The sequence below is a fragment of the Streptomyces sp. NPDC090741 genome, assembly GCF_044769045.1.
GTDB lineage: Bacteria > Actinomycetota > Actinomycetes > Streptomycetales > Streptomycetaceae > Streptomyces.
In genome coordinates this window covers 1-57,671 of the sequence record NZ_JBIVXF010000001.1, presented here as the reverse complement: position 1 = coordinate 57,671, position 57,671 = coordinate 1, and the positions used below count along the sequence as shown (strand labels likewise).

Genomic DNA, 57,671 nt, shown 5'->3' with positions numbered 1-57,671 from the left:
GCGCCACCTCGTACACGCTCCACCGGGACGGTGCCCCGCCCGTGAGCGTCACCGGGACCTCGGCGACGGTCACCGGACTCGCCGCGTCCACCTCGTACACCTTCCAGGTCAGCGCGGTGAACGCGGCCGGCGAATCCGCGAGGAGCGCCCCCGTCTCCGCCTCCACGACGAGCGGCGGCGGCAACCCGGGCAACCCCGGCCTCCCGGCGCACGCCCTGGTCGGCTATCTCCACGCGAGCTTCGCCAATGGCTCCGGCTACGTCCGGATGGCCGACGTCCCCGCCTCCTGGGACGTCATCAACCTCGCCTTCGGCGAACCGACGTCCGTGGTCTCGGGGGACATCCGCTTCTCGCTCTGCCCGGTCGGCGAGTGCCCGAACGTGGAATCCGCGGCCGAGTTCAAGGCGGCCATCAAGGCCAAGCAGGCGGCCGGCAAGAAGGTCCTGATCTCGATCGGCGGCCAGAACGGCCAGGTCCAGCTCGCCACCACGGCCGCCCGCGACACCTTCGTCTCCTCCGTCAGCAAGATCATCGACGAGTACGGGCTCAACGGACTCGACATCGACTTCGAGGGCCACTCCCTCTCCCTCGCCACCGGCGACACCGATTTCCGGGCGCCCACCACCCCGGTGATCGTCAACCTCATCGCGGCCGTCAAGACGCTGAAGGCCAAGTACGGCCCGGACTTCGTCCTGACCATGGCCCCGGAGACCTTCTTCGTCCAGCTGGGCTACCAGTACTACGGGTCCGGCCCCTGGGGCGGCCAGGACCCGCGCGCCGGGGCCTACCTCCCGGTCATCCACGCCCTGCGCGACGACCTCACCCTCCTCCACGTCCAGGACTACAACTCGGGCTCGATCATGGGCCTCGACAACCAGTACCACTCCATGGGCGGCGCGGACTTCCACATCGCCATGACCGACATGCTGCTCACCGGGTTCCCGGTCGCGGGAGACACCGCGCGCGTCTTCCCGCCGCTCCGCCCGGACCAGGTGGCCATCGGCCTCCCGGCCACGACCAACGCGGCCAACGGCCACACCCCGCCCGCCGAGGTGAACAAGGCGCTGGACTGCCTGACGAAGAAGACCAGCTGCGGCACCTACCAGACGCACGGCACCTGGCCCGCCCTGCGCGGGCTGATGACCTGGTCGATCAACTGGGACCGCTTCGGCGCCTGGGAGTTCTCGAAGAACTTCGACGCCTACTTCGGCGGCTAGGCGGACAGGGCCTAGGCGGAGGGTCTGACAGTGCGGCGTACGGCGTGGGCGACGGCCAGCAGCAGGGGCGTGCACAGGAAGCAGCTCGCCAGGACGTCCAGGGGCCAGTGCCAGCCGCGCAGGATCAGGCCGGTCGCCGTCGCGGCCGTCAGGAGGAGGGCGATCGCCGTGGGCCAGGGGCGGCGCGCGTAGGGGCTGATCAGCAGGGCCGCGCCGATGTAGGCGACGGCCGAGGTGGCCGTGTGGCCCGAGGGGAAGTAGCCGGCGGCCCACGGCTCCAGGGGGCCGGGGCGGGCGGTCCACTCCTTCAGCGGCACGATCACGGCCGGGACCAGGGCCATGGCCAGCCCCGCCGTCAGGGCCGGGGCCCAGGCGCGGGAGCGCCGGACGGAGTACGCCATCGCCAGGAGCAGGACCGGTACGGCGACCGGGGCGTTGCCGAGGTCGGAGAGGCGCTCGGTGACGGCGTCGGGGACCGTGCGGACCAGGGCGCGGCTGAGGCGCTCGTCCGGTGTGAGCAGCGGGCCCGAGACCAGAACCTGCCAGGTCGTCAGGGCGAGCCCCGGCAGGGAGAGGAGAAGGAGGAGAATGGCCGGCCGTCCCGGAACAGGGGGGATGGTTCCGGGACGGCCGCCCGGATCGGGTTGCCGGGCGCCCCGGGGGGTTTGGGGCGAACGGCCGTCCGATCGGTGAGGAGTGTGCGCGAACGCAGGCCCAGTGCGGCGCTGGGGAAGCCCGGTACTGGTGTCGCCCCCGGTTTCCCGGGAGCGGGGTGTCTCACTCATCTGCAGAAACCGTACGGCAGCGGAAAGGGGACCGACAGCAGGAACGCGCTCCTGCCATCGGCCCCCCACATCTTCTTCACAGCGCCTGCCCGTTACCGGGGGTACCGGCGGGCTCTGGTGTTCGGAAGGTAGCTCAGACGTCCGTGCCGATGGCCGCGAACGCCGCCTCGATCAGGTCCAGGCCCTCGTTCAGCAGGTCCTCGCCGATGACGATCGGAGGGAGGAAGCGGAGCACGTTGCCGTAGGTGCCGCAGGTGAGGACGAGCAGGCCCTCGGCGTGGCAGGCCTTGGCGAGAGCGCCGGCCGCCTCCGGGAACGGGGTCTTGGACACCGGGTCCTTGACCAGCTCGATCGCGATCATGGCGCCGCGGCCGCGGATGTCGCCGATGATGTCGTACTTCTCCTGCATGGCCGTCAGACGGGTCTTCATGACGGACTCGATCTTCTTCGCCGCGGCGTTGAGGTCGAGCTCCTTCATGGTCTCGATGGAGCCCAGCGCACCGGCGCAGGCCACCGGGTTGCCGCCGTAGGTGCCGCCCAGGCCGCCCGCGTGCGCGGCGTCCATGATCTCGGCGCGGCCCGTCACGGCGGCGAGCGGCAGACCGCCCGCGATGCCCTTGGCGGTGGTGATCAGGTCCGGGACGATGCCCTCGTCCTCGCACGCGAACCACTGGCCGGTACGGCAGAAGCCGGACTGGATCTCGTCGGCGACGAAGACGATGCCGTTGTCGTTGGCGAACTGCACGATGGCCGGCAGGAAGCCCTTGGCCGGCTCGATGAAGCCGCCCTCGCCGAGGACCGGCTCGATGATGATCGCGGCGACGTTGTCGGCGCCGATCTGCTTGGTGATCTGGTCGATCGCCTGGGCGGCGGCCTCGGGGCCGCAGTTCTCGGCGCCGGTGGGCCAGCGGTAGCCGTAGGCGACCGGAACGCGGTAGACCTCGGGGGCGAACGGGCCGAAGCCGTTCTTGTACGGCATGTTCTTCGAGGTCAGCGCCATCGTGAGGTTCGTACGGCCGTGGTAGCCGTGGTCGAAGACGACGACGGCCTGGCGCTTGGTGTACGCACGGGCGATCTTGACGGCGTTCTCGACCGCCTCGGCACCGGAGTTGAACAGCGCCGACTTCTTCGCGTGGTTGCCCGGGGTCAGTTCGGCCAGCGCCTCGCAGACCTCGACGTAGCCCTCGTACGGCGTGACCATGAAACAGGTGTGGGTGAAGTCTGCGAGCTGCGCGGAGGCGCGGCGCACGACGGCCTCGGCGGAGGCGCCGACAGAGGTCACGGCGATGCCGGAACCGAAGTCGATCAGGCGGTTGCCGTCGACGTCCTCGATGATGCCGCCGCCCGCGCGGGCCGTGAAGACGGGGAGCACGGAGCCCACGCCGCCGGCCACCGTCTCGAGGCGGCGGGCCTGCAGCTCCTGCGACTTGGGGCCGGGGATCGCGGTGACGATGCGGCGCTCCTGCGGGACAGCGGTCATAGAGGGCTCCTGGGGGGTGTTTTCGGACGCACTTGTGTCTTTGTCCGCAGGCTAGGCCCGGGGGAGGGGGTACGGCATGCTCCGTTCGGGAGTGGTGTCCGCGTGTCCTTGTCCGTGACGGCCATAGGAAGGACCCGCCGCCTGTCTTGTGGACGCTGCGGATACAGGGGCTCGTACCGGGCCCACGGCCGCCTCCGGGCAACTACATTGAGCGACGCAGCGCAGGCACGGGCAGGGGGCAGGGGTTTCATGGACACCGACGGCACGTACGGCACGGACGAGAAGCGGCCGCCGCGCGCCGGGCAGGTCCCGCGGCCGGCGGGCCCCCCGCCGGCCGGACCGCCGCCGGCCGGCCCCCCGCCCGGCCTCCCGCCGAAGCCCGCCCACGCCCCCGCCGGCCCCGGCCCCTCGCTCGCCGAGTGGCTGCGCACCCCGCGGAGCTCCGACGGGCCCGGCGTGTGGACGTACGGGCACGTGCCGCGCGCTGCCGAGGAGCCCGAGCGGACCCCGACCCGGCAGCTGATCAGCGGTGCGCTGATCGCCCTGCTGGCCGGGCTGCTGCTGTGGTCCCTGCTGTGGAACGGCTACCTGGGCGGCTTCTGGCTCTGGCCGCTCTACATGTTCACGCCCGACTCCTGGGCCGGGACGCTGCCCTCCGTGGTGGCCTCGTACGTCTGGTACGCCCTGGTCGTCGCCGCCCTGACCGTCGGCTTCGGCCGGCTCGGCCGCTGGCCCGAACTGGCCCGCCGGATGCTCCGCAGCCGCGCCGTCCAGGCCGTCCAGGCCGCCTTACCGGCCCGCCCCGAGGAGGGCGGCCCCGACGATCCCGCCGGGTGGCCGCAGCTGCGCGGCGCCGGGCTCGGGGAGATCGCCGACCGGCTCGGCGCCGAGGTCGGGTCCGGCCGCATGAACGACGTGGACTACGCGCGGATCCGGCGCGCCTGGGAGTCCGTACGGGCCGAACCCTCCCGGGCCGTGGCCTTCGCCGACTCCGTGCGCGACAAGGGCGCGGGCGCCTGCGTCCACCCCTCCGGGGCCCGGGACCTGCCCGCCCGGGCCGCGCGGCACGATCTGCTGGCCCGGCAGGTGCTGCTCGGCACCGTCGACGACAGCGCGCGCAACCCGTACGGCCGTCGCGGCACCCGCCTCGCCCTCGACCCCGCCGTGCTCGGCACCTCGCTGCTCGCCGTCGGCCCCTCCGGCGCGGGCAAGACCCGGCAGCTGGTGCGGCCCGTCGTCGAATCGCTCGCCCTCCAGGCGCTGGCCGGGCAGGCCGCCGTCATCGCGGTCGCCTCGGCCGGCACCCGGCTCGGGCCGGACACCGCGTACGACGTCGTGGTCCGCGTCGGCGACCCGGAATCCGTCTACGACCTCGACCTCTACGGCGGCACCACCGACGCCGACGAGGCGGCCACCCTGCTCGCCGAGGCCTTCGTCGGCGACGTCCCCGGCATGGAGGTGCGCCGGGCCGCGACGGCCCTCGCCCAGCTGCTCGGCCCGTTCCGCGCGGCGTACGGCCGCTTCCCCGCCGTGCCCGAACTGCGCGAACTGCTCGACCAGGTCCCAGACGCCCTCGGCGGGCTGCGCACCGCCCTCGAAGACGCCGGGCAGCACGTGATGCTCCGCGAACTCGACGCGCGGGAACGGCAGTACGGGGCCCACGGCGACCCCGGACCGGCCCTCGCCGACCGGGTGGCCCTGCTCGACCGGCCCGCCTTCGCCGGCTTCTTCGACACCACCGGGCAGGGGCGGCCCTTCTCGCTGCGCGCCCTGGAGCACCCGCTGCGCGTCCGCATCGACCTGCCCGAGCGCGGCCACGCCGACGCCTCCCGGATCCTGGCCCGGCTGCTGCTCGCGCAGTTCAACGCCTCCGCCGCGGCCCGCGCCGACCGGTCCCTCTTCGCGTTCCTCGCCTTCGACGACGCCTCGCACACCCTGACCCCGCAGACCGTGCGCGGCCTGCAGCGGCTCCGCTCGGCGAACGCGGGCGTCCTGCTCACGCTGCGCACCCTGGACGACGTACCGGAGGCGCTGCGCACCCCGCTGCTCGGGGCGGTCGGCTGCCGGATGGCCTTCTCCGGGGTCACCACCTGGGACGGCAAGCGCTTCGCCGAGGCCTGGGGCACCGCATGGGTGGAGACGCGGGACGTCACACACCGGACGGTCTTCGCCGACCAGCCGCTGACCCGGGCCATCCACGCCTTCCGCAAGCTGGTCACCGGCAAGGCCGTGACCACGGACGCGGTGACCGTACGGCAGGTGGAGCGGGAGCGGTGGTCGGCCTCCGAGCTGGCGCACGCCGTACCGCCCGGGTACGCGGTGCTCTCGCTGACCTCCGTCAAGGGGGAACGGGCGGCTCCGCTGCTGGTGCGGCTGGCCGCCACGGGCTGAGCCGACCCGTACGAGGTGGCAGAATCGAGGGGAGTCGTTCATACGACAAGGCGAAATTGCGAAATTCCCGCCCCCCTTCGCCCTCCGCGCCGTACCCCTCCCTCCTCTAAGGCCCCTGGTACCCGATGCCGCTCACGCTCGCCTCACTCGTCCAGCACTCGGCGCTCAAGCTCAGCGTCCGGGCGGGGGAGGGCCGCCTCGACACCCCCGTGCGCTGGGCCCACGTCAGCGAGCTCGCCGATCCCGTCCCCTATATGGAGGGCGGCGAGCTGCTCCTGATCACCGCGATGAAACTGGACGCGGAGGATCCGCAGGAGATGCGCCGGTACGTACGCCGCCTCGCCGCGGCGGGGGTCGTCGGCATCGGCTTCGCCGTCGGCGTGAACTACGAGGCGATCCCCGAGGCCCTGGTCGAAGCCGCGCGGGCCGAGGACCTGCCGTTGCTGGAGGTACCGCGCAGGACCCCGTTCCTCGCGATCAGCAAAGCCGTCTCGGCGGCGCTGGCGGCCGACCAGTACCGCGCGGTGACCGCCGGATTCGAGGCGCAGCGGGAGCTGACCCGCGCCGCGCTGTCCGCCGACGGGCCCGCCGAGCTGCTGGCGAGGCTGGCGGCGCACGTGCACGGATGGGCCGCCCTGTACGACACCTCGGGCGCGGTGGTCGCGGCCGCCCCGGAGTGGGCCGCCCGGCGCGCCGCCCGGCTGACCCCCGACGTGGAGCGGCTGCGGGAGCGGCCGGCGCCCGCGAGCGCCGTGGTCGGCGGGTCGGAGGACCGCGTCGAGCTCCAGTCGCTGGGGACGGGCCGGCGGCCCCGCGGCGCGCTGGCCGTCGGCACGGGGGCCCCGCTGGGCACGGCCGAGCGGTACGCCGTGCACTCGGCGGTGGCCCTGCTGACCCTGACCACCGAGCGGTCGAGGTCCCTGCACGACGCCGAGTCCCGGCTGGGCGCGGCGGTGCTGCGGATGCTGCTGGACGGTGAGGCCGAGCACGCCCGGGCGGTGGCCGGGGACCTGTACGGGGCGCTGCTGGAGGCGCCGTTCCGGCTGATCGTGGCGGAGCCGGCGCTGGCGGGGACCGCGCAGCCGGAGGGGCTGGCGCTGCTGGCCGACGCGGTGGAGTCGGCGGCCGCGCGGGCGGGGGAGACGCTGCTGGTGGTGCCGGAGCCGGGGCGGCTGGTGGTGCTGGCGGCCGACGGGGGCGCGGCGGTGCAGGCCTGTGCGGAGCACGCGGAGGCGCTGGAGTCGCGGCGCGGGCGGGAGTCGAGCGGGCCGGAGCCGGACGAGCTGGTGGTCGGGCTGTCCGCCGCCGCGGTGCCCTCGGGGGTGGCGGCGGCGTTCAAGCAGGCCGACCAGGCGCTGGCCGTGGCCCGGCGGCGGGGGCGGCCGATGGTGGAGCACGAGGACCTGGCGGCGGGGTCGGTGCTGCCGCTGCTGGCGGACGAGGCGGTACGGGCCTTCGCGGACGGCACGTTGCGGGCGCTGCGCGAGCACGACGAGAAGGGGCGCGGGGATCTGGTGGCGTCGCTGCAGGCGTGGCTCTCGCGGCACGGGCAGTGGGATGCGGCGGCGTCCGATCTGGGCGTGCACCGGCATACGCTGCGCTACCGGATGCGGCGGGTCGAGGAGATCCTCGGCCGCTCCCTGGACGACCCGGACGTGCGCATGGAGCTGTGGCTCGCCCTCAAGGCCACCTCGCCCGCCGCTTAGGCACGGCATCGCGCGGGCGACACTGACAAAGCGGCGCGGCCGGCGCTCGTCATGCTCCACCCCGGCTAAACGCCGAAACCCGGCCGGAGTCCTACGGTGGAGGGGACAAGGACCCCGCACACACTCGAAGGGCCGGGATTCGCATGACTTCCACCCACGCCTTCTGGCTCGCCGGCCGCCAGGCCACCGGCGAGGACAGCTTCGACGTCCACTCCCCGTGGGACAACCGGCTCGTCGGCACCGTCAGCGTGCCCACCGACGCCCAGGTCGAAGAGGCCGTGGCCGCGGCGTACGCCGTGACGGCCGAGTTCTCCGCGACTCCCGCCCACGTCCGTGCCGCCGCCCTGGACCACGTGTCCAAGCGGCTCACCGAGCGCACCGAGGAGATCGCCCAGCTGATCTCCGCCGAGAACGGCAAGCCCATCAAGTGGGCCCGCGGTGAGGTCGGCCGTGCGGTGTCCGTGTTCCGTTTCGCCGCCGAAGAGGCCCGCCGCTTCAACGGCGGAGAGGCCCAGCGCCTCGACACCGACGCCGGCGGCGTCGGCCGTCTCGCCCTGACCCGCCGCTTCGTCAAGGGCCCGGTCCTCGGCATCGCGCCGTTCAACTTCCCGCTGAACCTGTGCGCCCACAAGGTGGCCCCCGCCATCGCCGTCGGCGCGCCGATCATCCTGAAGCCGGCCCCGGCCACCCCGCTCTCCGGCCTGATCCTGGGCGAGCTGCTCGCCGAGACCGACCTGCCGGCCGGCTCCTGGTCCGTCCTGCCGGTCGCCAACGACAAGATGCCGGCCCTGGTGAAGGACGAGCGCCTGCCCGTCATCTCCTTCACCGGCTCCGACAAGGTCGGCTACGCCATCCAGCAGTCGGTGCCCCACAAGCACTGCACCCTGGAGCTCGGCGGCAACGCCGCCGCCGTGGTCCTGGACGACTGGTCCTCCGAGGCCGACCTCGACTGGGCCGCGACCCGTATCGCGACCTTCTCGAACTACCAGGCCGGCCAGTCCTGCATCTCCGTGCAGCGCGTGATCGCCGACGCCTCCGTCTACGACCGCCTCGTCGAGAAGGTCGTCGCGAAGGTCCAGGCCCAGGTCACCGGCGACCCGTCCGACTCCGCCACCGACGTCGGCCCCCTCGTCTCCGAGGATGCCGCCAAGCGCGTCGAGTCCTGGGTCGACGAGGCCGTCTCCGCCGGAGCCAAGCTGCTCACCGGCGGCAAGCGTGAGGGTGCCTCGTACGAGCCGACCGTGATCGCCGACCTGCCGGCCGACACGACCCTCGCCGTCGAGGAGGTCTTCGGGCCGGTGCTGACGCTGACGAAGGTCGAGAACATCGACGAGGCCTTCGCCGCCGTCAACGACTCGAAGTTCGGCCTGCAGACCGGCGTCTTCACCCGGAACATCCAGACCGCGTTCCGCGCCCACCGCGAGCTGGAGGTCGGCGGCGTGATCGTCGGCGACGCGCCGTCCTACCGAGCCGACCAGATGCCGTACGGCGGCGTCAAGCAGTCGGGTGTCGGCCGCGAGGGTGTCCGCTACGCGATGGACGACTACACGTACGAGCGAGTCCTGGTCCTGACCGGCCTCGACATCTGATTCTCGTACGGCCAAAAAGCCGACGGCCGGAGCCTACTGTGCGGGGGCTCCGGCCGTCCCCCTTTTCCCGCGGGCCCGGAATGGGTACGACTCACAGGTAGCACCGGCCAGTAGGCCGGTACCACCGACTCCGGCGGCGAGGTGAGCCCCCTCATGTCCGCAACACAGCCCGCACAGCCCAAGGTGACCGAGCGCGAGGCACGGCAGGTCGCGGAAGCGGCCCGGGAACAGGACTGGCGCAAGCCCAGCTTCGCCAAGGAACTCTTCCTGGGGCACTTCCGGCTCGACCTGATCCACCCGCACCCGATGCCGCCGGACGAAGACGTCCGGCGCGGCGAGGCCTTCCTGGCCCGGCTGCGGGCGTTCTGCGAGACCGAGATCGACGGCGCGCGCATCGAGCGCGAGGCGCGGATCCCCGACGAGACCGTGCGCGGGCTCAAGGAGCTCGGCGCCCTCGGCATGAAGATCGACCCCAAGTACGGGGGCCTGGGCCTCACCCAGGTGTACTACAACAAGGCGCTGGCCCTCGTCGGCTCCGTCAGCCCCGCCATCGGGGCCCTGCTCTCCGCGCACCAGTCGATCGGCGTCCCGCAGCCGCTGAAGATGTTCGGCACGCAGGAGCAGAAGGAAGCCTTCCTGCCGCGCTGCGCGACCACCGCCATCAGCGCCTTCCTGCTCACCGAGCCGGACGTCGGCTCCGACCCGGCGCGCCTGGCCACCACCGCCGTGCCCGACGGCGACGACGCGTACGTCCTCGACGGCGTGAAGCTCTGGACCACCAACGGGGTCGTCGCGGACCTGCTGGTGGTGATGGCCCGCGTACCGAAGTCCGAGAACCACCGCGGCGGGATCACCGCCTTCGTCGTCGAGGCGGATTCCCCCGGGATCACCGTCGAGCACCGCAACGCCTTCATGGGCCTGCGCGGTCTGGAGAACGGCGTCACCCGCTTCCACCGGGTCCGGGTGCCCGCCGCGCAGCGCATCGGCGCCGAGGGCGCCGGGCTGAAGATCGCGCTGACCACGCTGAACACCGGCCGGCTGTCCCTGCCCGCCATGTGCGTCGGCGCCGGGAAATGGTGTCTGAAGATCGCCCGCGAATGGTCCGCCGTCCGCGAGCAGTGGGGCCGGCCGGTCGCCAGGCACGAGGCGGTCGGCGCCAAGATCTCCTTCATCGCCGCCACCACCTTCGCCCTCGAAGCCGTCGTCGACCTGGCCTCCCAGATGGCCGACGAGGACCGCAACGACATCCGCATCGAGGCCGCCCTCGCCAAGCTCTACGGCAGCGAGATGGCCTGGCTGATGGCCGACGAGCTCGTCCAGATCCGGGGCGGGCGCGGCTTCGAGACCGCCGAATCGCTGGCGGCCCGCGGTGAGCGCGCCGTCCCCGCCGAGCAGATGCTGCGCGACCTGCGCATCAACCGGATCTTCGAGGGCTCCACCGAGATCATGCACCTGCTGATCGCCCGCGAGGCCGTCGACGCCCACCTGTCGGTCGCCGGCGACCTCATCGACCCCGAGAAGGCGCTCGGCGACAAGGCCAAGGCCGGAGCCCGCGCCGCCGGGTTCTACGCCCGCTGGCTGCCCAAACTCGCCACCGGCCCCGGCCAGGTCCCCGGCGCGTACCGGGCGTTCCACCCGGGCGGCCACCCCGATCTCTCCATCCACCTGCGCTACGTCGAGCGCAGTGCCCGCAAACTCGCCCGCTCCACCTTCTACGCCATGTCCCGCTGGCAGGGCCGGATGGAGACCAAGCAGGGCTTCCTCGGCCGGATCGTCGACATCGGCGCAGAGCTCTTCGCGATGAGCGCGGCCTGCGTGCGCGCCGAGCACCTGCGGGCCTCCGGGGAGCACGGCCGCGAGGCCTACCAGCTGGCCGACGCCTTCTGCCGGCAGTCCCGGATCCGCGTCGAGGAGCTCTTCGGCCGGCTCTGGTCCAACACCGACGACCTGGACCGCAAGGTCGTCGCGGGCGTCCTGTCCGGCACCTACACCTGGCTGGAGGAGGGCGTGCTCGACCCCTCCGGCGACGGCCCCTGGATCGCGGACGCCACTCCCGGCCCCTCGACTCACAAAAACGTGCACCGTCCCCTCCGCTGACCTGAGAGGATCGACCTCAGGCGCACTGATGTACGGGTACGGGTAGGCGTACGCGTACGCCTACCGGCACGAGGGCAAGGCGGGCAGCGATGTCGACGGCCGTGGAAGACCGCAACAGCCGGCGGCTGGCATGGTGCGTGGCGCACGTCCTGCGCCACGCACCGGACCACATCGCCCTCGACCTCCTCGGCCGGCTCGACTGGCCGACCCGCAAGTACCTGTGCCGCGACGAGTGGCTACCCGCCTCGGCCGTCACCCTGCTCCTGCGCCACGGCAGCGAGGCGGACCGCCACTTCATCGCCCGCAACCCCCGCGTCGTCGGGCGGCCCCTGCCCGGGCTGCCCGGCCCCGCCCGGTACGCCCGCCGCCGCACCCCGCCCGAACTGCTGCCCGTACTGCGCGCCGAGCTCGGCCGGGACCCCGCCGACGGCGCCCTCACCACCGCGGAGCTGATCGGCCTGCTGCGCCGCCACGGCATACGCAGGCCCCGCGTCGCCCTCGACGTCCTGCGGCTCCCGTACGTACTCGACCCGCGCGAGGCGGCCGCCGAGCACGGCCGGCAGTCGCTGCCGGCCGGCGCCGCCGAGGCGCTGCTGCTCGTCGCGGAACTGCCCGACGACACCGTCCGCGCGCTGCTCACCACCCCCGCCGCCGTCCGGGACGGGCGCTCCTGGCACCGGCCCGCCGTCCGCGCCGTCCGGATGGGCCGGCTCACCCACGAGGAGCTCGTCGCCTGCGTGGCCCCGGCCCGCCACACGCTGCTCCTCGGCCATCTTCCGCCCGGCCCGGGCCTGCGCTGGACCCTGCCCGAGCAGGCCGGGATGCAGACGGCCGTCACCCGGGCGCTGAACCCGCTGGGGGACGACCCCCGGCTGTGGTCCGAACTGCTGCGGCACGCCCCCGGCTTCGCCGGGCCGCTTCCGGACCTGGTGGCCGCCGTGGTCGCGGGAAGCCTGCCCGGGCCGCAGAGCCCGGCCACCCCGGCCGACGCGGCCACCCCGACCGCCCCGACTGCCCCGGCCACCCGCGCGGAGCCCGACGGGGCCCTCGCGCGGGCCGTACGCCACCTGGCCCCGACGGCCGCCGAGCCGGTGACCGGGGGAGTGGAGCGGGAGCTCGCCCTGGCCAGCCTCGCCGTCCCCATGGAGACCGTCCAGGAGGACATCCGCTGGGTACGGGACTGCCTGGACCGGTCCCTGCTCACCGGCGCCGACGTGGTCCGGCACAAACTCCCTGCCTGCTGGGCCCTGGACGAGGACCACTGGCTCGGCGACGTGGACCACCCCGACCGGCACGATCGCCCCGAGGCCGTGCTCGCCGCCCGCGCCGAGGCGGACCGGCTGTTCGCCCTGGCGCTCGGCGAGGACCCGGACGCCTGGTGGCGGGTGGCCCGTACCCTCCCCGACTTCGCCGGAACGCTCCCGCACCTGCTGCTGCGGGTCACCGACGGGGACTCCGTGTCCACGCGCCCCTGAGTTGCGGCAACAATGGGGGCATGAGCGACCGCCCAGCCCCCCTCGCCGATCCGCACCTCCTCTTCGACCCCGCGGCCGGCCGGCGGGACATCGTCATCCTCGGATCCACCGGGTCCATCGGGACCCAGGCCATCGACCTCGCCCTGCGCAACCCGGACCGGTTCCGGGTGACCGCGCTGTCCGCCGCCGGCGGGCGCGTCGGGCTGCTGGCCGAGCAGGCCCGCCGGCTGCGGGTGAACACCGTGGCCGTCGCCCGCGAAGACGTCGTACCGGCCCTGAAGGAGGCCCTGAACGCCCAGTACGGCGCTTCGGAGCCGCTGCCCGAGATCCTGGCCGGGCCCGACGCGGCGACCGAGCTCGCCGCTTCCGAGTGCCACACCGTCCTCAACGGCATCACCGGTTCCATCGGCCTCGCGCCCACGCTCGCCGCGCTGCGGGCCGGCCGGACCCTGGCCCTGGCCAACAAGGAGTCGCTGATCGTCGGCGGCCCGCTGGTCAAGGCCCTCGCGAAGCCCGGCCAGATCATCCCGGTCGACTCCGAGCACGCGGCCCTGTTCCAGGCCCTCGCCGCCGGCACCCGGGCCGATGTGCGCAAGCTGGTGGTCACCGCCTCCGGCGGGCCCTTCCGCGGCCGTACCCGCGCCGAGCTGGCCTCGGTCACCGTCGAGGACGCCCTCGCGCACCCCACCTGGGCCATGGGCCCGGTGATCACCATCAACTCGGCGACCCTGGTGAACAAGGGGCTGGAGGTCATCGAGGCGCACCTGCTCTACGACATCCCCTTCGACCGCATCGAGGTCGTGGTCCATCCGCAGTCCTACGTCCACTCGATGGTGGAGTTCTCCGACGGCTCCACGCTCGCCCAGGCCACCCCGCCGGACATGGGCGGACCCATCGCGATCGGCCTCGGCTGGCCCGAGCGCGTCCCGGACGCGGCCCCCGCCTTCGACTGGACCAAGGCGTCGACCTGGGAGTTCTTCCCCCTCGACACCGAGGCCTTCCCCGCGGTCGGCCTGGCCCGGCACGTGGGCACGATCGGCTCCACCGCCCCCGCCGTGTTCAATGCGGCGAACGAGGAGTGCGTGGAGGCGTTCCTGGCCGGTCGGCTGCCGTTCACAGCAATCATGGATACGGTCTCTGCCGTGGTCGATGAGCACGGGACGCCGGACGCGGGAACTTCTCCGACCGTCGCGGACGTCCTCGAAGCGGAGACCTGGGCCAGGGCCCGGGCACAGGAGATGGCGGCTCGGGCCGCCGTGGAGGCGCGCGCATGACAGCACTCATGACGGTGCTCGGAATACTCATCTTCGTATTCGGGCTGCTCGTCTCCATCGCGTGGCACGAGCTCGGCCACCTGTCCACGGCCAAGCTCTTCGGCATCCGCGTGCCCCAGTACATGGTCGGTTTCGGCCCGACCATCTGGTCGCGGAACAAGGGCGAGACCGAGTACGGGATCAAGGCCATCCCGATGGGCGGCTACATCCGCATGATCGGGATGTTCCCGCCCGGCGAGGACGGCAAGGTGACCGCGCGGTCGACCTCGCCGTTCCGCTCGATGATCGAGGACGCGCGCTCGGCGGCGTACGAGGAGCTCCAGCCCGGCGACGAGACGCGGCTGTTCTACACGCGCAGGCCGTGGAAGCGCGTGATCGTGATGTTCGCGGGCCCGTTCATGAACCTGGTGCTGGCGCTGGCGATCTTCTTCGGCGTCTGGATGAGCTTCGGCATCAACCAGACGACCACGCAGGTCGCGACCGTCTCCCCGTGCGTCATCCAGCAGAGCGAGAAGCGCGAGATCTGCAAGGCCGGCGATCCGGTCGCCCCGGCCAAGGCCGCCGGGCTGCGGGCGGACGACCGGATCGTGGCGTTCAACGGCCGCAAGGTGGCCGACTGGGCCGCTCTGCAGAAGCAGATCCGCGACACCGTCGGTCCCGCCACCGTCACGGTCGTGCGCGACGGGCAGCAGCAGACCCTCCCCGTCAAGCTGATCGAGAACAAGGTCGCCAAGACGGACGGCCACGGCGGGTACGTCAAGGGCGAGTACGTGACGGCCGGCTGGCTCGGCTTCAGCCCGAAGAGCGAGATCGCCCCGCTGTCCTTCGGTCAGTCCGTGGACCACATGGGCGAGGTCGTGGACAACAGCGTCCAGGGGCTGCTCAAGCTGCCCGCCAAGATCCCGGCGCTGTGGAACGCGGCCTTCAGCGGAGCCGAGCGCGAGCCCGACTCCCCGATGGGCATCGTCGGCGCGGCCCGGATCAGCGGCGAGATCGCCACCCTGGACATCCCGGCCGAGCAGCGGCTGGTGTTCTTCCTCCAGCTCGTCGGGTTCTTCAACCTCTCGCTGTTCCTGTTCAACATGCTCCCGCTGCTGCCGCTGGACGGCGGGCACATCGCGGGCGCCCTGTGGGAGTCGCTCCGGCGCACCGTGGCGCGCGTGTTCCGGCGCCCCGACCCCGGCCCGTTCGACGTGGCGAAGCTGATGCCCGCCGCGTACGTGGTGGCCGGCGTGTTCGTCTGCTTCACGCTGCTCGTGCTCGTCGCCGACGTGGTGAACCCGATCAAGATCACCTAGTACGTCCGCATGCGCGCGGGGCGTACGGAAGCCGTAAGGAGCCGGGCACACTTCGTGCCCGGCTCCCTGCGTTCGGGTGTTCCAGCCCCTCGGATGCGTGGGCGGCCCCTTGATTGGCGTAATCTCGAAGCCTGGAGCCCGCCGATCTCGGGACCTTGATCCACACCTTGGGGTTGCACAGCAGATGACTGCCATCTCTCTCGGAATGCCGGCCGTGCCGACGAAGCTTGCCGACCGCAGGGTCAGCCGCAAGATCCAGGTCGGCTCGGTGGCCGTCGGCGGCGACTCACAGATCTCGGTGCAGTCGATGACGACCACCAGGACCTCCGACATCGGCGCGACGCTCCAGCAGATCGCAGAGCTCACCGCCTCCGGCTGCGACATCGTGCGCGTGGCCTGCCCGACCCAGGACGACGCCGACGCCCTCGCCGTCATCGCGAAGAAGTCGCAGATCCCGGTCATCGCCGACATCCACTTCCAGCCCAAGTACGTCTTCGCCGCGATCGACGCCGGCTGCGCCGCCGTCCGCGTGAACCCGGGCAACATCAAGCAGTTCGACGACAAGGTCAAGGAGATCGCGCGGGCCGCCAAGGACGCGGGCACCCCGATCCGGATCGGCGTCAACGCCGGCTCCCTCGACGCGCGACTGCTGAAGAAGTACGGCAAGGCCACCCCCGAGGCGCTCGTCGAGTCCGCGCTGTGGGAGGCCTCCCTCTTCGAGGAGCACGGCTTCAGCGACATCAAGATCTCGGTCAAGCACAACGACCCGGTCGTCATGGTCAACGCCTACCGCCAGCTCGCCGCCCAGTGCGAGTACCCGCTGCACCTCGGCGTCACCGAGGCCGGCCCGGCCTTCCAGGGCACCATCAAGTCCGCCGTCGCCTTCGGCGCGCTGCTCTCCGAGGGCATCGGCGACACCATCCGCGTCTCCCTCTCGGCCCCGCCGGTGGAGGAGATCAAGGTCGGCATTCAGATCCTGGAGTCGCTGAACCTGAAGCCGCGCCGCCTGGAGATCGTCTCCTGCCCCTCCTGCGGCCGCGCCCAGGTGGACGTCTACAAGCTGGCCGAGGAGGTCACGGCGGGTCTCACGGGCATGGAGGTCCCGCTGCGCGTCGCGGTCATGGGCTGCGTCGTGAACGGCCCGGGCGAGGCCCGCGAGGCCGACCTCGGCGTCGCCTCCGGCAACGGCAAGGGCCAGATCTTCGTGAAGGGCGAGGTCATCAAGACCGTCCCCGAGTCGAAGATCGTGGAGACCCTCATCGAAGAGGCGATGAAGATCGCCGAGCAGATGGAGAAGGACGGCATCGCCTCCGGCGAGCCCACCGTCGCCATCGGCGTCTGAGCACACCGGGCGCCCGGCCCCGCGCCCGGCACCCCGCACGCATCGGCCCCGGCCCCGTTCCCGCAGCTCGCGGGCGGGGCCGGGGCTCTTTCGTGACCCATGGGACCAGGCATCCTCCGGTGACGCCGGGTACAGTGCGGAGATCAGCAGACTTGTATGGTGAGGCCCCAGTGTTGACGCAGACCACGACCCGGGTCCTTGAGCCCAGTGATCTCGACGCCGCCCTCGAAGTCCTCGGGCGCCAGCCGGTCGAGAACGCCTTCGTCACCTCCCGGGTCCAGGTCGCCGGACTCGACCCGTGGCGTCTGGGCGGCGAGATGTGGGGCTACTACACCGACGGCCGGCTGCGCTCCCTCTGCTACGCGGGCGCCAACCTGGTCCCCGTCTGCGCCGACTCCGACGCCGTCCGCGCCTTCGCCGACCGGGCCCGCCGCACCGGCCGCCGCTGCTCCTCCATCGTCGGCCCCGCCGAGGCCACCCGGCTGCTGTGGCGGCTCCTGGAGCCCAGCTGGGGCCCCGCGCGCGACGTCCGCTCCCACCAGCCGCTCATGGTCACCGAGCAGCCGTCCGCCGCCGTGCGCCCCGATCCGCTCGTGCGCCGGATCCACAAGGACGAGATGGACCTGATCATGCCCGCCTGCGTGGCCATGTTCACCGAGGAGGTCGGCGTCTCGCCGATGGCCGGCGACGGCGGGCTGCTCTACCAGGCCCGGGTCGCCGAGCTGGTCGCCACCGGCCGCTCCTTCGCCCGCATCGAGGACGGCAAGGTCGTCTTCAAGGCGGAGATCGGCGCCGCGACCGCCCGCGCCTGCCAGATCCAGGGCGTGTGGGTGGACCCCGAGTTCCGCGGCCGGGGGCACTCCGAGACCGGGATGGCCGCCGTCGTCGACTTCGCGCTGCGCGACATCGCCCCCGTGGTCAGCCTCTACGTGAACGACTTCAACACCGCGGCACGGGCCGCGTACCGCCGCGTCGGCTTCCGCGAGGTGGGCGCCTTCATGAGCGTGCTGTTCTGAACGCGCCGCCCGCACGGCCCGGCCCCGCCGCATGCGGGGCGGGGGCCGTAGGGACGCCGGCCGGGGGCGCCCAGTAAGGTCGCGGCATGCTGCCTACCCCCGAGGGCGACGGCCCCGACCGGCCCGCCGGACTCCGCATCGGTCCCCTCGACCTCGCCGACCGCGTGGACGAGGCCCTGCGCGTGCAGGCCGTGGCCTTCGGGCTCAGCGAGGAGGAGGTCGGCATCCGGCGCTACATCGTGCAGCGCCACATGACCTGCCGCGGAGCCCGCGCCCTCGGCGCCTTCACCGAGGACGGGGCCCTCGCCGGGTTCGTGTACGGGATGCCGAACGACCGGGCGTACTGGTGGTCCTCCGTCGTCGAACCGTATCTGCGGACCGAGGGGCTCGACGGCTGGCTCGACGGCTCCTTCGTGATCACCGAGTTGCACGTCCACCCCGGCTTCCAGGGCCGCGGCGTCGGCCGCACCCTCATCACCCGGCTCACCGACGCCGCCGAGGAGCCCCGCTCCATCCTCTCCGCCGTCGACACCGAGAGCCCGGCCCGCGGGCTCTACCGGGCCCTCGGCTACACGGACCTGGCCCGCCAGGTGCACTTCCCGAGCGCGAGCCTCCCGTACGCCGTGATGGGGGCCCCGCTGCCGCTGCGCCGGCCCTGAAACGGTTTCCGGGGGGCCGCGCGCCCCCGGTAGCCTCCCGACATGTCATCGCAACACGTGCAGCGCATGTCCCGCCTCATGGCCAAGACCCTCCGCGAGGACCCGGCCGACGCGGAGACCCTCAGCCACCGGCTCCTCGTCCGCGCCGGCTACGTCCGCCGCAGCTCCGCCGGCGTGTGGACCTGGCTGCCGCTCGGCAAGAAGGTCCTCGACAACGTCTCGCGCATCGTCCGCGAGGAGATGGACGCGATCGGGGCCCAGGAGGTGCTGCTCCCGGCGCTGCTGCCGAAGGAGCCGTACGAGGTCAGCGGGCGCTGGTCGGAGTACGGGGACCTGCTCTTCCGGCTCAAGGACCGCAAGGGCGCGGACTACCTGCTCGGCCCCACCCACGAGGAGATCTTCACCCTGGTGGTGAAGGACCAGTGCACCTCCTACAAGGACCTGCCGGTCATGCTCTACCAGATCCAGACCAAGTACCGCGACGAGGCCCGGCCGCGGTCCGGCGTGCTGCGGGGCCGCGAGTTCCAGATGAAGGACTCGTACTCCTTCGACGTGAGCGACGAGGGTCTCGCCGAGTCGTACGCCCTCCACCGGGCCGCGTACCAGCGGATCTTCGAGCGCCTCGGCCTGGACCACCGCATCGTCTCCGCCGTGTCGGGCGCGATGGGCGGCTCGGCGTCGGAGGAGTTCCTGGCGCCCGCGGCGGCCGGCGAGGACACCTTCGTGGACTGCCCGTCCTGCGACTACGCGGCGAACACCGAGGCCGTGACCTTCGCGCTGGTCCCGGTGGACGCCGAGCACCCCGCGATCGAGGAGGTCGACACCCCCGACACCCCGACGATCGAGACCCTCGCCGCGCACCTCGGCGTGCCCGCGTCGGCGACGCTGAAGAACCTCCTGGTGAAGGTCGACGGCGAGATCACGGCCGTCGGCGTACCCGGCGACCGCGAGGTGGACCTCGGCAAGCTGGGGGAGCACCTGGCCCCGGCCGTCGTGGAGTTGGTGACCGCCGAGGACTTCGTCGACCGCCCCGACCTGGTACGCGGCTACGTGGGCCCGCAGGGCCTCGGCAAGGTCCGCTACCTCGCCGACCCCCGTGTCGCGCCCGGCACTTCATGGGTGACCGGGGCCAACCGCGTGGACACGCACGCCCGGAACGTGGTCTGCGGCCGTGACTTCGAGGTGGACCAGTACCTCGACGTGGTCGTCGTCGAGCCGGGCGACCCCTGCCCGCGCTGCGGCGCCGGGCTCCGGCTGGACCGGGCGATCGAGATCGGGCACATCTTCCAGCTGGGCCGCAAGTACGCGGACGCCTTCGGGCTGGACGTGCTCGGCCGGGAGGGCAAGCCGGTGCGGGTCACGATGGGCTCGTACGGGATCGGCGTCTCGCGGGCGGTGGCCGCGCTGGCCGAACAGACCGCGGACGAGCGGGGCCTGGCCTGGCCGGCGGCGGTGGCCCCGGCGGACGTCCACGTGGTGGCGGCGGGCAAGGCGGTTCCGCTGGCGCTGGCGGAGCAGGCGGCCACCGCGCTGGCCGGCGCGGGCCTGCGGGTCCTGCTGGACGACCGGCCGGGCCTGTCGCCGGGCGTGAAGCTCACGGACGCGGAGCTGATCGGGGTCCCGTGGATCCTGGTGGCGGGCCGCCGCTCGGCGGACGAGGTGGTCGAACTCCAGCACCGGGCCACGGGCACCCGCGAGGAACTCCCCCTGGCGGAAGCCCTCGCCCGCCTGACGGCGTAGGTCAGTCCGCCTTCGGTTCGTCCTCCGGTTCGTCCTGCGCACGGGGTGAATCCCCGGCGACCGGGGGCGGGGGCGGGGGCGGAGGCGAGGGCGGGGGCGGCGGAGCGGTGACCGCGGGCGGGGCCTGCGGCGCCGGCTCCGCCCCGCCCGGCGACGGGGCCGCGCGCTCCAGGAAGCGCAGGAGTTCCACCGGGAACGGCAGGACCAGCGTGGAGTTCTTCTCCGCGGCCACCGCCACCACCGTCTGCAGCAGCCTCAACTGCAGCGCCGCCGGCTGCTCCGACATCACCGCCGCCGCCTCGGCCAGCTTCTTCGAAGCCTGGAGCTCCGCATCCGCGTTGATGACGCGCGCCCGCCTCTCGCGGTCCGCCTCCGCCTGCCGCGCCATCGACCGCTTCATCGTCTCCGGCAGCGAGACGTCCTTGATCTCGACCCGGTCGATCTGCACGCCCCAGCCCACCGCCGGGCTGTCGATCATCAGCTCAAGCCCCTGGTTCAGCTGCTCCCGGTTGGACAGCAGATCGTCCAGGTCCGACTTGCCGATGATCGAGCGCAGCGAGGTCTGAGCCATCTGCGAGACCGCGAAACGGTAGTCCTCGACCTCGATGATCGCGTTCGCCGGGTCCACGACCTTGAAGTACACGACCGCGTCCACCCGCACCGTGACGTTGTCCCGCGTGATGCCCTCCTGCGCGGGCACCGGCAGCGTCACGATCTGCATGTTCACCTTCCGCATGCGGTCGACGAACGGGAGGATCATGGTGAAGCCCGGCCCCCGGACCCCCTGCCGCAGACGGCCCAAACGGAATACCAGGCCCCGCTCGTACTGCCGCACCACCCGTGAGGCCACGCCCGCGTACGCCGCGATGCCCACGGCCGCGCCGATTCCCGCTGCCACCAGTTCCTGGACCATCACGGCCTCCTGCGAGGCACCGGCCGGTATCCACGAGGCACCCCGTATCTACGGTATGCCCTACAACCAGCTCGCGAATTCCAGCAGCAGCTCAGCCTCCCGGCGCCGCCCCGCGGCCAGCGCCCGATTGCCGGACTCCACCGCGCGGAACAGCGTCCAGCCCCGCAGCCGGTCCCGGTCCAGCTCCAGGGAGTCGGCCAGCTTGTTCACCCGGCGCCGGGCGCCCGCGGCCCCCGCCGAGGAGGCGACCTGGTCCTCCAGCCGGTCCCGGACCAGCCGCGCCAGGTCGTACGCACGGTCCCCGACCAGCGGATCGGGCCCCACCGCCAGCCACGGCGCCCGCTCGCCCGCCAGTACCTTGCCCTGCCGGAAGTTCCCGTGCAGCAGCAGCTCCTCGGCGGGCAGCGCCGTCAGCTCCTCGCGGGCCGCGAGCGCGGCGGAGGCCAGCGCCTCGGCCTCCGGCGCGGCCTTGCGCAGGAGCTCCGCCTGCTGCGCGGTGCGCTGCGCCACCGTCTCGAACGGGTGCCCGGCCGGCGGGGCCACCCACAGCCTGCGCAGCGTCCCGCACGCCTCCAGCAGGGCCTTCGCCTCCGGCAGCGAGCGCAGCGACACCTCCGGGTGGAGCCGCTCCAGCAGCAGCGCCCCGTCCTCCTCGTGGTGCCGGGTGTCGAGGACCCGTACGGCCCCGAAACCGCCCCAGTGCGCCAGCGCGGCCAGCTCCCGGTCGGGCCGGGCCTGCGGGGGAGCCAGCTTCAGCGCGGCCGGCGTCCCGTCGGCGTAGTGGACGAGGAGGACCAGACTGCTCCGGCCACCGGGGGCCTGCACCCGCTGGGCCCGTACCCCACGCCGTGCCAGCGCCTCCTCGGCGAGCCGGGGCAACTGCACCAGCCAGTCCGCGTTCTGCGCCGAATCCGGCGTCTCGCCGAGCGCCCGTACAAGCCGCTGCGGCGGTTCGAAAGCCATGCGTGCGTGATCCCTTTCAGCTGGTCCGAGCTCGTTCTCCACGTTCCGTGAGCCCAGGGAAGGCTACGCCGACCCCGCGCCAGCGTGCCGCGCGCACGGCCGCGGCGCTCAGCGCGTCGGCCGCCTCACGGCGCAGCCGGCCGTCCGCCGCCCGCACCAGGTCGGAGTACGCGCCCGCCACCCGGTCCTCGATCTCGGCGGCCAGCCGCTCGGCGTCGGCCGGGGTGCGGACCTCGAAGGGCAGGGCGTACGCGGCCTCCGAGGGGCGCGGCGAACCGCCCATCTCGCGCACCGTCCGGGCCAGCGCGTCCCGGCGGGAGAGGTGGCCGCCGTACGCCTCGCGGGCCTCGGCCGACCGCGCGGAGGCGGCCCGGGCGCCGATGACCCCGTAGCCGTAGGCGGCCGCGTGCTCGGCGGCGAGCGCGGCCTGCGCCGCCTCCAGGGCGCGGCTCGCGGAGGAGGGTTCGGGGGTCACGGCTTGTCTCCCTGGGGCGAGGTCAGCAGATACGCGTGTACGGCGCCGCAGGCGGCCACCGAGGCCAGCAGCCGGGCCAGCTCCCCGGGCGCCCCGGCGAGGGTGACGGTCCGGGCCTCGGCGAGGCTCCGCTCGGCGTCCGCGAGGGCGGTCAGGGCCTCCTCCGGCTTCGGCGGCACGGGCTCGGCGCTCGCCACAGGGGCGCCGGCCGCGGCGGACGAGGGCGACGGGGACGGTGGGGACGGCGGGGCGGAGCTCGGCGTCCTGCCGGCCGCGGCGTCCGCGGAGGCGAGCGCCCCCGCGTGGGCGGAGACCGCGGAGCGCAGCGGCGCGAGGCGCGCGGCCAGGGCCGGATGGGCGGCGGCGGTGGCGTCGTAACGTTCCAGCAGCCGCTCACTGTCTCGAACGGCTGTCTCGCGCATCCGCCGTTCGAGTGGAACGCCGGATGCGGTGTCCGACGAGCCGCCCCCGTCGGAGCACCCGGTGAGCAGCGCGGCGCCGGCCGCGCCGGCGGCGCCGGCGAGCAGGCTCCTGCGAGAGGGCCGCGAAGGCAGGGTCCAGGGCACGGAGACGTCCTCGGAGGTGGTGGCGGGGCAGGGTGTGATCACCGTACCCGGGGCCCCGTCCCCACGGCGGACGGCAACACCCTCCGCGACCGGATACCCTTTGACCTGACACGCGACGTAAACCACAACAGCACACGCGGCCGAGGAGTCACCCGGATGAGCACCACCCAGAGCGACAGGCTGCGCGGATTGCTGGAGCCGCTCGTCGCCGCCAGGGGCCTGGACCTCGAGGACATCGAGATGTCCAAGGCCGGCAAGCGCCGGATGCTGCGCATCATCGTGGACTCCGACGAGGGCGTGGAACTGGACGTGTGTGCCGAGCTGAGCCGCGAGGTCTCCGACAAGCTCGACGAATCCGACGTGATGGGCGAGGACGAGTACGTCCTCGAAGTGAGCTCGCCGGGCGCCGACCGCCCGCTGACCGAGCACCGTCACTACGTACGGGCGATCGACCGCCTCGTGAAGTTCCAGCTGGCTGAGGGCGGGGAACTGATCGCCCGCATCCTCGACGTGGACGACGAGGGAATGGACCTTGAGGTTCCGGGCGTGAAGGGCCGCAAGGCGACCGCCCGCCGTATTGCTTTCACCGACATCGCCAAGGCGCGGGTCGAGATCGAGTTCAACCGCAAGGACAAGAAGGAAGAGGAGGCGTAGCCATGGACATCGACATGAGTGCCCTGCGGGGTCTGGTCCGGGAGAAGGAGATCTCCTTCGACCTGCTCGTCGAGGCGATCGAGTCGGCCCTCCTCATCGCGTACCACCGCACCGAGGGCAGCTTCCGGCGCGCCCGCGTTGTGCTGGACCGCACCAACGGCCACGTCGTCGTGTGGGCGACGGAGGACCCGCGGGACCTGGAGGAGGGGCAGGAGGCCAAGGAGTTCGACGACACCCCGTCGGACTTCGGCCGGATCGCCGCGACGACCGCCAAGCAGGTGATCCTGCAGCGTCTGCGCGACGCCGAGGACGACCTGACCTTCGGCGAGTTCGCCGGCCGCGAGGGCGACGTGATCACCGGCGTCGTCCAGCAGGGCAAGGACCCCAAGAACGTCCTCGTCGACATCGGCAAGCTGGAGGCCATCCTGCCGGTGCAGGAGCAGGTCCCCGGCGAGGAGTACACGCACGGCCTGCGCATCAAGGCGTACGTCGTACGGGTGGCGAAGGGTGTCCGCGGTCCGTCCGTGACCCTGTCGCGCACCCACCCCAACCTGGTGAAGAAGCTTTTCGCGCTGGAGGTCCCGGAGATCGCGGACGGCAGCGTCGAGATCTCGGCGATCGCCCGCGAGGCCGGCCACCGCACCAAGATCGCCGTGCGGTCCACCCGCTCGGGCCTCAACCCCAAGGGCGCCTGCATCGGTCCGATGGGTGCCCGTGTGCGCAACGTCATGGCCGAGCTGCACGGTGAGAAGATCGACATCGTCGACTGGTCGGACGACCCGGCGGAGATGGTCGCGAACGCGCTGTCACCCGCCCGGGTGAGCAAGGTCGAGGTCGTGGACTGGGACTCGCGCTCCGCCCGGGTGACCGTGCCCGACTACCAGCTGTCGCTGGCCATCGGCAAGGAGGGCCAGAACGCCCGCCTCGCCGCGCGGCTCACCGGCTGGCGCATCGACATCCGCCCCGACACCGAGGTGTCCCCGGACACCGACCGGGCCCGGGGCGGGGAATAAATCCGCTACCGGTCGGAGCTGTCCGGCCGGTAGACAGGATCAAGACAGCAGATCTCGACAACATCCGTTCGATTTTTCGCCCGAAGGGGTGAGGTCGGTGCGGGGAGGTAGACTTAGGCGTGTCTGGCCGGACGCAAGCCCGCGCATGCCCCGAACGCACCTGTGTGGGGTGTCGGGAGCGAGCGGCCAAGAGCGATCTGCTGCGCATCGTGGCGATCGGGGACGAATGCGTCCCTGATCCAAGCGGTACGCTGCCCGGCCGGGGTGCCTACGTGCACCCTGCCGTGGTCTGTCTGGACAAGGCGGTCCGTCGCAGAGCGTTCCCCCGGGCCCTTCGGTCCCCGGGAGCACTCGACACTGCCGGACTGAGCAAAGCCGTGGCCGTCGTGGCCGAGGCGACACCGTAAGAAGTAGTACGGCACGGATACCCCGTGCGGTCAGGTACCTCGCGAGTTGGAAGTAGGTCGAGATTGCGATGAGCACTCGATGAGTACGCGATGAGTACGCCCATGAAGTAGCGACGGTCCGGCGTAACCCGGACCTAAAAGGAGCGAAGTGGCTAAGGTCCGGGTATACGAACTCGCCAAGGAGTTCGGAGTTGAGAGCAAGGTCGTCATGGCCAAGCTCCAGGAACTCGGTGAGTTCGTCCGTTCGGCGTCCTCGACGATCGAGGCGCCGGTTGTACGCAAGTTGACTGACGCACTGCAGGGGCCCGGCGGCAACGCCGGCAAGTCCGCTGCGAAGCCGGGCGCGCCCCGCAAGGCCGCGCCCGCCAAGCCCGGGGCTCCCACCCCGGGTGCCGTTGCACGTCCCGCTGCCCCGAAGCCCGGCGCCCCGGCCCCCAAGCCGGCCGCTGCCGAGGCTCCGGCCGCAGCTGCCCCGGTGACTCCGGCCGCCTCCGGCCCGCGTCCCGGTCCGAAGGCTCCGGCCGCCCCGAAGCCCGCTCCGGCGGCTCCCGTGGTGACCGAGTTCTCCGCGCCTCCGGCGGCCCCGGCCGCCCCGGCGCGCACCGAGCGCCCCGCCGGTCCCGGCGCGACCCCCGGCCCGCGTCCGGCGCAGCAGCGTCCCGCGGCCCAGGGCGGCCAGGCCGGCGCCCGTCCCGGCGCCCCGCGCCCGGCCGGCACCGCCCCCGGTCAGGGACAGCGTCCCTCCGGTCCCGGTTCCCAGGCCCCGCGTCCGCAGGGCGCCCGTCCGGCCGGTCCCCGTCCGGGCAACAACCCGTTCACCTCTGGTGGCTCCACCGGCATGGCGCGCCCGCAGGCGCCCCGTCCGGCCGGCGCTCCCCGTCCCGGTGCCCCCGGCGCCGGCGGTGGCCAGGGTGCTCCCCGCCCGCAGGGCGGTCCCGGTGGCGCTCCGCGTCCCCAGGGCACCGGTGCCGGTCGTCCGACCCCGGGCGGCATGCCCCGTCCGCAGGGCGGCGCCCCGCGTCCGGGTGGTGCTCCCGGCGGTAACCGTCCGAACCCGGGCATGATGCCGCAGCGTCCCGCTGCCGGTGGTCCTGGTCCCCGTCCCGGTGGCGGCCCCGGTGGCCGTGGTCCCGGTGCCGGTGGCCCGCGTCCCGGTGGTGGCGCCGGTCGTCCCGGTGGCGGCGGCTTCGCCGGCCGTCCGGCCGGTCCCGGCTCGCGTCCCGCGGGCGGCGGCGGCTTCGGCGGCCCGCGTCCGGGTGGCGGCGGCTTCGGCGGCGGCCCGGCCGGCGCCGGTGGCGGCGGTCGTCCCGGCTTCGGTGGCCGTCCCGGCGGTCCCGGTGCCCGTGGTGGCACGCAGGGTGCCTTCGGCCGTCCCGGCGGGCCCGCCCGTCGCGGTCGCAAGTCGAAGCGTCAGAGGCGCCAGGAGTACGAGGCCATGCAGGCCCCGTCGGTCGGCGGCGTGATGCTGCCCCGCGGCAACGGCGAGAGCGTTCGCCTGTCGCGCGGTGCTTCGCTCACCGACTTCGCGGAGAAGATCAACGCCAACCCGGCGTCGCTGGTCGCGGTCATGATGAACCTCGGCGAGATGGTCACTGCCACGCAGTCCGTCTCCGACGAGACCCTCGAAATGCTGGCCGGCGAGATGAACTACATCGTTCAGATCGTCAGCCCGGAGGAAGAGGACCGCGAGCTCCTCGAGGGCTTCGACATCGAGTTCGGCGAGGACGAGGGCGGCGAGGAATTCCTCATGCCGCGTCCGCCGGTCGTGACCGTCATGGGTCACGTCGACCACGGTAAGACCCGACTGCTCGACGCCATCCGCAAGACGAATGTCGTTGCGGGCGAGGCCGGTGGCATCACGCAGCACATCGGTGCGTACCAGGTCGGTACCGAGGTCAACGGTGAAGAGCGCAAGATCACCTTCATCGACACCCCGGGTCACGAGGCGTTCACCGCCATGCGTGCCCGTGGTGCCAAGTCGACCGACATCGCGATCCTCGTGGTCGCGGCCAACGACGGCGTGATGCCGCAGACGATCGAGGCGCTCAACCACGCCAAGGCCGCCGGCGTTCCGATCGTCGTCGCGGTCAACAAGATCGACGTCGAGGGTGCCGACCCGGTCAAGGTGCGCGGTCAGCTCACCGAGTTCGGTCTGGTCGCCGAGGAGTACGGCGGCGACACGATGTTCGTCGACATCTCCGCCAAGCAGGGTCTGCACATCGACTCCCTGCTCGAGGCCGTCGTCCTCACCGCCGACGCCTCGCTCGACCTGCGCGCCAACCCGGAGCAGGACGCTCAGGGTATTGCGATCGAGTCCCACCTCGACCGCGGCCGCGGTGCCGTTGCCACCGTCCTCGTCCAGCGCGGTACCCTCCGCGTCGGCGACACGATGGTCGTGGGCGACGCCTACGGCCGAGTGCGCGCCATGCTCGACGACAAGGGCAACAACGTCGAGGAAGCGGGTCCGTCGACCCCCGTCCTGGTCCTGGGTCTCACCAACGTCCCCGGCGCCGGCGACAACTTCCTCGTCGTCGACGAGGACCGCACCGCCCGTCAGATCGCCGAGAAGCGTGCTGCGCGTGAGCGCAACGCCAACTTCGCCAAGCGCGTCCGCCGGGTGTCCCTGGAAGACCTCGACTCGGTCCTCAAGGCCGGTCTGGTCCAGGAACTCAACCTCATCATCAAGGGCGACGCGTCCGGTGCGGTCGAGGCTCTCGAGTCCTCGCTGCTCCAGCTCGACGTCGGCGAAGAGGTCGACATCCGTGTCCTGCACCGCGGTGTGGGTGCGGTCACCGAGTCCGACATCGCCCTGGCGATGGGCTCCGACGCCATCGTCATCGGTTACAACGTCCGTGCGGCCGGCCGTGCCGCGCAGATGGCGGACCGCGAGGGTGTCGACGTCCGCTACTACTCGGTGATCTACCAGGCCATCGAGGAGATCGAGGCGGCCCTCAAGGGTCTGCTCAAGCCGGAGTACGAAGAGGTCGAGCTCGGTACGGCGGAGGTCCGCGAGATCTTCCGCTCGTCCAAGCTGGGCAACATCGCGGGTGTTCTCATCCGCTCCGGCGAGGTCAAGCGCAACACCAAGGCGCGGCTCCTGCGCGATGGCAAGGTCATCGCCGAGAACCTCACCATCTCCGGTCTGCGCCGCTTCAAGGACGACGTCACCGAGATCCGCGAGGGCTTCGAGGGTGGTATCAACCTCGGTTCCTTCAACGACATCAAGATCGACGACGTCATCGCGACGTACGAGATGCGCGAGAAGCCCCGCGCGTAAGCGCGAGGCGGTTCGCACCGTGTCGTAAGCCCGGGGCCGGTCGGCGGAATATCCGTCGATCGGCCCCGGCCGTTGCGTGTACGGTTCTGGTGACCCTGCCGCGCGACGGCCGGCAGGCCACCGAACCCGCACCGGCGGGATATCCGGAACTGAATGTACGTGGGGACTCTGTCCTTCGATCTACTCCTCGGCGACGTCCACTCGCTGAAGGAGAAACGCTCTGTCGTCCGGCCCATCGTCGCCGAGCTCCAACGCAAGTTCTCCGTGAGCGCGGCCGAAGTGGGCGACCAGGATCTGCACCGCAGGGCCCGTATCGGGGTCGCTCTGGTCAGTGGGGACGCGGGGTTCCTCTCGGATGTACTGGACCGCTGCGAGCGGCTGGTCGCGGCACGTCCGGAAGTGGAGCTGCTGTCGGTGAGACGGCGGCTGCACGGTGATGAAGACTGACTGCAAGACATAAGAAGGAGACGGACCAGTGGCCGACAATGCGCGGGCGAAGAAGCTGGCGGACCTCATCCGGGAGGTGGTGGCCGAGAAGCTGCAGCGTGGTGTCAAGGACCCCCGCCTCGGTACGCACGTGACCATCACGGACACCCGGGTCACCGGCGACCTGCGGGAGGCCACGGTCTTCTACACGGTCTACGGTGACGACGAGGACCGCGCCAGCGCGGCGGCGGGCCTCGAAAGCGCCAAGGGCGTACTGCGCTCCGCGGTCGGCCGGGCGGCGGGCACCAAGTTCACGCCCACCCTGACCTTCGTCGCGGACGCCCTCCCGGAGAACGCCAAGACCATCGAGGACCTCCTCGAGAAGGCGCGGAGCTCCGACGCCCAGGTGCGCGAGGTGTCCTCCGGCGCCGAGTACGCCGGAGACGCGGACCCGTACAAGAAGCCGGGCGAGGACGACGACGAGGACGCAGCCGCGGAATGAGCACCAACGCAGGGAAGACGCCGGACGGCCTTGTCATCGTCGACAAGCCGTCCGGCTTCACTTCGCACGACGTGGTCGCCAAGATGCGCGGGATCGCCAAGACCCGCCGCGTCGGCCACGCCGGCACGCTCGACCCGATGGCGACGGGCGTCCTCGTCCTGGGCGTCGAGAAGGCCACCAAGCTCCTCGGCCACCTCGCGCTCACCGAGAAGGAGTACCTCGGGACGATCCGCCTCGGTCAGAACACCCTGACGGACGACGCGGAGGGTGAGATCACCTCCTCGGCGGACGCCTCCGCGGTGACGCGCGAGGCCGTGGACAAGGGCATCGCCAAGCTGTCCGGCGAGATCATGCAGGTCCCGTCGAGGGTCAGCGCCATCAAGATCAAGGGCGTGCGCTCCTACAAGCGCGCCCGGGACGGCGAGGACTTCGAGATCCCGGCCCGGCCGGTGACCATCTCGTCGTTCCAGGTGTACGACATGCGGCACGCGGAGGCCGAGGACGGCACCAAGGTCGTCGACCTCGTCGTCTCCGTCGTCTGCTCCAGCGGTACGTACATCCGCGCGCTCGCCCGTGACCTGGGCGCCGACCTCGGCGTCGGCGGGCACCTGACCGCGCTGCGGCGCACCCGGGTGGGCCCGTACAAGATCGACCGGGCGCGGACCCTGGACCAGCTCCAGGAGGAGCTGACCGTCATGCCGATCGGCGAGGCGGCGGCCGCGGCCTTCCCGCGCTGGGACCTCGACGCCCGGCGGGCCTCGCTGCTCGCCAACGGCGTGCGGATCGACATGCCGGACGCGTACCCCGCGGGGCGGACGGTGGCGGTCTACGGGCCGGAAGGCGTGCTGCTCGGGCTCGTGGAGAGCAAGGGCGGCAAGGCGAAGTCCCTGGCGGTCTTCGCCTGATCCGCTGATCCGCTGATCCGCTGATCCGTTTTGACGTGGAGCGGTGAGCGCACATCGCCTGCCGCTCACCGCTCCACGACCCCCCTCGGGTAGGTGTCTGTCCAGCGGGGCCCTCGCATTCACCCGTCCGGGCAGGCGCTCGGAGTGACTGGAGGGAGCGTAAGGGGGCGCTTTCGCCCCCCGTACCCCTCCCCGCCGGGGCACCGCCTTCCCGAGATGACGGAGACGGACCCCAGCCAGATGCCGATGCTGGGCCCCGGGCACGGGCATGGCAGTCTTAGACCAGCAATCGGCAACCAGTACAAGGGCCTACACGGTTCGGGCGAGGAGCGGTCACAGTGCAGCGCTGGCGTGGCTTGGAGGACATCCCCCAGGACTGGGGACGCAGCGTCGTCACCATCGGCTCGTACGACGGTGTGCACCGGGGCCATCAGCTGATCATCGGGCAGGCCGTGGCCAAGGCCCGCGCGCTCGGCGTCCCGTCCGTCGTCGTCACCTTCAGCCCGCACCCGAGCGAGGTCGTGCGCCCCGGCAGCCACCCGCCGATCCTGGCCCCGTACGACCGCCGTGCCGAACTGATGGCCGGGCTGGGTGTGGACGCGCTGCTGATCCTGCCGTTCACGGCGGAGTTCTCGCAGCTCTCCCCGGCCGACTTCATCGTGAAGGTGCTCGTCGACAAGCTGCACGCGCGCGCCGTCATCGAGGGTCCGAACTTCCGCTTCGGCCACCGGGCCGCCGGGAACGTCGACTTCCTCCGCGAACTGGGCGCCACGTACGACTACGAGGTCGAGGTCGTGGACCTGGTCGAGCGCGGCGAGGCGGGCGGCGGCGTGCCCTTCTCCTCCACCCTGGCGCGCAGGCTGGTAGCCGAGGGCGACATTGAGGGCGCGGCCGAGATCCTGGGCCGGCCGCACCGGGTCGAGGGCGTCGTCGTACGGGGCGCCCAGCGCGGGCGCGAGCTCGGCTACCCGACCGCCAACGTCGAGACGCCCCCGCACACCGCGATCCCGGCGGACGGCGTGTACGCGGGCTGGCTCACGGCCAACGGCGAGCGCATGCCGGCCGCGATCTCGGTGGGCACGAACCTGCAGTTCGACGCCACCGAGCGGACGGTGGAGGCATACGCGATCGACCGGGTCGGCCTGGACCTGTACGGCCTGCACGTCACCGTGGACTTCCTCGCGTACGTGCGCGGCATGGCGAAGTTCGATTCGCTGGACGGGCTCCTCGAAGCGATCGCGGACGACGTGAAGCGGGCGCGGACGCTGACGGACGCGTACGACGTGGAGCGCTGAGCCGGAGCACTGAGCCGGGTCGCGGGCGGGCCGGCTGCGCCCGCCGCCCCGCCCCGAACACGCAAGGGCCCGTACCTCCCCCGGGGGAGGTACGGGCCCTTCTCGTTCCTGGCCGCCGTCGTCAGCCGAGGCGCGGGTCGCGCGGGGGCTGCTGCGGGTGCTGGGGCGGCTGCTGCTGGGGCTGCCAGGGCTGGCCGGGCTGCGGATAGGGCTGGCCGTACGGCTGCGGGGGCTGCTGGTACGGGGACGGGCCCTGGGGCTGGCCGTACGGCTGGCCCTGCGGCTGCGGCTGCGGAGCCTGCTGGTGCGGCTGGGGCTGCGGCTGCTGGGGCGCCCCCCAGTGGCCCTGGGGGGCCTGCTGGGCCGCGCGGAGGAAGTCCTCGGCGACGAGCGCGGAGAGGTTGAAGTACGCCTCCCGGGTCTTCGGCCGCAGCATGTCCAGGTCGACCTCGGCGCCGGCCGCGAGGTGCTCGTCGAACGGCACCACGACGACGCCCCGGCAGCGGGTCTCGAAGTGCTGCACGATGTCCTCGACCTTGATCATCTTGGCGGTCTCGCGGACCCCCGAGATGACGGTGATCGAGCGGGAGACGAGATCGGCGTATCCGTGCGCGGAGAGCCAGTCGAGCGTGGTGCTCGCGCTGCTGGCGCCGTCCACCGACGGGGTCGAGATGATGATCAGCTGATCGGCCAGGTCCAGGACGCCGCGCATGGCGGAGTAGAGGAGCCCGGTGCCCGAGTCGGTGAGGATGATCGGGTACTGGCGGCCGAGCGTGTCGATGACGCGGCGGTAGTCCTCGTCGTTGAACGTCGTGGAGACGGCCGGGTCGACGTCGTTGGCGATGATCTCCAGGCCGGAGGGGGCCTGGGAGGTGAACCGCCTGATGTCCATGTACGAGTTCAGGTACGGGATCGCCTGGACCAGGTCCCGGATCGTGGCCCCGGTCTCGCGGCGGACCCGGCGGCCGAGGGTGCCGGCGTCGGGGTTCGCGTCGATGGCCAGGATCTTGTCCTGGCGCTCGGTGGCGAGGGTGGCGCCGAGGGCGGTCGTGGTCGTGGTCTTGCCGACGCCGCCCTTGAGGCTGATGACGGCGATGCGATAGCAGGACATGACCGGGGTGCGGATCAGCTGCAGCTTGCGCAGGCGCTCGGCCTCGGCGGCCTTGCCGCCGAACCGGAACCCGGAGCGCTGGGGCCGGGGCTTCTGCTTTCCGCGCAGCAGGCGGTCCGAGGACAGCTCGACGGCGGCGGTGTAGCCGAGGGGCGCGCCGCCGCCGGTGCCCGGGCCGGGCTGGTAGCGAGGGTCGTGCGGCTGCGGGCCGGGCTGGGGCCCGGCGGGCCACTGGGCGCTGGTACGGGGGTCGTACTGCGGCTGCGGCTGCGGCTGCTGGTGTGGCTGGGGCTGCTGGTGCTGCGGCGGTACGGGCGCGGCCTGCGCGGGCGGGAACGCGTAGTCGCTCGCCTCGACGGCCGGCTGGGGCTGCGGCATCGGCTGCGCCGGTGCGGGAGCCGGGGGGAACCCGTACCCGTCCTGCGGCGCGGGCGCGGGCGCGGGCGCGGGCGCGGGGGTGGTGGGGCCGGGGTTCGGGGGGAACCCGTACCCGTCCTGCGGTGCTGGCGCGGGCGCGGGCGCGGCGGGGCCGGGGTTCGGGGGGAACCCGTAGCCGTCCTGCGGCGCGGGCGCGGGTGCGGCGGGGCCGGGGTTCGGGGGGAAGCCGTAGCCGTCCTGCGGTGCTGGCGCGGGGGTGGTGGGACCCGGGTTCGGGGGGAAGCCGTACCCGTCCTGGGGCGCGGTCGGGGCCGGGCCGGGGGCGGGCGGGAAACCGTACCCGTCCTGCGGTGCCGGGGTGGCGGGGAACGCGGGCGGCAGCGCCGGGAGTTCGCCCCCGGGTCCCCCGAAGGGGGCTCCCACGGGCGGGTGAACCGCGTCCGCGGGGCTGACGGGCTCCGGGGCCTCCGGCGTCGGGACGGCGTCCCGGGGCCCGTCCTCCGGAGCGGCGGGCTCGGTTCCCGCGAACGGGACGGGCGTCCCGTCGGGCGGGGTGTCCTGCCGCTGGACGGGGACGGGCGCTTCGAAGGAGGCCTTCACGAGCGGTCCGGGCGCGTCCGAGGGCTCGGCGGCGAACGGCGCCGGGACCTGGACCGGAGCCGGCAGCGCGGGCGCGTCGATCGGCGCCGGGAGCGCCGGGGGAGCGAAGGGGGCCGGGGCCGGCGGAACGGGTGCCTCGGCCGCGGGAGCGCCGGTGCCGTCGGCCGGTGCCGGCGGGGCCGGGAACGCCGAGGGCGCCGGCGTGTCGGCCGGGGTGCTGAAGGGGGCCGGTGCCGGGAACGGCGCGGGCGGGGCGGCGTTGTCGGCGGGCTGAGGCGCCGGGGCCGGTGCCGGGAAGGGGGACGGTACTCCCGCGCCGTCCGACGGCGTGCGCGGGACCGGCGGGGCGATCCGCATCGTCGGGGGAGAGGCCACGTCCGACGGGCGGTGGGGCTCGAATCCGCTGCCCTCGGGCAGGCCCGGTACGGGGGTGGCCGAAGCCGCGCCCTGCGTGTACCAGGCCGGCGGGGTGTAGTCGATGGTGAACTCGCCCGTCACCTCGGGCTCCGCGTCGGACTGATCGTCCGTCGGGACGTCCCAAGTCCCGCCGCGCCTCTCGTTCCGATCGCCGCTCACTGGTCCTCCTGGTCTGTCGAACACTGGTCCGGCGCCCACTTCGACGCCGCGCCCACGCTCAGCCTAATCGTGCGCGCCGACACCGGTGTCCGCCCCCGTTGGACGGGCCGCGGGGCCGGGCCCTGCGGGCCGCCCCGGTGGCGTCGTCCTTCCCGTCCTGCCTACAGGGTGGCCGCCTCCTGAGCAACCGTCACCGGGGCCGGGGAGGGCCGTGCCGGAGGGGCCGGCCGGGCCGGACGGGGCTCAGTCGATGCGGCGGGACGGGCCCAGGAGGCCGGTTTCGGCCTCCGTGCCCTGGGTCATCACGAACTGGCGGTCCCGCGGCGTGCACCACAGGGTGACCCCGTCGCCCAGCGTCGGCAGGGAATCGACGGCCGCCCGCGGCAGGTTCATCAGGCGGCCGAGCTGCTCCGCCTCGTCCGGGGACACCCGCTGCACACCCACCAGCGAGGAGTTCTGCAGCAGCCGCGGCGCCGTCGGGCTCAGGTACGGCAGCAGGGTCAGCACCGACTGCCAGGGCCCGGCCACCACGCGTCCGCGCGGCGGCCGCATCCCGCAGTCCCGGATCACCAGCACCGGGCTGCCCGCCGAAGCGCCCTGCGGCGGCACCCGGCCGACCTCGTGCAGCGTCACGCACTGCTGACCGCCGCCCGCCGCCTGCGCCAGCCCGGACCACACCTGCCCGCGCCCGGTCTCCACCGCCACCCGCGCCCCCGTGGCCGCCGCCCGCAGCGCGAGCACCTGAGCCGTCCACAGGCCGCCGATCAGCGTCACCTCGTACGGCGTGGGCCGGTTGATGCCGAGCACCGCCGGACGCCCCTCGGCGTCCACGCCGATGACGACCCCGTCGTCCCCGATGGGCAGAGCCAGCGTGTCCAGGTCCACCGCCGGGACCACGTGCCGTTCCCGGCGCGGGCCGATCAGTCCGAAGCCGCCCCTCATCGCGCCCCTCCCAGCGGCAGCGAAGCCAGCAGCCCCGGTACCTGTTCACGGTCGAGCCGGACCAGCCCGGTGCGCACACCGCGGGCCGTCCGTTCCAGTTCCCGGCGGGCCGCCACGAGTTCCTCGTCACTGCGCCCCGTGACCCGTACATGGCCGGTCAGCGTCACTCCCTGGCGCTCCGCCGGAGCCATCGTCAGGCTGAAGTTCGTCGCCAGCGCCGGCAGCGAGGTCAGCAGCGCCACGAACTGCGGCAGGGACGCCGCCCCGCCGCCGCCGAGCTGCGGCCAGCGGGCTATCCAGTACGTGGTGTGCCGCCGGTCGTCACAGCGCCAGATCCGCGCCGTCTCCTCCGTCCGCCGGCCGGTGCTCGCCGAGCGCCCCGCCTGCGTGATCGCCATCGGGTTCGCGCACGAGGACGTCGCCAGGGCGCCCGTCAGCTCCTGTTCGGTGAGCACGGTGGCCCGGAACCCGGCCCCGGTCAGCCGGCTCGCCAACTGGTCGGCCGCCCGCACCACACAGCGCTGCGCGCCCGCGAGCCCGCCGCCGCGCGCGGTGACCGCCTCGGGGCACAGCTCCGGGTCGAGCTTGAGCGCGATCCAGGTCAGCCGCACCGCCGGGGTGCCCGTGGCGGCCTGCAGCGGCGCGTAGTTGCGGGTGGCCATCGACTGGGCCGGCAGGTGCGGGGCGGGCGCGGGCTGCGTGTGCTGCACCAGCTGGGCCGACTCCAGCCGGATGCCGTCGACTTCGAGGATGTCCCGTACGAGCCCCAGCGGAAGCGGCCGCGCACCGCGGTCGGGCCGCAGCGCGGTGGCGTCCATGTCCACCTGGACGACGGCGGTCAGGAACGTCCCGTCACCGACCATCCCGACGGGCCGACGGTCGCGGTCGCTGAACGTGAGGGTCCGCAGCGCCGGATCGGCCTCCACGAGCGGGGCCAGCCCCGGCTCGGTGCCCGCGGGCACCGCGAACGACGCGGCCCGGCGGCGCCGCGAGCGCAGTTCGAGGGCGCCGCCGAGCCACTCGGGCAGGGAGCGCTGGTGGCGGCGTACGACGGCGAGCACCACCAGGGCGAGCGCCAGGACACCGGCGGGCACCAGCAGCATCGGCTCCACGACCCAGGCCACCAGCAGGGCGGCCACGGCGATCTGGAGCAGTACGAGTTGTTGCAGTCGGAACGGGCCGAAACGGCCCGGGCTCGACTTCGGATTCGGCGTCACCCCGCCGCGCGCGGGTGCGGGCGCACCCGTCTGCGGCTGCGTCGCGGTGGCCATCACGCGCCCACCTCCCCTTTCTGCCCCGGATATCGCCGGGAGGTGCCCCCAGGGCCGTATCCCGTGCTGATTCGTGCGGTCCGGAAGGCAGCGAACGGCGGCCTCACCCTACCCGGCCCGTACCCACCCTCCGTCAAGAGGCATAGTAGGTGCCCGGTCCGACAATCGAGGCCCGGGGACCGTACTCACCGACCGGGCCGATGCGGGGAGAAGCAGGCGGTCATGGCATCACGACGTGATGAACTCAACGCGTACACCTTTGCGAAGCGGCGCACGGTGGCCGCGTTCCTCCAGCCTTCCGCCACGGGCTCCGAGGAAGGCGCACCGCGCCCGCTGCGCGCGGTCCTGCCCGGGCTGGTCGCGGGGGCGCTCGTACTCGCCGCGTTCGGTGCGTGGGGGATGTTCAAGCCGCAGGCCCCCAAGGGCTGGGACGAGGCGGGTACGAAGGTCATCGTCGGCAAGCAGTCCACGACCCGGTACGTGGTGCTGACGACGAAGGTGAACGGCAAGGACCAGACCCGGCTGCACCCGGTGCTCAACCTGGCCTCCGCCCGACTCCTGCTGGATCCGCAGAAGTTCAAGGTGATCCAGATCGACGACAAGGTCCTGGACGCGGGCAAGCCACCGCGCGGGCCCATCATCGGCATCCCGTACGCGCCCGACCGGCTGCCCGCCCCGCAGGACGCGGGCAAGGCCAAGCGGTGGGCCGTCTGCCAGGCGCCGGGCGGCAACGGCAAGACCGTGCAGACCGCGACGTTCGTCCTCGCCGACCGCGAGGCGGGACTGATGGACGACGCCCGCAAGCTCACCGACACGCAGATGCTGTACGTGCAGAGCACGGGCGGGGCCAAGGAGCGCTACCTGGTCGACGCCTCGGGCACGAAGTACAAGTTCCCCGAAGGCGGCGCGGACGCGGGGAAGATGACCAACGCGCTGGTCGGCAGTACCGGCGCCACCCCGCAGCAGGTCACCGAGTCCTGGCTGGCCACCCTCAACCCCGGGGACGACCTGGCCTTCCCGCAGCTGCCGGTCGCGGCCGGCACGAAGGCGGACGTCCAGGGCCTGACCACCGCCGACAACAAGGTCGGCATGGTGCTGATGGCGCAGACCGGCTCCGGCGCGCAGCACTACGTCGTCCTGCCCGGGAAGGTCGCCCCGGTCTCCGACTTCATGGCGTGGCTGCTGATTTCGGCGCCCGCGACCGACGGCCTCAACATGCACGGCAAGCCCCACGAGGTCGACCTCCAGTCCCTCAACCCGGACACCACGCCGTTCAAGGGCGAGGCCAAGTGGCCGCAGAGGAAGTCCGACCGCATCAACATGACGGCCGCCCCGGCGGACGCCGCCGGTGCGCAAGGCGCGGCTTCGCAGGGCGCCGGCGCCCGCGACACCGTCTGCAACGTGCTGCGCTCGGTCGACGGCCAGGGCAACCAGACGCTGAGCACCTGGGCCGGCACCGGATTCCCCATCGACATCACCGCCAGCGGCACCAGCGCGTACGTCACGCCGGGCTCGGGACTGCTCTTCACACAGGTCCAGGGGCGGCAGACCACGGCGGGCGGCGCCCTCTTCCTGGTCACCGACACCGGCCTGCGGTACGCGGTGCAGGCCAACGGGGACAGCGACGCCGAGAAGTCGAAGATCGGCGCCTCCGACCAGCAGAACGGCCAGGCCACCGCCGACGGCCGGCCCGAGGCCAGCCAGGCGCAGATCCGGCTCGGCTACGGGACCGTCACACCGGCCATGGTGCCCATCGCGTGGTCGGAGTTCCTCTCGAAGGGGCCGCGCCTGGACACCAACTCCGCCCGCCAGCCCCAGGGTTCGTGAGGACGCCGCCGATGCCGATGTCGATCCCGATGTCCCCGTACGCACGCGGTGCGCTCGTCTGCGCCGCGCTCGCCGCCGCCCTGTCCGGTACGACCGCCGCGGCCGGCGCCGCCGCGGCGGCTCCGTACCCGCAGCCCGTCCACGCCCCGGCCGCCCCCCTGGCGCTCGCGGGCGCGGGCGAGTGCACCTTCCCCATGAAGAAGCAGATCGCCGACCGCCCCTGGGCCCTGCAGCGGCTGCTGCTCGACGCGCTCTGGGCGCAGACCAAGGGCAAGGACAAGAACGGCAAGCCCGTCCGCGTCGCCGTCATCGACACCGGTGTGGACCGGGCGAACCCGCAGCTCAGCGGGGCCATAGACGTGGGCGCGGGCAAGGACCTCGTCGACCCCAAGGGCGGCGACGGGACCACCGACACGGTCGGCCACGGCACCAAGGTGGCCGGGCTGATCGCGGCCCGGCCGCAGGAGGGCACCGGCTTCGTCGGCCTGGCCCCCGACGCCACGATCATCCCGATCCGGCAGAACGACGGGCAGGGCAAGGGCAACGCCCTCTCGCTCGGCCAGGCGATCGACCACGCGGTGTCCAAGGGCGCCCAGGTCATCAACATCTCCCAGGACACCGACGTCCCGCTGAGCGCCGACTCCGAGCTCGGCAAGGCCGTCCAGCGGGCCGTCGACGCCAAGGTCGTGGTCGTGGCCTCGGCGGGCAATGACGGCATGACCGGGGAGAAGCGCAAGACCTACCCGGCGGCCTTCCCGGGCGTCCTCGCCGTGGCCGCCTCGGACCGCAACAACGAGCGGGCGGCGTTCTCCCAGCCCGGCGACTTCATCGGGGTCGCCGCGCCCGGCGTGGACATGGTCTCCACCGTCCCCGGATTCGGGCAGTGCATCGACAACGGCACCAGCTTCTCTGCGCCGTACGTGGCCGGGCTCGCCGCCCTGCTGCGCGCCAAGCACGAGGACTGGACCCCGCAGCAGATCATCTGGCAGATCCAGGGAACCGCCGAGCGATCGGTCAACGGCCGTGACGACTACGTCGGATGGGGCGTCGTCGACCCGGTGCGGGCGGTCACGCAGGACCACGAGGCGCCCAAGGCCCCGGTCCCGGACCCGGGCCCGCCCCCGGCGGCCGCGCCCGAGGCGGCGGCGCTGCGGATGACCGAGACGGCGCAGGAGCGCGAGGAGCGGTTCGGCACGTACGCTCTCGGCATCGCGGGCGTGCTGATCGCGGTCATCGCGGGCACGGCGACGGTGGTGCGCGACGCGCGCAAGCGCCGGGGCCGTTTGCAGTGAACCGTCACAGTTCATCAACGGTAGCGGCCCACCGGTGTTGGGCCTGTCAGATGAACTGGCTAGAGTGACACCAGGCTTCACGACTGTGATCGGGGGATCGCGTGAGGCGGAGGGGATTTCCGGTGGTGCGTGACTCAGATCCGCGCCCGGAACCTCCCTTCCGCTGCGCAATCCGCCGGTTCTGCCGGCGAATTGAGAAGTGAGGAGCTTCGGATGAGCAATTTCGGACTCGCAGACGATCCGATCGTCCAGGCGAAGAACAAGATCGAGACGACGGCCCGTGCCGTCACCACCCAGTCCCGCGAGCTGGCCGACATCCTCGCCACGGTGAGCGCCGGCTGGACCGGTGTGGGTGCCTCGGGCTTCGTTTCCGCCCAGACGGTCGTCAACGAGGACCACGACGAGATCCGTCGTCTGCTCGGGGTGCTGCACAACGCGGTCGCGCAGACCAAGAACCTCAGCAACGCGCAGGACGACGACGTGCGCGCGGCGTTCAAGACGGTGCAGGCCGGCGCCGGCCAGGGCGGCTCGGGCCTCAACAGCATCTGACCTGCCGCCCAGGTCTCGCGGCGTCACGTCGTTCCCAGTCAACTCAGCGTGAAGGAGTACAACATGTCCGGTCCCGACGGCGGGCACACCAAGGTCCGGTATGAGACCGTCCAGGAGATGGCGGACCGCATCCGCGTCGTCTCGAAGAAGATCATGACGGACCTGGAGGAGATGGACCAGGCCCTGAAGGTCGTCACGGACACCTGGGACGGTGAGGCGCACCAGGCGTACGTCACCCTCCAGGGGAAGTACAAGGGCAAGGCCGACCACATGCACAAGCAGCTGGAGCAGGTCGCCACGCTGATCGAGCGCGGCAAGGGCGACTACCGCGCCACCGACGTGAAGGCCTCGCGCCTGTTCACCGAGGCCTACTGAGCCCGGTCGGCCACAGCCGCATGACGAAGGGGCGCGCCCGGCCGGGCGCGCCCCTTCGTGCCGTTGCGGCGTACGGAACTCAGCGCGGGCCGCGGTCGAGGTCGAACTCCCCGTCCCTGGCCCCGAGTACGAAGGCCTCCCACTCGGCCGCCGTGTAGCGCAGGACGGTGTCCCGGTCGAGCGAGGACCGCATGGCCACCGCGCCCTCGGGCAGCCGCGCGATCTCGACCCGCTCCTCGTCGGGGCTGGACCCCGGAGGCCCCTCCCACTCCACGCCGCTGATGTCGAGCGCGTACAGCTCGTCCTTCTCCTGCTGAGTGCCCATGTGCGGCCTTTCCCTCGGCGGTGCGGTGCTCCCGCGGTCTTCCCTCCCGATTATCGGTGCTGCGCTCCCCTCCGGGGGAGCGTTTCCCGTTGATCACGAGAAAGCGGGGCCCGGCTGTCGGCCGGGCCCCGCTTTCTCGTCCGTGCTCCTCCCCAGGTCCCTACATCCCCGGCAGGCGGCCCAGCTGCACGAGCGACGTGCCCCGCTTGCGGGAGGAGAAGTACGCGCGGCCCGGGGGCATCGGGCGGGGGCGGACGTTGCCGATCAGGTCGCCCTCGGACGGGTCGCCCGACAGCACCACGCCCTGCGCGCCGAGCTCCTTGAAGCGCTGCATGAACGGCTCGTACAGCGAACGCGACGCGCCCGCCGAGTTGCGCGCGATGATGAAGCGGACACCCGTGTCGCGGGCGAACGGCAGGTACTCCACCAGCGGGGCCAGCGGATTGCCCTGGCTCGTGGCCACCAGGTCGTAGTCGTCGATGACGATGAACACGTCCGGGCCCGTCCACCAGCTGCGGTCGCGCAGCTGCTGCGGAGTGACGTCGGTCGGCGGCTGGCGCCGGGAGAACACCCCGCCCAGCGCCTCCATGTGCGTCTGCAGCGAGCTCGCCATCGGCGCGTACTCCAGCAGGTGCTCCTCCGGCAGCGCCCCGAGCAGGCTGCGCCGGTAGTCGCCGACGACGAGGCGGGCCTGCTCCGGGGTGTACCGCTCCGCGATCTGCTGGCAGATCAGCCGCAGCAGGTTCGTCTTGCCGGACTCGCTCTCGCCGAACACCAGGAAGAACGGGTCGCTCTCGAAGTCGACGAACACCGGCTCCAGGTCCGTCTCGTCGATGCCGATGGCCAGCCCGCGGCCCGGCTGGTCCCCGCCCCGGGGCAGCTGGTCGGCGTGCAGCAGCCGCGGCAGCAGCCGTACGCCGGGAGCCGCGGCCCCCACCCAGTTCTGCTTCACCGCCGACACGAAGGCGGCCGTGGCCTCCGACAGCTCCTCCGGGTCGTGCGCGCCGTCGATCCGCGGCAGCGCGCCCAGGAAGTGCAGCTTCTCCGCGACCTGGCCCCGACCCGGCATCCCGGTCGGCACGTTCGCCGCGACCTTGCGGTCGAACTCGGAGTCCATGACGTCGCCGAGCCGCAGCTCCAGCCGGTTCAGCATCTGGTCCTTGAGCGCGGCCCGCACCTCCATGTACCGCGCCGCCGTGATCACCACGTGGATGCCGTAGCCCAGACCGCGCGAGGCGATGTCCGTGACCACCGGCTCCAGGCCCTCGTACTCGGTCCGGAAGCCGCCCCAGCCGTCGATGACGAGGAACACGTCGCCCCAGGCCTCGCCGGGCAGGTCGCCCGCCGCGCGCCGGCGCCGGTACGTGCCGATCGAGTCGACGTTGTTCGCGCGGAAGAACTCCTCGCGGCGGTTGAGGATGCCCCCCACCTCCGCGACCGTGCGCCGCACCCGCTCCGGGTCCAGGCGCGAGGCGATCCCGCCCACGTGCGGCAGCTCCGAGATCGACGACATGCTGCCGCCACCGAAGTCCAGCCCGTAGAACTGCACCTCGCGCGGCGTGTGCGTCAGCGCGAACGAGGAGATCAGCGTCCGCATCAGCGTCGACTTGCCCGACTGCGGGCCGCCGACCACCATCATGTGGCCCGCCGCACCCGAGAAGTCCCGGTACAGCACCTCGCGGCGCTGCTCGAACGGCTTGTCGATGAGGCCGAGCGGTACGACGAGCCCGCCGGGCCGCGTGTACCCGTCCGCGTGCAGCCCCCGCTCCGCCGAAGGCGCCAGCGCCGGCAGCAGCTGGTCCAGCGGCGGGGCCTGGTCGAGCGGCGGCAGCCACACCTGGTGCGCCGGCACCCCCTGCCCCTCCAGCCGGCCCACGATCACGTCCAGCACCGTGTCCGCGAGCGCGTCGTCCTCCCGCTGCGACTGCGCCGCCAGGTACGCCGGGTCCGGCGCCGCGTACACGACCGGCACCGGGGTCGCCGTGAACAGCGCGGGCCGCCGCTCCACCGGGAACAGCCCGACCGACAGGTCCGGGCCGCCCGAGCGGTAGGTGCCCGAGACGTACGCCGCCTTGAAGCGCGTCATCTCGTCCGTACCGAACTTCAGGTAGCCCGAACCCGGCACCGACGGCAGGTGGTACGCGTCCGGCACACCGATCGCGGTCCGCGACTCCGCCGCCGAGAAGGTCCGCAGACCGATCCGGTACGACAGGTACGTGTCCAGCCCGCGCAGCTTGCCCTCCTCCAGGCGCTGCGAGGCCAGCAGCAGGTGCACGCCCAGCGACCGGCCGATGCGGCCGATCTGGATGAACATGTCGATGAAGTCGGGCTTCGCGGTCAGCAGCTCGCTGAACTCGTCGATGACCAGCACCAGCGAGGCCAGCGGCTCCAGCGGGGCTCCCGCCGCGCGCGCCTTCTCGTAGTCGTGGATGTTCGCGTAGTTGCCCGCCGAGCGCAGCAGCTCCTGCCGGCGCTGCAGCTCGCCGCGGATCGAGTCGCCCATGCGGTCCACGAGCGTGAGGTCGTCCGCCAGGTTGGTGATGACCGCGGCCACGTGCGGCATCTGTCCCATGCCCGTGAAGGTCGCACCGCCCTTGAAGTCGGCGAGTACGAAGTTCAGCGTCTCCGAGGTGTGCGTGACCGCCAGGCCCAGCACCAGCGTGCGCAGCAGCTCCGACTTGCCGGAACCGGTCGCGCCCACGCACAGGCCGTGCGGGCCCATGCCCTCCTGCGCCGCCTCCTTCAGGTCCAGCATGACCGGCGCGCCGCCCTCGCCGACGCCGATCGGCACGCGCAGCCGCTCACCGGCCGAGCGCGGCCGCCAGGTCCGGGCCACGTCGATCGAGGCGGCGTCGCCCAGGTTCAGCAGGTCCGTGAAGTCCAGGTTGGCCAGCAGCGGTTCGTCATCGTCCCCGCCGCCCGTGCGCAGCGGCGCCAGCTGCCGCGCGAGCGCCTCCGCCGCGGGCAGCGACAGCGTGTCCGGTACGCCCTCGTACGCGATCCCCGCGCCCGACTCCAGCCGCAGCCGGCCCGGCCGCACCACGACCGACAGCCCGCCGCGCGGCTCGTCCAGCTCGCCCGCGACCACCTCGACGATGGTCACGCCCTGCAGCCCCTCGGCCGCCGCGAACGCCGAGTCCGGCGGCACCAGGCCGCCACGGGAGTTGGCGTCCAGTAGGACGACCAGGTGCGGCTGGTCCAGCACCGGGGACACGTCCCGGCTGAACCGCGGCCGCCCCTCCAGCCGCGGCGCCAGCAGCCCCTCCAGCTCGGTCAGGTCATCGCTGAACAGCCGCTTCGTACCGGCCCCGTCGACCTGCCCCGGCACCTGCGTGTGCGGCAGCCACTTCGTCCAGTCCCAGGACGGCACCGCCCCGGGCGCCGCCACCACGGCCACCACCAGGTCCTCGGGGGAGTGCAGCGTCGCCAGCTGCGCCACCAGCGCCCGCGCCGCCCCGCGCGCCGACTCCGCCTCCCCGGACACCGTCACGTGGTAGAACGCCCGCAGCGACACCGCCACCGGCAGCCCGTCCAGCGAGGAGTGCACCTTCAGGAAGCGCTGCATCGCGCCCGCCGTCAGCGGCTCCAGCTCGTCCACCGGCGCCGTGTCCGGCGCCACCAGCGGAGTCGCGAGCCGCTGCGCGCCCAGCCCGAGCCGGGCCTGCCCGAAGTCCTCGTCGCCGACGCGCCGCTCCCACAGCCGCGAACCCTCGGCCACCACCGACCACAACTGCTCGGGCGCCGGGTGCAGATACAGCTGGGCGTCGCGCTGCGCCCGCGCGGTCCTGCGGACCTGACGGCGGGTCTGCGCGAGGTATTTGAGGTAGTCCCGGCGCACATCGGCCATTTGCCCCTGCGTACCGCGCCGGTGGCGCACCAGCTGGGCCAGAACCATGCCCACCGTGGACACCAGCATCAGCACACCCATGATGCGCATGAAGGGCGCCGCACCCGGCATGAAGAAGAAGACGACCGACGAGCCCATGCCGAGCATCGGCAGGAGCTGCATCAGCATGCCCTCCTGCTGCCCGCGGGGAAGCTCCGGCGGAGCCTCCAGCCTCAGCTCGTCCGAAGGAACTTCGGGCGGCAAGGACCGCGGCGGGCGTTTGACGACGATCTGACTCACCGGAGCATCAATCCCTCGAAAACGGACGGGACGTCGCAACCGGCGCCCCCAAGTCCCGGGCGCGAAGGGGGTCTCCCCTGCGCGACGGTGATCCTACTTGCCGACAGTCACTCATACGCCCGGTAGGGTGGCCCGCGCAGTATGCGCATCCGCGAATCCACGGCGAATCCAAGGCAGCGGTGCTTGCACCCGCTTCGCCAACCAGGGGGGTCACACAGGTGAGTACGGCCGCAACGACGGGCTTCTGCAGGGTCACCGTCGTGGCTCCCGACAGCCGCATCGACGTCGCCCTTCCCGAGGACATCGCCGTCGCCGACGTCTACCCCGAACTGCTGCGCCTCACCGGCCAGACCCAGCCCGTCGGCGCCCCCACCGGCTTCCACCTGGTGCGCCGCGACGGCACGGTCCTCGACGGCGCCCGCACGCTCGCCGCCCAGCAGGTACTCGACGGCGAGGTGCTGAGCCTGCGCCCGTTCGCCGACTCGCTGCCGCCCGCCGTCTTCGACGACGTCTCCGACGCCGTCGCCTCCGCCGTCGTCCGCGACCGCCACCGCTGGAGCGACGACATGCTGCGGGGCGCGGGCCTGATCGGCGCCGCCCTGCTGCTCGTCCTGCTCGGCTTCGTCCTCTGGTACGCCGACCCGGTCCGCCACGACATGCACGGCCTGCCCGGCATCATCGCCGGCGCCGTCGGCGTGCTCCTGACCGCCGCCGCCGGGGTGCGCGCCCGGGTCTACCGCGACCGCGGCTCCGCCGTCGCCCTCGGCCTCGGGGCCCTCCCGCTCATGCTGATCGCCGGCTCCGGGATCATCGCCGCCGGCGCCGGCGAGGGACCCGGCCGGCTCCAGTTCCTGCTCGGCTGCGTCTGCGTCCTGGTCGCCTCCGTCGCCCTGGTCGCGCTCACCCCGAACGGGGACGCCCCCTTCGTCGCGGCCACCTTCCTCGCCGCCACCGGCACCCTGGCCACCTTCGTCGCCATCGTCACGGAAGCCTCCGCCACCGCGGCCGCCGCCGTCTGCGCCCCCGTGGCCATCGGCCTGGTCGCCTTCCTTCCCGGTCTCTCCGCCCGCTTCGCCCGGCTGCCCATCGGCTACGCCGCCCCGCAGAGCGCCGTGGAGGATTACGAGACCCCGGACCGCTACGAGACCGAGCCGTACGGAGACCCCTCCGGCTCCGAGCAGCACGAGCCCGGCACCCCGCTCGACGCCGAGGCCATCGCCGCCCAGGCGCGCCGCGGCCACGAGATGCTCCTCGGACTGGTCGGCGGCTGCGCCGCGATCGCCGTCGGCTCCGCCGCCGTCCTCGGCTTCTCCGACAACACCTGGGGCCGCCTCCTGGCCCTGACCACCGGGCTGGCCATGCTGCTGCGCGCCCGGCTCTTCCGCTACACCTCCCAGGTCGTGTGCACCCTGGTCGCCGGTCTGGCCGCCATCGCCCTGCTGATCCTGGGCCTGGCCCTGCACCCGCCGGCCGACCTGGTCCGCGAGCTCGTCCAGTACCACGACCGCGGCGGCCTGGACCTCCGTACGATCTGGCTCTCCGCCGCCGTCGCCGCCGGCGCGGCCCTCCTCGCGGGAATTGCGCTTGTCATCCCGCGCAAGGGCCTGTCACCCTTCTGGGGACGGCTGCTCGACCTCACCGAGGCGGCAGTACTGCTCAGTCTCGTCCCGCTGGCCCTCGCCGTGCTGGACGTGTACGCCCGGGCCCGCGCTCTCACCAGCTGAGACAGGGGCCGCGCGGCAGCCTGGTACGCTGTGTGACGGCCGTTTGTGTACGCGCCCCCGGAAATCCTTCTGGAGGCTGCGCTCAGCGGACCCCGCCTCCCGAGTTACGGAAGATCCCCAGAGAATTCGACCTGGGGCACTCGGTGGCCACGAAGACCTATACGAGGAGTACGCGTGTCGCTCGACGCCGCTACGAAGAAGCAGATCATCGCCGAGTTTGGTGCCAAGGAGGGCGACACCGGCTCCCCCGAGGTCCAGGTCGCGATGCTCTCCAAGCGCATCACGGACCTGACCGAGCACCTCAAGACCCACAAGCACGACCACCACTCCCGTCGTGGTCTGCTGATCCTGGTCGGCCAGCGTCGCCGCCTGCTGCAGTACCTGGCCAAGAAGGACATCCAGCGCTTCCGTGCGCTGGTCGAGCGCCTCGGCATCCGCCGCGGTGCGGCCGGCGTCAAGTAAAGACGCTGTGAAGGGAGCGGTTCCCACGCTGAGGGGGCCGCTCCCTTTGCTGTACGTGCTGACGCTCTACGTGCGGGACGTACCGGACGCTTTGTAGTCTGGACGCAACGTGCACGGCGAACCATGTGCACAACTGAAGAGGAGGAGCGCCCTCCCAGGCCGCCGGTCCTCGGTAGTGGTACCCGGAAAGCCCCACGGGCACCGAACCGGGTACTTCGATCGAAGACCGGCCCGCACGCAAGGAGCGCTTCTCCGCCACCGTCCGCAGCCACACGGGCAGCGGACGGAGACGACGAAAATGGAGAAAACGCTAGTGGAGAACGAGACCCACTACGCCGAGGCCGTTATTGACAACGGTTCCTTCGGCACCCGCACCATCCGCTTCGAGACGGGCCGTCTGGCCCGCCAGGCCGCCGGCTCCGCCGTTGCCTACCTGGACGACGACACGATGGTGCTTTCCGCCACCACCGCGTCGAAGAAGCCCAAGGACCAGCTCGACTTCTTCCCCCTGACGGTGGACGTCGAGGAGCGGCAGTACGCGGCCGGCAAGATCCCCGGCTCCTTCTTCCGCCGTGAGGGCCGCCCCTCCGAGGACGCGATCCTCACCTGCCGCCTGATCGACCGCCCGCTGCGCCCGTCCTTCAAGAAGGGCCTGCGCAACGAGATCCAGGTCGTCGCCACCGTCATGGCGCTCAACCCGGACCACCTGTACGACGTCATCGCGATCAACGCCGCGTCCGCGTCCACGCAGCTGGCCGGCCTGCCCTTCTCCGGCCCGATCGGCGGCGTCCGCGTCGCGCTGATCCGCGGCCAGTGGGTGGCCTTCCCGACGCACACCGAGCTCGAGGACGCCGTCTTCGACATGGTCGTCGCGGGCCGCGTCCTGGAGGACGGCGACGTCGCGATCATGATGGTCGAGGCCGAGGCCACCGATAAGACCATCGCCCTGGTCAAGGGCGGCGCCGAGGCGCCGACCGAGGAGATCGTGGCCGCCGGCCTCGACGCCTCGAAGCCCTTCATCAAGGCCCTCTGCAAGGCCCAGGCGGACCTGGCGGCCAAGGCCGCCAAGCCCGAGGGCGAGTTCCCGGTCTTCCTGGACTACCAGGACGACGTGTACGAGGCCCTCGCGGCCGCCGTCAAGGGCGACCTCGCCCAGGCGCTGACCATCGCGGGCAAGCAGGACCGCGAGGCCGAGCTCGACCGCGTCAAGGACATCGCCGCCGAGAAGCTCCTCCCGGCCTTCGAGGGCCGCGAGAAGGAGATCTCCGCCGCCTACCGCAGCCTGACCAAGGCCCTGGTGCGCGAGCGCGTCATCAAGGACAAGGTCCGCATCGACGGCCGCGGGATCACGGACATCCGTACCCTCGCCGCCGAGGTCGAGGCCATCCCGCGCGTGCACGGCTCGGCGCTGTTCGAGCGTGGCGAGACCCAGATCCTGGGCGTCACCACCCTCAACATGCTCCGCATGGAGCAGCAGCTGGACACCCTCTCCCCGGTGACCCGCAAGCGCTACATGCACAACTACAACTTCCCGCCGTACTCCGTCGGTGAGACCGGCCGCGTGGGCTCGCCCAAGCGCCGCGAGATCGGCCACGGCGCGCTCGCCGAGCGCGCGATCGTGCCGGTCCTGCCGACCCGCGAGGAGTTCCCGTACGCGATCCGCCAGGTGTCCGAGGCCCTCGGCTCCAACGGTTCGACGTCCATGGGCTCGGTCTGCGCGTCCACCATGTCGCTGCTGAACGCCGGTGTGCCCCTCAAGGCCCCCGTCGCCGGTATCGCCATGGGCCTGATCTCCCAGGAGATCGACGGCAAGACCCACTACGTCGCCCTCACCGACATCCTCGGTGCGGAGGACGCCTTCGGCGACATGGACTTCAAGGTCGCCGGCACCAAGGAGTTCGTCACCGCGCTCCAGCTGGACACCAAGCTGGACGGCATCCCGGCCTCCGTCCTGGCCGCGGCCCTCAAGCAGGCCCGCGACGCCCGCCTCCACATCCTCGACGTGATGATGGAAGCGATCGACACGCCGGACGCGATGTCCCCGTTCGCCCCGCGGATCATCACCGTCAAGATCCCGGTGGACAAGATCGGTGAGGTCATCGGCCCCAAGGGCAAGATGATCAACCAGATCCAGGAGGACACCGGCGCCGAGATCACGATCGAGGACGACGGCACCATCTACATCGGTGCCTCCGACGGCCCGGCCGCCGAGGCCGCCCGCGCCACGATCAACTCGATCGCCAACCCGACCATGCCGGAGGTCGGCGAGCGCTACCTGGGTACGGTCGTCAAGACCACCACCTTCGGTGCCTTCGTCTCCCTCATGCCCGGCAAGGACGGCCTGCTGCACATCTCGCAGATCCGCAAGCTCGCCGGTGGCAAGCGCGTGGAGAACGTCGAGGACGTGCTCGCGGTCGGCACCAAGGTGCAGGTCGAGATCGCCGAGATCGACTCCCGCGGCAAGCTCTCCCTGGTCCCCGTGATCGACGGCGAAGCCGCCGGCGACGACGCCGACAAGGACGACTCCGACAAGTGACGTCGCGTAGTTCCCGTGTGACGGCCCGCCCCTCTTCGGAGGGGCGGGCCGTCGCCCGTACCCAAACCGTGCTCAAGGGCACCAACGGCATCGGCACCGTCCGGCGCACCGTCCTCCCCGGCGGACTGCGCGTCGTCACGGAGACCCTGCCGTCCGTCCGGTCCGCCACCTTCGGCATCTGGGCCCACGTCGGCTCCCGGGACGAGACGCCCTCGCTGAACGGCGCCACGCACTACCTGGAGCACCTCCTCTTCAAGGGCACCGACAAGCGCAGTGCCCTCGACATCTCCTCCGCGATCGACGCGGTCGGCGGGGAGATGAACGCCTTCACGGCGAAGGAGTACACCTGCTATTACGCGCGGGTGCTCGACACCGACCTGCCGCTGGCCATCGACGTCGTGTGCGACATGCTCACCGGCTCGCTGATCCTCGAATCCGATGTCGACGCCGAGCGCAACGTCATCCTCGAAGAGATCGCGATGACCGAGGACGACCCGGGCGACATGGTCCACGACCTGTTCGCGCACACCATGTACGGGGACACCCCGCTGGGCCGCCCCGTCCTCGGCACCGTCGACACGATCAACGCGCTCGGCGCCGACCGGATCCGCCGCTTCTACAAGAAGCACTACGACCCCCGCCACCTGGTGGTGGCCGCGGCCGGCAACGTCGACCACAACAAGGTCGTACGCCAGGTCCGCGCGGCCTTCGAGAAGGCCGGCGCCCTCGGGCACACCGACGCAGAGCCGATCGGACCGCGCACCGGGACCAAGCGCATCCGCACCTCCGGCCGCGTCGACCTGGTCAACCGCAAGACCGAGCAGGCCCACGTGGTCCTCGGCATGCCCGGCCTGGCCCGCACCGACGAGCGCCGCTGGGCGCTCGGCGTGCTGAACACCGCCCTCGGCGGAGGCATGTCCTCCCGCCTCTTCCAGGAGGTCCGGGAGAAGCGCGGCCTGGCCTACAGCGTGTACTCGTACACCTCGGGCTTCGCCGACACCGGCCTCTTCGGCGTGTACGCGGGCTGCCGCCCGAACCAGGTCCACGACGTGCTGCGGATCTGCCGCGGCGAGCTCGACAAGGTCGTCTCCGAGGGGCTCACCGACGAGGAGATCAAGCGGGCCATCGGCCAGCTGTCCGGCTCCACCGTCCTCGGCCTGGAGGACACCGGCGCGATCATGAACCGCATCGGCAAGAGCGAGCTTTGCTGGGGCGACCAGATGTCCGTCGACGACATGCTGGCCCGCATCGCGTCCGTCACCCCGGACGACGTCCGCTCGGTCGCCGCCGACGTACTGGCCCAGCGGCCGTCGCTCGCGGTGGTCGGCCCGCTGAAGGAGAAGCAGGCCGCCCGCCTCGACGAAGCGGTGGCCTGAGACCCTGACACCCCGAGGCCGGGCACCGGCCGCCGCCGGCCGGTGCCCGGCCCGTACGACAGGAAGCGAAGAAGCATGAGCAGCAAGCTGCGGGTAGCGGTTCTCGGTGCCCAGGGCCGCATCGGCTCCGAAGCGGTCAAGGCCGTCGAGGCCGCCGAAGACATGGAGCTGGTGGCCGCCCTCGGCCGCGGCGACGAACTGGAGACGGTGGCCGAGGCCGGCGCGCAGGTCGCGGTCGAGCTGACCACCCCCGCGTCGGTCATGGGGAACCTCGACTTCCTCATCGGCCACGGCATCCACGCGGTGGTCGGCACCACCGGCTGGAACGAGGAGCGCCTCACCCAGCTGGACACCTGGCTGGCCGGCTCCCCGCAGACCGGTGTGCTCATCGCCCCGAACTTCTCCATCGGCGCCGTCCTCACCATGAAGTTCGCCGCCCAGGCCGCCCGCTACTTCGAGTCCGTCGAGGTCGTCGAGCTCCACCACCCGAACAAGGTCGACGCCCCCTCCGGCACCGCCACCCGCACGGCGCAGCTCATCGCGGCCGCCCGCGCCGAAGCCGGCTGCGCCCCGCAGCCCGACGCCACCGCCACCGCCCTCGACGGCGCACGCGGTGCGAACGTCGACGGCGTCCCGGTGCACGCGATCCGCCTGCGCGGCCTGCTGGCCCACCAGGAGGTGCTCCTCGGCGGTGAGGGCGAGACCCTGACCATCCGCCACGACTCCCTGCACCACAGCAGCTTCATGCCGGGCATCCTGCTCGGCGCGCGCCGCGTCGTGCAGCACCCGGGCCTCACGTTCGGCCTGGAAAACTTCCTCGACCTCGGCTGATGAGCAGGCAGTAGTCCCCATGCGCGCGAAGATCACTTACTTCCTCACGGCCGCCGTCCTGGTCGTCTACTTCGTCCTGGCCGGCAGCCGGGGGGTGATGCTGATCCAGCAGGGCACCGCACTGACCGTCGCCTTCGGTGTCGCGGTGCTGATCCTGCCGGTCATCGGCGTCTGGTTCCTCTGGAAGAACACGCAGTTCGTGACCAGGGCGAACCAGCTCGCGACCGAGCTGGAGGCCGAGGGCGGACTGCCCGTCGACGAGCTGGAGCGGGACCAGTACGGCCGGATCCTGCGCGACTCCGCCGACGAGGTCTTCGCGCGCCGCAAGGCCGAGACGCAGGACGCGCCGGGGGACTGGCGCAGCTGGTTCCGTCTCGCCGTCGCCTACCACGACGCCCGCGACACCCCGCGCGCCCGCAAGGCCATGCAGCGGGCCATCGCCCTGCACGGTGGACCGCGCCGCTAGGGGTGTCTTACGGATCAGGCCGGGCTCGCGGCCCGATCCGTAAGACACCCCCTGGCCCGTGTCCGGGCCGCCCGGAAGCCCGAGAGCCCCCGGACGCCCGGTAAACCCTGGAAGCCCGTACAGGCCGCCTGAGCGGATCCCGTACGGGCTTCCAGGGCACTGGACGCCGGTGGTCAGGCGGGCACGGCCCGGTACTCGTCGGCCCAGGCCTCGACCGTGTCGGCGGCCCGGTCGAACGCCTCGGTCCGCGACAGGAAATCGGCATTGTGGTCGGTCAGCAGCACCGGCAGCTCCGCACCGCCGCGCCCGGCCGCCGTCAGGGCCTGGCCCTGGACGGTCCGCGGCAGCCCCAGCCACCGCACCGGCTGCTGGACCGTACGGAGCTCGGTGATCTCGTCCCAGGCGATCGAGCGGGTCCGGAAGAAGGACACCCGGCGCAGCCCCGCGGGGCTCACCCAGACGCCCGTCACGAGAATCCGCAGCGCGGAACCGATCACGCAGAGCGCGGCGACCAGGCAGACGAGGGCGCCGGCCCAGGTGCCCGCGAACGCGATGATCATCGTGGCGAGCAGCATGAAAGCGGCCAGCAGGAGCAGCAGTGCGGCGCCGGCCACCCGCCAGGGCCCGGGCCGGTACGGCCGGCGCCAGCGGTCGGGGTCCTCGTGGGCCAGTACGTCCTCGCCGGCACTGTCTTCGTGCGCGTCGAACGCGCGGTCGACCGTCAAGAAGGGCAGGGGCACGGCTGTACCTCACTCACATGCACGTTCGGTTGGGCTTGACCGTGAGGCTACCGCCCCTCGGAGGCCTCCGACTGCTGCGACTTGGCGGGCGCCTGGTGGGGCTGCAGTGCCGACATGCCGAACAGCAGGGAGCCGACGAGCCCGGCCACCACGGTCAGCCCGACCAGACTACGGGCGGCTATCTGGGCCGTGCCCAGACGCTCGCGCGGCGGCGGAGTGACATTGCTGCGGAAGCGGTCGGCCTCGGCGACGAAGGCGAACGGGACGGGCTCGCTCCGGCGAAACATAGAGCGACTCTCCTCACGGTCAGGGCCCGGGGGCGGCGGTGGCGGGTGCGTATGGCGTCTACTGGAGAAGACGTACGAACCGCCCAATCGGTGCCGGAATTCGGGACATTAACCAAATTTTATGGCTGGGCGTCAGCTGAAAGAGTGACCGGGCCGCCTCCCGGGCGGGCGGCAGAGCTGCGCGTGGAGCCGTGAGCCGCGCCGTAGAGTGGGCGCGCCCCAAGAGAGTCGTTCGGAAGGACCCCCGGTGAGCGAGACCGCCGCTTCAGACCTGAAACCCAGCTTCCGCAGTGATGTGACGGTGGAGCTGGTGAAGCACTCCGCCGCCGACTCCGACGTGCTGTGGGCCGCCCGTGTCTCCACGGCCGGCGAGCAGTCGCTCGAAGAGCTCCAGAAGGACCCGGAGCGCTCCAAGGGCCTCATCAACTACCTGATGCGCGACCGGCACGGCAGCCCGTTCGAGCACAACTCGATGACCTTCTTCATCAGTGCCCCGATCTTGGTGTTCCGCGAGTTCATGCGGCACCGCGTCGGCTGGTCGTACAACGAGGAATCGGGCCGCTACAGGGAGCTGGAGCCGGTCTTCTACGTCCCGGACGCCGAGCGCAAGCTCGTCCAGGAGGGCCGCCCGGGCAAGTACGTCTTCGTCGAGGGCACCGCGGCCCAGCAGGAACTGACGGGCCGGGTCATGGAGGACTCGTACCGTCAGGCCTACGAGGCCTACCAGGAGATGCTGGCGGCGGGCGTGGCCCGGGAGGTTGCCCGTTCGGTCCTGCCGGTCGGACTTTTCTCCTCGATGTACGCCACCTGCAACGCGCGCTCCCTCATGCACTTCCTCGGCCTGCGCACGCAGCACGAGCTCGCGACCACCCCGTCCTTCCCGCAGCGGGAGATCGAGATGGTCGGCGAGAAGATGGAGCGGCACTGGGCCTCGCTCATGCCGCTCACGTACGCCGCCTACAACGCCAATGGCCGCGTCGCCCCGTAAGGACCGGTACGGCCCGATGGGGACGGATGAGCCCATGGCGTACAGATGTGCGGAGTCAAGTCCGAAGTGTCCGTATTGCCACGTTTCGTAAAGTTCATCTAGGCTGATCAAACGGACCCGGCACTGCTTGAACCCCCGAGCAGGCAGTGCCGGGATCCAACAACCCTCCCGGCGCGTGCCGGGAGCCACACCCTCTTGACGTCCCCCGAGGGGACAACGTGAGCATGGCAGCGAGTAGCGTGTTACCCATGGCTCCGATCTCGACTCCGCAGACCCCCTTCGGGCGGGTCCTCACCGCTATGATCACGCCGTTCACGGCGGATGGCGCACTCGACCTCGACGGCGCGCAGCGGCTCGCCGTCCACCTGGTGGACGCAGGCAACGACGGCCTGATCATCAACGGGACCACCGGCGAGTCCCCGACCACCACCGACGCGGAGAAAAACGACCTCGTACGAGCCGTCCTCGAAGCGGTCGGCGACCGGGCCCACGTCGTCGCCGGCATCGGCACCAACGACACCCGCCACACCCTGGAGCTCGCCCGCCAGGCCGAGCGCACCGGCGCCCACGGCCTGCTCGCGGTGACCCCGTACTACAGCAAGCCGCCGCAGGAGGGCCTCTACCGGCACTTCACGGCGATCGCCGACGCCACCGAGCTCCCGGTGATGCTCTACGACATCCCCGGCCGCAGCGGTGTCCCGATCAACACCGAAACCCTGGTGAGGCTCGCCGAGCACCCCCGGATCGTGGCCAACAAGGACGCCAAGGGCGACCTCGGCCGCGCCAGCTGGGCCATCGCCCAGAGCGGACTCGCCTGGTACTCCGGCGACGACATGCTGAACCTGCCGCTGCTGTCCGTCGGCGCGGTCGGCTTCGTCTCCGTCGTCGGCCACGTGGTCACCCCCGAGCTCCGCGCGATGCTCGAAGCCCACCTGGGCGGCGACGTCCAGAAGGCCACCGAGATCCACCAGAAGCTGCTGCCCGTCTTCACCGGCATGTTCCGCACGCAGGGTGTGATCACCACCAAGGGCGCACTGAACCTGCAGGGCCTGCCCGCGGGTCCGCTCCGCCTCCCGCTCGTTGACCTGACGGCCGAAGAGACGGCCCAGCTCAAGATCGATCTTGCCGCCGGCGGGGTACAGCTCTGACATCAGACTTCACAACTGAATAAGCAAGACGAACAAACCAGACGAATGCAAGTGCACGAATGACATGCGCGCCACGTGCCTTACGACGAGGTACGTGGCGTGTGTGGTGAGGAGATACTTTTGAGCCATCCGCACCCTGAACTCGGCGCGCCGCCGAAGCTCCCCAAGGGCGGCCTCCGGGTCACCCCTCTGGGCGGTCTCGGCGAGATCGGCCGCAACATGACCGTCTTCGAGTTCGACGGTCGCCTGCTGATCGTCGACTGCGGCGTTCTCTTCCCCGAAGAGGAGCAGCCGGGCATCGACCTGATCCTGCCGGACTTCTCGTCCATCCGGGACCGGCTCGACGACGTCGAGGGCATCGTCCTCACGCACGGCCACGAGGACCACATCGGCGCCGTCCCGTACCTCCTCCGGGAGAAGCCGGACATCCCGCTGATCGGCTCGAAGCTGACGCTGGCCCTCATCGAGGCCAAGCTCCAGGAGCACCGCATCCGCCCCTACACCCTTGAGGTGAAGGAAGGCGAGCGCGAGAACCTGGGCCCCTTCGACTGCGAGTTCATCGCGGTCAACCACTCCATCCCGGACGCCCTCGCGGTCGCGATCCGGACGGGCGCGGGCATGGTCGTCGCCACCGGCGACTTCAAGATGGACCAGCTGCCGCTGGACAACCGCCTCACCGACCTGCACGCCTTCGCGCGCCTGAGCGAAGAGGGCATCGACCTCCTCCTCTCGGACTCGACGAACGCCGAGGTCCCGGGCTTCGTCCCGCCGGAGCGCGACATCTCCAATGCCATCCGCGGAGTCTTCGCGGGTGCCCAGAAGCGGATCATCGTGGCGTCCTTCGCCAGCCACGTGCACCGCATCCAGCAGATCCTCGACGCCGCCCACGAGTACGGCCGCCGGGTCGCCTTCGTCGGCCGCTCGATGGTCCGCAACATGGGCATCGCCCGTGACCTGGGCTACCTGCGTGTCCCGGCCGGCCTCGTCGTCGACATCAAGACCCTCGACGACCTGCCGGACGACGAGGTCGTGCTGGTCTGTACGGGCTCCCAGGGCGAGCCGATGGCGGCCCTGTCCCGCATGGCCAACCGCGACCACCAGATCCGGATCGTCCCCGGCGACACCGTGATCCTGGCGTCGTCGCTGATCCCGGGCAACGAGAACGCGGTCTACCGCGTGATCAACGGCCTGACCCGCTGGGGCGCCAACGTCGTGCACAAGGGCAACGCCAAGGTGCACGTCTCCGGTCACGCCTCCGCCGGCGAGCTGCTGTACTTCTACAACATCTGCAAGCCGCGGAACCTCATGCCGGTCCACGGCGAATGGCGCCACCTGCGCGCCAACGCCGAGCTCGGCGCCATGACGGGCGTCCCGAAGGACCGCATCGTCATCGCCGAGGACGGCGTGGTCGTCGACCTGATCGACGGCAAGGCCCGGATCTCCGGCAAGGTCCAGGCGGGGTACGTGTACGTGGACGGCCTGTCGGTCGGCGACGTCACGGAGGCCTCGCTCAAGGACCGCCGGATCCTCGGAGACGAGGGCATCATCTCGGTCTACGTGGTCGTGGACAGCAGCACGGGCAAGGTCGTCAGCGGCCCGAACATCCAGGCCCGCGGCTCCGGCATCGAGGACTCGGCCTTCGGGTCCGTCATGGTGAAGATCGAGGAAGCCATCGCCCGCGCCGCCGCCGACGGCGTCGCGGAGCCGCACCAGATCCAGCAGCTCATCCGCCGGACCATGGGCAAGTGGGTCTCGGACGGCTACCGCCGCCGCCCGATGATCCTCCCGGTCGTCGTCGAGGTCTGAGCCTCGCCGTAGCGCCGTCACTGGAGCGGGGCAACCGGATTTGCATCCGGGGCCCCGCTCCAGTACGTTTACGGCTCCACCTCGCACAACACCCCGGGCACACACGTGTGCCCGTACGTGTCATGCGCGAGCGGGTGAGATTCGAGACCAGGGAAACCTGATAAAGTCTGTTTCGCCCGAAAGGGAAAGGCCCTCCAGCGGCCACCGAATTCAATTCCACTCCGGAAACGGAGCGGAAAGAATCTGGTAAGGTTGGAACAGCCGGAAAGGGAAAGCGCGAAAGCGAAGGACCTGGAAAGCAAGCGGAACTGACTCTGATAGAGTCGGAAACGCAAGAACGAAAGCCCGGAGGAAAGCCCCAGTAAGTGTTACTGCGGGTGAGTACAAAGGAAGCGTCCGTTCCTTGAGAACTCAACAGCGTGCCAAAAATCAACGCCAAAAGTTGATACCCCGTCCACTTCGGTGGATGA

Annotated in this window: 46 protein-coding genes (1 of these 46 running past the window's edge); 33 read left to right on the top strand and 13 right to left on the bottom strand. The window is 72.0% G+C overall.

Features of this window, described 5'->3' with window-relative positions; translation table 11 throughout:
- Positions 1-1,217, top strand: the 3' portion of a protein-coding gene (locus ACIQU4_RS00230) for a chitinase (RefSeq protein ID WP_403723873.1). The gene continues 586 nt to the left of window position 1, outside the view; only the last 1,217 of its 1,803 coding nucleotides appear in the window; the start codon falls outside the window, past its left edge; it ends in the stop codon at positions 1,215-1,217.
- A gap of 11 nt (positions 1,218-1,228) precedes the next feature.
- Here ACIQU4_RS00230 and ACIQU4_RS00225 read toward each other — a convergent pair whose 3' ends face one another.
- A complete protein-coding gene (locus ACIQU4_RS00225) occupies positions 1,229-2,002 on the bottom strand; it encodes a phosphatase PAP2 family protein (protein ID WP_403723871.1) in 774 nt (257 codons plus the stop codon).
- 133 nt (positions 2,003-2,135) lie between these two features.
- Positions 2,136-3,482, bottom strand: coding sequence for a 4-aminobutyrate--2-oxoglutarate transaminase (gabT, locus tag ACIQU4_RS00220; protein ID WP_403723868.1), 1,347 nt, complete (start codon positions 3,480-3,482; stop codon positions 2,136-2,138).
- A gap of 249 nt (positions 3,483-3,731) precedes the next feature.
- On the opposite strand from gabT, the gene ACIQU4_RS00215 reads away from it, so the two are divergent.
- From ACIQU4_RS00215 to ACIQU4_RS00165, 11 genes are all read left to right on the top strand, one after another.
- Positions 3,732-5,873, top strand: coding sequence for an ATP-binding protein (locus tag ACIQU4_RS00215; RefSeq protein ID WP_403723866.1), 2,142 nt, complete (start codon positions 3,732-3,734; stop codon positions 5,871-5,873).
- Between the two features lie 125 nt (positions 5,874-5,998).
- Positions 5,999-7,579, top strand: coding sequence for a PucR family transcriptional regulator (locus tag ACIQU4_RS00210; RefSeq protein WP_403723863.1), 1,581 nt, complete (start codon positions 5,999-6,001; stop codon positions 7,577-7,579).
- A gap of 143 nt (positions 7,580-7,722) precedes the next feature.
- Entirely contained in the window at positions 7,723-9,168 is a 1,446-nt protein-coding gene (locus tag ACIQU4_RS00205) for an aldehyde dehydrogenase family protein (RefSeq protein WP_403723860.1), read from the top strand.
- 153 nt (positions 9,169-9,321) lie between these two features.
- Positions 9,322-11,265, top strand: a complete 1,944-nt coding sequence (locus ACIQU4_RS00200; RefSeq protein WP_403723858.1) for an acyl-CoA dehydrogenase family protein — start codon at positions 9,322-9,324, stop codon at positions 11,263-11,265.
- Between the two features lie 89 nt (positions 11,266-11,354).
- Positions 11,355-12,740: a hypothetical protein gene (locus ACIQU4_RS00195; protein WP_403723856.1), complete on the top strand. Its 1,386-nt coding sequence runs from the start codon at positions 11,355-11,357 to the stop codon at positions 12,738-12,740.
- Between the two features lie 20 nt (positions 12,741-12,760).
- On the top strand, positions 12,761-14,014 hold the full coding sequence (gene dxr, locus ACIQU4_RS00190; protein WP_403723854.1) for a 1-deoxy-D-xylulose-5-phosphate reductoisomerase: 1,254 nt from the start codon (positions 12,761-12,763) through the stop codon (positions 14,012-14,014).
- Positions 14,011-15,312, top strand: coding sequence for a M50 family metallopeptidase (locus tag ACIQU4_RS00185; protein WP_403723851.1), 1,302 nt, complete (start codon positions 14,011-14,013; stop codon positions 15,310-15,312). The genes dxr and ACIQU4_RS00185 overlap by 4 nt, the downstream gene beginning before the upstream one ends.
- Positions 15,313-15,496: 184 nt before the next feature.
- On the top strand, positions 15,497-16,654 hold the full coding sequence (ispG, locus tag ACIQU4_RS00180) for a flavodoxin-dependent (E)-4-hydroxy-3-methylbut-2-enyl-diphosphate synthase (RefSeq protein ID WP_053693180.1): 1,158 nt from the start codon (positions 15,497-15,499) through the stop codon (positions 16,652-16,654).
- 170 nt (positions 16,655-16,824) lie between these two features.
- Complete coding sequence (locus ACIQU4_RS00175; protein ID WP_403723848.1) at positions 16,825-17,670, top strand: GNAT family N-acetyltransferase; 846 nt, start codon at positions 16,825-16,827, stop codon at positions 17,668-17,670.
- Between the two features lie 86 nt (positions 17,671-17,756).
- Entirely contained in the window at positions 17,757-18,329 is a 573-nt protein-coding gene (locus tag ACIQU4_RS00170) for a GNAT family N-acetyltransferase (protein ID WP_403723846.1), read from the top strand.
- A gap of 42 nt (positions 18,330-18,371) precedes the next feature.
- Entirely contained in the window at positions 18,372-20,069 is a 1,698-nt protein-coding gene (locus ACIQU4_RS00165) for a proline--tRNA ligase (protein WP_403723843.1), read from the top strand.
- Between the two features lies 1 nt (position 20,070).
- Here the strand turns inward: ACIQU4_RS00165 and ACIQU4_RS00160 are convergent, their stop codons facing one another.
- The 4 genes from ACIQU4_RS00160 to ACIQU4_RS00145 are packed head-to-tail and all read right to left on the bottom strand — an operon-like array spanning position 20,071 to position 23,028.
- Positions 20,071-20,982, bottom strand: coding sequence for a slipin family protein (locus ACIQU4_RS00160; protein WP_403723842.1), 912 nt, complete (start codon positions 20,980-20,982; stop codon positions 20,071-20,073).
- Positions 20,983-21,042: 60 nt separating this feature from the next.
- A complete protein-coding gene (locus tag ACIQU4_RS00155) occupies positions 21,043-21,945 on the bottom strand; it encodes an aminoglycoside phosphotransferase family protein (RefSeq protein WP_403723838.1) in 903 nt (300 codons plus the stop codon).
- Between the two features lie 16 nt (positions 21,946-21,961).
- Positions 21,962-22,420, bottom strand: a complete 459-nt coding sequence (locus ACIQU4_RS00150; RefSeq protein WP_385590264.1) for a ferritin-like domain-containing protein — start codon at positions 22,418-22,420, stop codon at positions 21,962-21,964.
- Positions 22,417-23,028 (bottom strand): hypothetical protein, encoded by a 612-nt coding sequence (locus tag ACIQU4_RS00145; RefSeq protein ID WP_403723835.1) that lies wholly within the window; start codon positions 23,026-23,028, stop codon positions 22,417-22,419. The genes ACIQU4_RS00150 and ACIQU4_RS00145 overlap by 4 nt, the downstream gene beginning before the upstream one ends.
- 114 nt (positions 23,029-23,142) lie before the next feature.
- Here ACIQU4_RS00145 and rimP point away from each other — a divergent pair, with 114 nt between their 5' ends.
- The 8 genes from rimP (at position 23,143) to ACIQU4_RS00105 (ending at position 31,465) form a co-directional block, all read left to right on the top strand.
- A complete protein-coding gene (gene rimP, locus ACIQU4_RS00140) occupies positions 23,143-23,640 on the top strand; it encodes a ribosome maturation factor RimP (RefSeq protein ID WP_403723833.1) in 498 nt (165 codons plus the stop codon).
- A 2-nt stretch (positions 23,641-23,642) separates the two neighbouring features.
- Positions 23,643-24,653, top strand: coding sequence for a transcription termination factor NusA (gene nusA / locus ACIQU4_RS00135; protein ID WP_403723831.1), 1,011 nt, complete (start codon positions 23,643-23,645; stop codon positions 24,651-24,653).
- Between the two features lie 119 nt (positions 24,654-24,772).
- Complete coding sequence (locus ACIQU4_RS00130) at positions 24,773-25,060, top strand: YlxR family protein (RefSeq protein ID WP_403723828.1); 288 nt, start codon at positions 24,773-24,775, stop codon at positions 25,058-25,060.
- A gap of 148 nt (positions 25,061-25,208) precedes the next feature.
- A complete protein-coding gene (gene infB, locus ACIQU4_RS00125; protein WP_403723825.1) occupies positions 25,209-28,337 on the top strand; it encodes a translation initiation factor IF-2 in 3,129 nt (1,042 codons plus the stop codon).
- A gap of 153 nt (positions 28,338-28,490) precedes the next feature.
- Positions 28,491-28,784 carry a DUF503 domain-containing protein gene (locus ACIQU4_RS00120; RefSeq protein ID WP_030651158.1) on the top strand — a complete coding sequence of 98 codons (294 nt, stop codon included), beginning with the start codon at positions 28,491-28,493 and terminating at the stop codon, positions 28,782-28,784.
- Between the two features lie 28 nt (positions 28,785-28,812).
- Positions 28,813-29,265 carry a 30S ribosome-binding factor RbfA gene (gene rbfA, locus ACIQU4_RS00115; protein ID WP_403723822.1) on the top strand — a complete coding sequence of 151 codons (453 nt, stop codon included), beginning with the start codon at positions 28,813-28,815 and terminating at the stop codon, positions 29,263-29,265.
- Entirely contained in the window at positions 29,262-30,170 is a 909-nt protein-coding gene (gene truB, locus ACIQU4_RS00110) for a tRNA pseudouridine(55) synthase TruB (protein WP_403723819.1), read from the top strand. The genes rbfA and truB overlap by 4 nt, the downstream gene beginning before the upstream one ends.
- A 338-nt stretch (positions 30,171-30,508) precedes the next feature.
- A complete protein-coding gene (locus ACIQU4_RS00105) occupies positions 30,509-31,465 on the top strand; it encodes a bifunctional riboflavin kinase/FAD synthetase (protein ID WP_403723816.1) in 957 nt (318 codons plus the stop codon).
- Positions 31,466-31,586: 121 nt separating this feature from the next.
- Here the strand turns inward: ACIQU4_RS00105 and ACIQU4_RS00100 are convergent, their stop codons facing one another.
- From ACIQU4_RS00100 to eccE, 3 genes are all read right to left on the bottom strand, one after another.
- Positions 31,587-34,130 carry an SCO5717 family growth-regulating ATPase gene (locus tag ACIQU4_RS00100; RefSeq protein ID WP_403723813.1) on the bottom strand — a complete coding sequence of 848 codons (2,544 nt, stop codon included), beginning with the start codon at positions 34,128-34,130 and terminating at the stop codon, positions 31,587-31,589.
- Positions 34,131-34,373: 243 nt separating this feature from the next.
- The gene (locus tag ACIQU4_RS00095; protein ID WP_403723810.1) at positions 34,374-35,072 is read right to left on the bottom strand and encodes a hypothetical protein; all 699 of its coding nucleotides are present in this window, start codon (positions 35,070-35,072) and stop codon (positions 34,374-34,376) included.
- Positions 35,069-36,343: a type VII secretion protein EccE gene (gene eccE, locus ACIQU4_RS00090; RefSeq protein WP_403723807.1), complete on the bottom strand. Its 1,275-nt coding sequence runs from the start codon at positions 36,341-36,343 to the stop codon at positions 35,069-35,071. Before eccE ends, ACIQU4_RS00095 begins: the two co-directional genes overlap by 4 nt.
- A 222-nt stretch (positions 36,344-36,565) precedes the next feature.
- On the opposite strand from eccE, the gene eccB reads away from it, so the two are divergent.
- The 4 genes from eccB to ACIQU4_RS00070 all read left to right on the top strand — a co-directional run bounded on the left by eccB (position 36,566) and on the right by ACIQU4_RS00070 (position 40,386).
- Positions 36,566-38,170: a type VII secretion protein EccB gene (gene eccB / locus ACIQU4_RS00085; protein WP_403723805.1), complete on the top strand. Its 1,605-nt coding sequence runs from the start codon at positions 36,566-36,568 to the stop codon at positions 38,168-38,170.
- 17 nt (positions 38,171-38,187) lie between these two features.
- A complete protein-coding gene (gene mycP / locus ACIQU4_RS00080; protein ID WP_403725876.1) occupies positions 38,188-39,462 on the top strand; it encodes a type VII secretion-associated serine protease mycosin in 1,275 nt (424 codons plus the stop codon).
- A 213-nt stretch (positions 39,463-39,675) separates the two neighbouring features.
- A complete protein-coding gene (locus tag ACIQU4_RS00075) occupies positions 39,676-40,011 on the top strand; it encodes a WXG100 family type VII secretion target (protein WP_054220986.1) in 336 nt (111 codons plus the stop codon).
- Between the two features lie 63 nt (positions 40,012-40,074).
- Entirely contained in the window at positions 40,075-40,386 is a 312-nt protein-coding gene (locus ACIQU4_RS00070) for a WXG100 family type VII secretion target (RefSeq protein WP_403723802.1), read from the top strand.
- 79 nt (positions 40,387-40,465) lie between these two features.
- Here the strand turns inward: ACIQU4_RS00070 and ACIQU4_RS00065 are convergent, their stop codons facing one another.
- Together ACIQU4_RS00065 and eccCa are read right to left on the bottom strand one after the other, a co-directional pair.
- Positions 40,466-40,711, bottom strand: a complete 246-nt coding sequence (locus tag ACIQU4_RS00065; RefSeq protein ID WP_030161442.1) for a DUF397 domain-containing protein — start codon at positions 40,709-40,711, stop codon at positions 40,466-40,468.
- A 160-nt stretch (positions 40,712-40,871) separates the two neighbouring features.
- A complete protein-coding gene (gene eccCa, locus ACIQU4_RS00060) occupies positions 40,872-44,837 on the bottom strand; it encodes a type VII secretion protein EccCa (RefSeq protein WP_403723799.1) in 3,966 nt (1,321 codons plus the stop codon).
- A 218-nt stretch (positions 44,838-45,055) separates the two neighbouring features.
- On the opposite strand from eccCa, the gene eccD reads away from it, so the two are divergent.
- From eccD to ACIQU4_RS00030, 6 genes are all read left to right on the top strand, one after another.
- Positions 45,056-46,561 carry a type VII secretion integral membrane protein EccD gene (eccD, locus tag ACIQU4_RS00055; protein WP_403723797.1) on the top strand — a complete coding sequence of 502 codons (1,506 nt, stop codon included), beginning with the start codon at positions 45,056-45,058 and terminating at the stop codon, positions 46,559-46,561.
- Positions 46,562-46,735: 174 nt separating this feature from the next.
- On the top strand, positions 46,736-47,023 hold the full coding sequence (gene rpsO, locus ACIQU4_RS00050; protein WP_048475599.1) for a 30S ribosomal protein S15: 288 nt from the start codon (positions 46,736-46,738) through the stop codon (positions 47,021-47,023).
- Positions 47,024-47,336: 313 nt separating this feature from the next.
- On the top strand, positions 47,337-49,559 hold the full coding sequence (locus tag ACIQU4_RS00045; protein WP_403725873.1) for a polyribonucleotide nucleotidyltransferase: 2,223 nt from the start codon (positions 47,337-47,339) through the stop codon (positions 49,557-49,559).
- Positions 49,556-50,935, top strand: coding sequence for a M16 family metallopeptidase (locus ACIQU4_RS00040; RefSeq protein WP_403723794.1), 1,380 nt, complete (start codon positions 49,556-49,558; stop codon positions 50,933-50,935). The genes ACIQU4_RS00045 and ACIQU4_RS00040 overlap by 4 nt, the downstream gene beginning before the upstream one ends.
- A gap of 75 nt (positions 50,936-51,010) precedes the next feature.
- The gene (gene dapB, locus ACIQU4_RS00035) at positions 51,011-51,766 is read left to right on the top strand and encodes a 4-hydroxy-tetrahydrodipicolinate reductase (RefSeq protein ID WP_403723791.1); all 756 of its coding nucleotides are present in this window, start codon (positions 51,011-51,013) and stop codon (positions 51,764-51,766) included.
- Between the two features lie 19 nt (positions 51,767-51,785).
- The gene (locus ACIQU4_RS00030; protein ID WP_403723788.1) at positions 51,786-52,232 is read left to right on the top strand and encodes a hypothetical protein; all 447 of its coding nucleotides are present in this window, start codon (positions 51,786-51,788) and stop codon (positions 52,230-52,232) included.
- 173 nt (positions 52,233-52,405) lie between these two features.
- On the opposite strand, the gene ACIQU4_RS00025 is transcribed toward ACIQU4_RS00030, so the two are convergent.
- Both ACIQU4_RS00025 and ACIQU4_RS00020 read right to left on the bottom strand, forming a co-directional pair.
- Entirely contained in the window at positions 52,406-52,972 is a 567-nt protein-coding gene (locus ACIQU4_RS00025; protein ID WP_403723785.1) for a PH domain-containing protein, read from the bottom strand.
- Positions 52,973-53,019: 47 nt separating this feature from the next.
- Positions 53,020-53,259, bottom strand: coding sequence for a hypothetical protein (locus ACIQU4_RS00020; RefSeq protein WP_403723782.1), 240 nt, complete (start codon positions 53,257-53,259; stop codon positions 53,020-53,022).
- 247 nt (positions 53,260-53,506) lie between these two features.
- On the opposite strand from ACIQU4_RS00020, the gene thyX reads away from it, so the two are divergent.
- From thyX to ACIQU4_RS00005, 3 genes are all read left to right on the top strand, one after another.
- Positions 53,507-54,247 carry an FAD-dependent thymidylate synthase gene (gene thyX, locus ACIQU4_RS00015; protein WP_403723780.1) on the top strand — a complete coding sequence of 247 codons (741 nt, stop codon included), beginning with the start codon at positions 53,507-53,509 and terminating at the stop codon, positions 54,245-54,247.
- A 248-nt stretch (positions 54,248-54,495) separates the two neighbouring features.
- A complete protein-coding gene (dapA, locus tag ACIQU4_RS00010; protein ID WP_053693204.1) occupies positions 54,496-55,395 on the top strand; it encodes a 4-hydroxy-tetrahydrodipicolinate synthase in 900 nt (299 codons plus the stop codon).
- Positions 55,396-55,515: 120 nt separating this feature from the next.
- Positions 55,516-57,201 (top strand): ribonuclease J, encoded by a 1,686-nt coding sequence (locus ACIQU4_RS00005; protein WP_403723776.1) that lies wholly within the window; start codon positions 55,516-55,518, stop codon positions 57,199-57,201.
- Positions 57,202-57,671: the final 470 nt, after the last annotated feature.

Coding starts and splice junctions, on each gene's coding strand:
- eccE (WP_403723807.1), bottom strand. CDS start 36,343: ATGGCCACCGCGACGCAGCCGCAGACGGGTGCGCCCGCACCCGCGCGC.
- ACIQU4_RS00215 (WP_403723866.1), top strand. CDS start 3,732: ATGGACACCGACGGCACGTACGGCACGGACGAGAAGCGGCCGCCGCGC.
- ACIQU4_RS00020 (WP_403723782.1), bottom strand. CDS start 53,259: ATGTTTCGCCGGAGCGAGCCCGTCCCGTTCGCCTTCGTCGCCGAGGCC.
- dapB (WP_403723791.1), top strand. CDS start 51,011: ATGAGCAGCAAGCTGCGGGTAGCGGTTCTCGGTGCCCAGGGCCGCATC.
- ACIQU4_RS00185 (WP_403723851.1), top strand. CDS start 14,011: ATGACAGCACTCATGACGGTGCTCGGAATACTCATCTTCGTATTCGGG.
- ACIQU4_RS00195 (WP_403723856.1), top strand. CDS start 11,355: ATGTCGACGGCCGTGGAAGACCGCAACAGCCGGCGGCTGGCATGGTGC.
- ACIQU4_RS00170 (WP_403723846.1), top strand. CDS start 17,757: ATGCTGCCTACCCCCGAGGGCGACGGCCCCGACCGGCCCGCCGGACTC.
- nusA (WP_403723831.1), top strand. CDS start 23,643: ATGGACATCGACATGAGTGCCCTGCGGGGTCTGGTCCGGGAGAAGGAG.
- mycP (WP_403725876.1), top strand. CDS start 38,188: ATGTCGATCCCGATGTCCCCGTACGCACGCGGTGCGCTCGTCTGCGCC.
- truB (WP_403723819.1), top strand. CDS start 29,262: ATGAGCACCAACGCAGGGAAGACGCCGGACGGCCTTGTCATCGTCGAC.
- rimP (WP_403723833.1), top strand. CDS start 23,143: ATGAGCACCACCCAGAGCGACAGGCTGCGCGGATTGCTGGAGCCGCTC.
- dapA (WP_053693204.1), top strand. CDS start 54,496: ATGGCTCCGATCTCGACTCCGCAGACCCCCTTCGGGCGGGTCCTCACC.
- ACIQU4_RS00205 (WP_403723860.1), top strand. CDS start 7,723: ATGACTTCCACCCACGCCTTCTGGCTCGCCGGCCGCCAGGCCACCGGC.
- ACIQU4_RS00070 (WP_403723802.1), top strand. CDS start 40,075: ATGTCCGGTCCCGACGGCGGGCACACCAAGGTCCGGTATGAGACCGTC.
- eccB (WP_403723805.1), top strand. CDS start 36,566: ATGGCATCACGACGTGATGAACTCAACGCGTACACCTTTGCGAAGCGG.
- ACIQU4_RS00225 (WP_403723871.1), bottom strand. CDS start 2,002: ATGAGTGAGACACCCCGCTCCCGGGAAACCGGGGGCGACACCAGTACC.
- ACIQU4_RS00075 (WP_054220986.1), top strand. CDS start 39,676: ATGAGCAATTTCGGACTCGCAGACGATCCGATCGTCCAGGCGAAGAAC.
- ispG (WP_053693180.1), top strand. CDS start 15,497: ATGACTGCCATCTCTCTCGGAATGCCGGCCGTGCCGACGAAGCTTGCC.
- ACIQU4_RS00160 (WP_403723842.1), bottom strand. CDS start 20,982: ATGGTCCAGGAACTGGTGGCAGCGGGAATCGGCGCGGCCGTGGGCATC.
- ACIQU4_RS00120 (WP_030651158.1), top strand. CDS start 28,491: ATGTACGTGGGGACTCTGTCCTTCGATCTACTCCTCGGCGACGTCCAC.
- ACIQU4_RS00155 (WP_403723838.1), bottom strand. CDS start 21,945: ATGGCTTTCGAACCGCCGCAGCGGCTTGTACGGGCGCTCGGCGAGACG.
- ACIQU4_RS00165 (WP_403723843.1), top strand. CDS start 18,372: ATGTCATCGCAACACGTGCAGCGCATGTCCCGCCTCATGGCCAAGACC.
- ACIQU4_RS00030 (WP_403723788.1), top strand. CDS start 51,786: ATGCGCGCGAAGATCACTTACTTCCTCACGGCCGCCGTCCTGGTCGTC.
- ACIQU4_RS00095 (WP_403723810.1), bottom strand. CDS start 35,072: ATGAGGGGCGGCTTCGGACTGATCGGCCCGCGCCGGGAACGGCACGTG.
- ACIQU4_RS00200 (WP_403723858.1), top strand. CDS start 9,322: ATGTCCGCAACACAGCCCGCACAGCCCAAGGTGACCGAGCGCGAGGCA.
- ACIQU4_RS00210 (WP_403723863.1), top strand. CDS start 5,999: ATGCCGCTCACGCTCGCCTCACTCGTCCAGCACTCGGCGCTCAAGCTC.
- ACIQU4_RS00065 (WP_030161442.1), bottom strand. CDS start 40,711: ATGGGCACTCAGCAGGAGAAGGACGAGCTGTACGCGCTCGACATCAGC.
- gabT (WP_403723868.1), bottom strand. CDS start 3,482: ATGACCGCTGTCCCGCAGGAGCGCCGCATCGTCACCGCGATCCCCGGC.
- dxr (WP_403723854.1), top strand. CDS start 12,761: ATGAGCGACCGCCCAGCCCCCCTCGCCGATCCGCACCTCCTCTTCGAC.